We start from the raw sequence: 57,671 nt of genomic DNA on the forward strand, positions 1-57,671 counted from the left end.
GGTAGTTAAGCTCTTCAGCGCCGATGGTAGTTGGGGGTTCCCCCCTGCAAGAGTAGGACGTTGCCAGGCACTAAAGAAGTCATTACCTTTAATGGTAGTGGCTTCTTTTGTTTTTTTGAATATTTTTTCCTGAAACTTCGTAACATAATAAAAACTTCACAACGCTTCCACAAAACCTCGCAACATTTCCACAAAACTTCGCAACGTTATCAAAACCTCACAACGTTATCGTCAAACTTCGCAACGTCTGCACAAAACTTCGCAACGTTTCTACAAAACTTCACAACGTTTCCCAAAATCCCTCCAACAAACATCCCATTAATCATCAAAACCCAACCTTTTAACGTACATCAAAGAGTCTTAAATAGTACAATAATAAATACTGGATATAAAAATATCGTCTGTTAAACCTATATTTCTTGTATTGTCATCCTATTCCCGATAAGCTAATATCAATTGTTGAAAGGTGTGATCGAATTGCAAATGGCGCTTATAATATTTTCAATTAATATTGTTTATGTAACATTTTTCACAGTACGAATGATTTTAACGTTAAAAGGGTATAGGTATATTGCAGCCGGCGTTAGTATGGTAGAGGTTGTTATTTATGTAGTTGGGCTTGGTCTAGTTCTTGATAACCTGAATGAAATTCAAAACTTAGTTGCATATGCAATTGGTTATGGATGTGGTGTTATTATTGGAACAAAGATTGAAGAGAAAATGGCGCTTGGCTATATTACAGTAAACGTTGTGACAGCAGATGTAAACAAGACGCTTCCTCAGACTCTTCGAGATAAAGGATATGGTGTTACAGACTGGTCAGCTAATGGGCGTGAAGGAAATCGCTCGGCTTTGCAAATACTCACACCAAGAAAATATGAATTACAGTTGTATATGGCAATTAAAGAACTAGATCCTAAAGCTTTTATTATTTCATATGAACCAAAATCGATTCATGGCGGTTTTTGGGTTAAATCTGTACGGAGAGGAAAATTATTTAAATGAGCCAAAAGAAGACTGTCTGGTTTGAAGTTGAAGAAAATGAAACAATTGAAGAATGTCTGGATAGAATGCAAAAGGCTGGATATATTCCAACAGGTAGAAAAGAAGAACCACTCTTCACAGAAGTTAATGGTGAAAAGGTTCCAATCAGACAGCTGATTAAGTTTAAAGGACAACTTGTTGAAAAATAGTGGTTTCTCTAAAAGGCGAACATTAAAATGTAATCTTATGCTTTCGTTCGCTTTTGCGGTTGACGAATGCTGGATTTCTTGATAAAATACGTATAGTAATATAAATCCCCATATATACTGAGGAATCGGCTTCAGTGTTTCTACCAAGACACCTTAATGTCTGGACTATGCGGGAAAGCGACTTCTAGGAATGGTAGCGAAGGGTGTGTGCGAACCAATGGTTGCAATCATCTTAACGTATAATTCTATCTCCTCGAATAATCTGCTTTTCATGTACTAGTGAAAAAGTGGGTTATTCGATTTTTTTGTTAGAAAAATCAATTAATAGAGCATATATCTTGTTTTGTGCTTTTTAAAGTTTAGTTAAGTAAAATATTTATCGTTGAACTTTCAGTAAAAGGGAGCGGAATTCGTTTGATACCAAAAATCGGCGTTATTATGGGAAGTAAAAGTGATTGGGAAACTATGAAAAACACATGTGACATACTGGACGAGCTTTCAGTTCCATATGAGAAAAGAGTTGTCTCAGCACATCGTACACCTGACTTAATGTTTGAGTATGCTGATCAGGCAGAGGAACGCGGAATTAAGGTTATTGTGGCAGGTGCTGGTGGCGCAGCCCATCTTCCGGGAATGGTCGCGTCTAAAACGCTTCTCCCTGTTATTGGGGTTCCGATTCAGTCAAAAGCATTGAATGGAATGGATTCCTTACTATCCATCGTCCAAATGCCGGGTGGCGTCCCGGTGGCTACAGTATCGATAGGAAAAGCTGGTGCGGTAAATGCCGGATTACTGGCGGCACAAATATTAGGAATTAATGATGAAGACATTATGAAACGTATTGGTGATCGTCGTCTTAAAATGCGTAATGAATCAATTGAAAGCAGTGGTGATCTTTTATGAAAACAATATTACCTGGACAAACAATTGGTATTATCGGTGGGGGTCAACTCGGCAGAATGATGGGCATGGCAGCAAAAGAGGCAGGATTTAAAATTGCTGTTCTTGACCCGGTGCCAGATTCACCATGTGGTCAAATAGCAGACATACGAATTGTTGCACCTTATAACGATCAAGAAGCGCTAGAAGAACTGGGAGAAGTAAGTGATGTAATTACGTATGAGTTTGAAAATATTGATTACGAAGGTCTAAAGCGACTAACAGAAATCGCATATGTTCCACAAGGTGCAGAACTTGTGCAAATCACACAAAATCGTATTCGCGAAAAAGAACAAATTACGGCAGCAGGAGCACCTGTTGCAAATTATATAACGGCACTTACTTACGACGAGTTTACTTCTAAAGTACATGAAATTGGATTTCCTTGCATTGTAAAAACTGCATTTGGTGGTTATGACGGCAAAGGCCAAGTAAAAGTCAATTCAATGGAAGAAGTTAATGAAGCAGAATCTCTATTCACTCACTCTGCATGTATTGCCGAAGCTTTTGTTCCGTTTGAAAAAGAAATCTCGGTTATAATACAACGCAATGCTGCCGGTGAATCTTACTGTTTACCAATTGCTGAAAATATTCATATCAACCATATTTTACATGAGTCTATCGTTCCGGCTCGAGTACAGGAGACTGTTTTGGCACAAGCTGAAGAGGCTGCAAGCAAAATTGCAGATCACCTAGAATTAGTGGGCACGCTCGCTGTTGAAATGTTTGTACTTGATGATGACCGGATCGTCATTAACGAGCTTGCACCTAGACCTCATAACTCAGGTCACTATTCAATTGAAGCTTGTAACATATCTCAGTTTCATCAACACGTCCGTGCGGTTTGCGGATGGCCTTTAAGAAAGCCCAAGCTGTGGGCACCATCAATCATGGTGAATGTGCTCGGTCAACATGTAGCACCGCTTAAGAAGGTTATTAAGGACTATCCTGATTGGTCCATTCATTTATACGGTAAAGCTGAAGCGAAACATATGCGTAAAATGGGTCATATCACAATCATGACGGATAATATTGAAAAAACATTAAAAGATATTGACGCAACAAATATATGGTCTGAAAATAATAACTAATTCGATCCCTTTAGGAGGAAAAGAAGATGACTAAAGTAAACGTATATGTGACACTTCGTGAAAGTGTTGTAGATCCACAAGGAATAGCAACGAAAGATGCACTACAAACAATGGGGTACAGTGAAGTGAAGAGCGTTCGTGTTGGTAAGTTAATTGAACTTGAACTTACAGACCTGTCTGGAGATCTTGATGCAAGAATCAAAGAAATGTGTAAGAAATTGCTCGTTAACGAAGTAATTGAAGATTATCGATATGAAATCGGGGAGGTCGCGGGCAAATGAAGTTCGCTATCTTAGTATTTCCAGGATCTGGCTGCGATATCGACATGCATCATGTGATAAATGAAGTGCTTGGTGAGAAAGCTGACTATGTTTCGCATATGAACGCAGAATTAGCGGAGTATGACGCAGTATTCATTCCGACAGGGGCGTCTTATGGTGATTATCTACGTCCGGGCGCACTTGCAAAATGTTCACCAGCAATAGCTGAGTTGGAAAAGTTTGTCGCATCAGGAAAACCGGTATTGGGAGTAGGAAATGGATTTCAAATTCTTGTGGAAACGGGAATTCTTCCAGGCGCTTTCTTACAAAACAAAGGACTTAAATTCAGATCAGGAAAAGCAAAACTCGCTGTTCAAAATACGGATTCAGTATTTACATCCAATTATGAACAAGGCCAGGAAATCACAATTCCTTTCGCACATCATTACGGCAATTACTATATAGAAGAACAATCTCTAGCAGGATTGAAAGAAAGCAATCGCATCGTATTTACATATACTGATGAAATTGGCGATGGCAGTACGGATAATATTGCAGGAGTGCTAAATGAACAGGGCAATGTGCTCGGTATGATGCCACTTCCAGAACGGGCTGTAGAAGAAATTATCGGAGGAACAGACGGATTACCTCTATTCAATTCAATCTTAAAAAGGTGGAATGAAAAAAATGTCAACCATGCATGAGCCGAACGCACAACAAATCATAGATGAAAAACTGTATCTTCAAATGGGTATGACCGAAGAAGAATTTGATCTTGCTGTTAAAATGTTAGGTCGAAATCCAAACTACACAGAAACAGGATTATTTTCTGCAATGTGGTCCGAACATTGTTCATATAAGAGTTCGAAAAATGTCCTTCGAAAGTTTCCGACGAAAGGTCCACGTGTTCTTCAAGGACCCGGAGAAGGAGCAGGAATTGTAGATATCGGTGACAATCAAGCTGCGGTATTTAAAATGGAATCTCATAACTCACCTTCTGCAATTGAACCATTTATTGGTGCTGCAACTGGTGCTGGCGGGGTTTTACGTGATGTATTCTCAATGGGAGCTCGCCCAGTTGCACTCGTTAATTCACTTCGTTTTGGTGATTTGACGGATCCACGTGACCGCTTTTTATTTGAAGAGGCTGTTTCAGGAATTGCAAGTTACGGAAATATCATTGGTATTCCGACGATTGCAGGAGAAGTGCAATTTGACAATTGTTATTCGAAACGTCCACTCGTAAATGCGATGGCTGTTGGACTATTAAATCATGAAGATATTCAAAAAGGCGTTGCGGCCGGTGTTGGAAATAGTGTTATGTATGCAGGTGCAACTACCGGACGTGATGGAATTCACGGAGCAACAATGTCTTCTCAAGAAGTATCTGTAGAAGAAGAGGGAGAACTTCCTGTTATGCAGGCAGGCGATCCATTCCTTGAAAAACTCGTTATGGATGCTTGTTTAGAACTAGTGAAATCAGAAGTACTTATTGGTATTCAAGATATGGGTGCGGCAGGTTTGACATCTTCTGCAGCTGAAATGGCTTCGAAAGCTGGGTACGGGGTTGAGTTAAATTTAGATCTTGTACCTCAGCGTGAAGAAGGAATGACGGCATATGAAATGATGTTGTCTGAATCGCAAGAGCGTATGCTTATTGTTGTAAAAAAAGGTCACGAACAAGAAGTAACTGATCTTTTCGCAAAATACGGCGTTGAAGCTGTAACAATTGGTAAAGTAACAGACGACAAAATGCTTCGTCTCTTTCATAAAGGTGAAATCGCGGCGGAGATCGCAGCAGATATACTTGCTGAAGACTCTCCCGTTTATGATAAAAAATCTGAGGAACCTGCGTACTTCAGAGAGTTTCAAGCTATGGAAATGACAGAACCGGTTGTTGCGGATGTAAAAGAAACGTTAATTGATCTTTTAAAGCGTCCAACGATTGCTTCAAAAGCTTGGGTATATAATCAGTTTGATACACATGCTCGTCGTAATACGGTTGTTGCACCTGGTTCTTCAGCAGGCGTTATTCGCGTAGATGGTACGAATAAAGGTCTTGCGATGACATCAGATTGTAACTCCCGTTATGTCTATTTAGATCCACAAACGGGTGGGAAAATTGCAATCGCAGAAGCAGCACGTAATTTGATTTGTTCAGGAGCTGAACCAATCGCCGTGACTGACTGCTTAAACTTTGGTAGTGCGGATAAGCCTGAAGTGTTTTGGCAGTTTGAGAAATCTGCAGACGGAATATCAGATGCTTGTCGTACATTAAACACACCTGTGATTAGTGGAAACGTTTCTTTATCAAATGAAGTAAATGGTGTGCCGATTTATCCAACACCGACAATTGGTATGGTAGGTCTCGTACATGATTTATCACAAGTAACGACGACTGAGTTCAAAAATGCTGGAGATGCAATTTATGTGATTGGTGAAGCTACACTCGATTTCGGTGGTAGCGAGCTCCAACAAATGACGGAGGGGAAAATTTACGGTAAAGCACCGTCGATTGATCTGGATGTTGAAGCTGCGCGCCAAAAAGCACTTCTTACTGCGATTCAAAATCATTTAGTAGAGTCTGCAACCGATTTATCAGAGGGCGGTTTCTCAGTAGCTCTTTGTGAAAAAGCATTCGGTACTCAAGGTCTAGGGGCAGAAGTGACAATTTCTGGTTCTGCTGTAACGGCATTGTTCAGTGAAACGCAATCACGTTTTATTGTTTCGGTGAAAGAAGAAAATAGCACAGCGTTTGAAGATGTTGTGAAAGATGCAGTGAAAATTGGATCTGTAACAGAAAACAATCGAATTGTTATTCAAGGTGATAATGGTTCGGTATTAATAGATGGAACTGTTGAAGAGTTTCAATCTGCTTGGGGAGGCGCTATTGAATGCTTGCTGAACTTAGAGGCCTAAACGAAGAGTGCGGCGTGTTCGGCATTTGGGGTCACGAGGATGCGGCGCAGATCAGTTATTATGCTCTGCACGCATTGCAACACCGGGGACAAGAAGGTGCCGGTATTGTTGTTACGAACGGTGAGGGTTTCCAAGTCATAAAAGATGAAGGCTTAGTGAACGAAGTATTTGCGGGCAACCGTTTAAACGACTTAAAAGGTCATGGTGGAATTGCGCAAGTAAGGTATTCATCAGAAAATGGTCGAGGCATAGAAAATGTGCAGCCGCTTCTCTTTCGTTCAACAACGGGGAGTATATCGCTTGCTCATAACGGGAATATTGTAAACGCAGTTGAGCTGCGCGAACATCTTGAAAGACAAGGAAGTATATTTCAAACGAATTCGGATACAGAAGTACTTGCTCATTTAATCAAAAGAAGCAGTGGTTCTTTAACACAAAGAGACCGTGTGAAAAAAGCGTTATCCATGCTTAAAGGGGCTTTTGCATTCGTCATGCTGACTGAAGATAGCTTGATGATTGCTCAAGATCCAAATGGTCTTCGTCCACTCTCTTTAGGTAAATTGGGTGATGCATGGGTAGTAGCTTCTGAAACATGTGCGTTCGATATTATCGGTGCTGAACATGTTCGTTCGGTTGAACCTGGTGAACTCATTATTATTAATAATAAAGGGATTCATTCCGAAAGATTCGCGCCAGCTGCAGACTCGGCAATGTGTTCAATGGAATACGTCTATTTCGCACGTCCCGATTCAGATATTGACGGTATTAATATCCACATGGCACGAAAACGTTGTGGGAAAAGACTTGCGCGTGAAGTGAAAATTGATGCGGACGTTGTAACAGGAGTTCCGGATTCAAGTATTTCCGCTGCAATTGGATTTTCCGAAGAAAGTGGAATCCCTTATGAGCTTGGTTTAATAAAAAACCGATATGTAGGTCGTACATTTATTGAACCATCACAGGAACTACGTGAAAAAGGCGTCAAGATGAAACTTTCTCCAGTTCGGCAAGTCGTAAATGGCAAACGTGTTGTCATGGTCGATGATTCGATTGTTCGTGGAACGACATCCAAGCGTATTGTTACCTTGTTAAAAGAAGCTGGAGCTACAGAAGTGCATGTTGTTATTGCATCTCCACCGCTAGTGAGCCCATGTTTTTACGGGGTAGACATTAGTACAGATTCTGAACTAATTGCAACAAACCGTTCAATTGATGAAATACGTGAATTAATAGGTGCGGATTCTCTAACATTCTTATCACCAGAAGCAATGCTTGAATCCATTGGACGACCAGATACAACTAAGAATTGCGGTCAGTGTTTAGCTTGCTTTACAGGGGAATACCCGACAGATATCTATTCAGATACAGCATTGCCGCACGAAAAAGAAAGAGTTCGATAAGGGGGCCTATTCATGTCAAATGCGTATGAAAAAGCAGGAGTAAATATTGAGGCTGGTTATGAATCAGTTGAAAGAATGAAGTCACATGTAGCACGGACAGCACGAAAAGGAGTTGTCGGCACATTCGGTGGTTTTGGTGGAATGTTCGATCTTTCTGCACTTAACTATAAAGAGCCGGTACTTATTTCGGGTACTGATGGTGTGGGAACAAAACTGAAGCTTGCATTTATGGCGGATAAGCATGACACAATCGGAATTGACTGCGTTGCCATGTGTGTTAATGACATTGTTGCACAAGGTGCGGAACCACTTTATTTTCTAGATTATATCGCACTTGGAAAAGCGGTCCCTGCTAAGGTTGAAGCAATCGTTAAAGGAATTGCAGACGGTTGTGTTCAGTCGGGTGCAGCATTAATTGGCGGAGAAACTGCCGAGATGCCAGGCCTTTATAAAATCGATGAATACGATTTAGCTGGATTTGCAGTGGGTGCTTGTGAAAAAAGTAAAGTCGTTACAGGTGAAAACGTAGCTGAAGGCGATGTACTTGTTGGACTTGCTTCTAGCGGAATTCATTCAAACGGTTATTCACTTGTACGTAAAATCGTTTTTGAAGATTCGGGTTTTAAAATTGATGGTTTAATTACAGGATATGAAGACCTTGGTACGGTCGGAGATGCTCTTCTAGAGCCGACGAAAATTTATGCGAAACCTGTTTTACAAATGCATGCTGAACTCGATGTTCACTCAATGGGACATATTACGGGCGGAGGCTTCTTTGAAAATTTACCACGTATGTTGCCTGAAGGATTTGCGGCAGAAGTTGACTTAGGATCTTGGCCAGTTCTTCCAGTGTTCAAAATGCTGAAAGAAAAAGGCGAGCTTACGGATAAAGATTTATACAGCGTATTCAATATGGGTATTGGGTTTGTTATTGCTTTGCCTGAAGAACAAGCTGAAGCAGCACTTAAAATTGCAGCAGAACACGGAGAAACAGCTTTTAAAATCGGTCACATTGTAAAAGGCGAGGGCGTCCAATTTACGGGTGAACATGATGGAAGTCTAGTTGAATGAACAATAAAGTGAAGATTGCTGTGTTCGCTTCCGGGAGCGGCAGCAATTTTTCCGCACTGGCAGAAGCCTGCAAGAATGGTGAATTAAATGCTGAAATCGTTTTGCTTGTGACGAATAAACCGGATGCGTATGCGATTGAGCGCGCAAAGAAGGTTGGGATTTCCGCTTTGGTCGTTCCTCCGAAAAGTTTTGAATCAAAAGATGCGTATGAACAAGCAATACTGAGCGCACTTCAGGAATCAGAAGTGGAATGGATTGTCCTAGCGGGCTATATGCGTCTGATTGGACCGGTTTTATTGTCGGCATATCCTTCGAAAATCATTAATATCCATCCATCGCTTCTTCCATCATTTCCAGGGAAAGATGCAATTGGACAAGCGATTGCGCACGGTGTGAAAGTAACGGGCGTGACGGTCCACTTAGTGGATGCGGGTATGGATACAGGACCGATTATTGCTCAGCATGCCGTTGATGTAGTTGACGGGGATGTAGAGAAGACCACTGAAGCAATTCATGCAGTTGAACATTATTTATACAAAGATGCTTTGAGCGAGCTTTTTAGCCGCTAATATATAAACTTTAGTTATGAAAAATGGAGGGTTTTATTCGTGAAAAAACGTGCACTTTTAAGCGTATCGGACAAAAGTGGAATACTAGAATTTGCTAAGGTGCTTGAAGGTCTTGGTTATGAACTTCTATCAACAGGCGGGACGATGAAACATCTTGCGGACAATGGTGTTGCGGTAACGGCTGTCGATGAAGTAACGGGATTCCCTGAAATTATGGAGGGGCGCGTAAAAACCCTTAATCCGTTGATTCACGGAGGGCTTCTTGCGAAACAAGACGATCCATCCCATATTGCAGAAATGAAGGAGCACGGCATTCAGCCGATCGATATCGTGTGTGTAAACTTATATCCATTTAAAGAAACGATTTCAAAACCGGACGTGTCTGCGGACGATGCCATTGAAAATATTGATATTGGTGGTCCAGCGATGCTTCGTGCTTCTGCGAAAAACCACGCGTATGTCACAGTGATTGTCGACGCGTCTGATTACGAGCAAGTAATTTCAGAATTACAAGCAGATGGTAAAACGACACTTGAAACACGTAGACGTTTGGCGGCAAAAGTATTCCGTCATACAGCGGCATACGATGCACTTATTTCAGGCTATCTAACGGATCTAACAGGCGAGGAATTTCCGGAACAAGTAACGTATACATATGAATTAAAACAACCGCTCCGTTACGGTGAAAACCCACATCAAAAAGCGGCGTTTTATAGTCGCCCACTTGGTTCGGATTTCTCCATTGCGTCAGCTGAACAATTACACGGTAAAGAACTTTCGTATAACAATATTCAAGACGCGAATGCTGCGATTCAAATCGTTAAAGAATTCGACCTTGCAGCTGCAGTCGCGGTGAAACACATGAATCCTTGCGGCGTTGGTACTGGCGAAACAGTTTTCGATGCATTTACGAAAGCATATGAAGCAGACCCAATGTCGATTTTTGGTGGCATCGTTGCATTGAACCGCGAAGTAGATGCACCAACTGCTGATAAACTATCGGGGATTTTTCTTGAAATTATTATAGCACCATCATTCACAGATGAAGCGATTGAAATTTTAACGAAGAAGAAAAACATTCGTTTGATGACAATTTCATTTGAACAAAACAAAAAAGACCAATGGAATACCGTTTCTGTTGAAGGCGGACTCCTTATGCAAGAGCCGGATGCATACGGTTTTGCGGAAGCAGACATTAAAGTAGCGACCGACCGTCAGCCGACAGAAGCTGAGTGGGAAGCGATGAAACTTGGATGGGCAGTTGTGAAACATGTGAAGTCGAACGCAATTGTCGTGTCGGATGACCATATGACGCTTGGCGTTGGTGCGGGACAGATGAACCGAGTGGGAGCTGCAAATATTGCACTTACACAAGCAGGCGAACGTGCAAAAGGCGCAGCGCTTGCATCGGACGCATTTTTCCCAATGGATGACACAGTCGAGGCGGCAGCAAAAGCAGGCATTACGGCAATTATCCAACCAGGTGGATCTGTAAAAGACGAAGATTCCATTAAGAAAGCAAACGAATACGGAATTACGATGGTAATGACCGGCGTTCGTCATTTCAAACACTAAGGAGGGAAATGCATTGAAAGTACTCGTTATCGGGGGCGGCGGCCGTGAGCACGCGATTGCCAGACAGTTCAATGTCTCCCCTTCGGTTGATAAAGTATTTGTTGCACCAGGAAATGACGGCATGAAAAACGATGCCGAATGCGTGCAAATCGATATGGCGGATTTCGGGGCACTTGCTTCATTCGCGAAAGAAAACGCTATTGATTTAACATTTGTGGGTCCTGAACAACCGCTTGCGGAAGGAATCGTTGATTTTTTCAATGAACGTGGATTGAACATTTTCGGCCCTACAAAGGCAGCGGCGCAAATTGAAGGAAGTAAATCATTTGCGAAAGAAATTATGGACAAATACAACATTCCGACAGCTGGATACGGAACATTCACAGATGCTGAAGAGGCAAAAACGTTTATTCGTGAAAAAGGTGCGCCGATTGTTGTAAAAGCAGACGGCTTAGCGGCAGGAAAAGGTGTCATTGTTGCGATGACGTTGGATGAAGCCCTAGAAGCGGTCGACGATATGATTGGTAACCAGAAGTTCGGTGAATCCTCTTCTAAAGTAGTTATTGAAGAGTTCCTAGACGGCGAGGAGTTCTCGTACATGTCGTTCGTCCATGATGGACAGATTTACCCGATGGTTGTTGCACAAGACCATAAGCGAGCGTATGACGGCGATAAAGGCCCAAATACAGGTGGAATGGGTGCATACTCGCCTGTTCCACAAATTTCAGACGCAGTCGTGCAAGAAGCATATGACAAAGTCGTCGTTCCAACTGTGAAAGCAATGGCCGCAGAAGGAGTTCCGTTCACAGGAATTCTCTATGCGGGACTGATCCTCACTGAAGAAGGTCCAAAGACGATTGAATTCAACGCACGCTTCGGTGATCCTGAAACACAAGTGGTTCTTCCAAGAATGGCGTCGGATTTCGGAGAATTCATGATGGCGCTAATGGAAAGCAAACCATATGAGTTAAAATGGAATGACAAAGCAATGTTGGGCGTCGTCGTTGCGTCGGACAATTATCCCGGAGATGTTGTGAAAGGTGCTGCACTTCCGGATTTAGACGTTTTGTCAGCGCAAGATTTGGATGTATTCCATGCAGGAACGAAAGCGAGTGACACTGGATTCGTCGGTAACGGTGGTCGTGTGATTCTCGTAACTGCACAGGCAGATTCGTTAAAACAAGCACAAGAAGATGTATACAAAGGCTTGTCTCAACTTGAATGGGACGGATTCTTCTACCGGAAGGACATCGGCTGGCGTACGTTTGAATAACAAACGCAAGGCCACTTTCTCAAATACGAGAAAGTGGTCTTTTTGAATAAAAACAAGGTTGCAGGATTCAGTAAGACATCTATACTTAAAGTAATGCACTAACGAAAGGTGAAGAGACGATGAGTTTACAATTTAAGAATGTGGAGAAACGATTGAATGATTCACTAGTTTTTCCAGCATTTAATATACAGATTGATGGTGGGGGAATAACTGCAATCCATTCGGGGTTGAATGTGAGGGAAACCTTATTACATATGCTTACAAGAAAAACACCTGTTGTAAACGGTGGAATCACGATAAATAAAGTCGAACTCTCAGAAGTAAAGCTATCGGAAATCGGTTTCTTATTTCTGAATGAAGGACTATACGAGCGACTAACGGTGGCCGACCAATTAAATTTCTATCGTAAACTTTACAATACAGAGCATTCAATTCCATCGATATTACGAAAGGTCCATCTTGAAGAGAAGCGAAATGTAAAGATTAAGAAACTATCTCAATCCGAGCAAAGACGTATCCAATTCGCAAAACTTCTTTTACATGATCCAGACCTCTTTATCATGGAGGAACCCGACCAAAACATAGATGTTGAAACGCAACGTGTATTAATACTTATGCTAGAAGAGCTACGAGCTCAAGGGAAAATCGTGCTCATTCTTACTGGGAATATACAAAGTGCAATCACTTTAGCAGATAAAGTATATAAATTAGACGAAACCGGTTTGCACAAAATACATATGGAAACTGATTTAGCTGCTAATGAAGAAAACGGCGAAATCATACAAGAAGAAATTCAACCCGTCCGTTTTGAAAAAATACCGACAAAGGTAAATGAAAAAATCATTCTCTTTGATCCGCCGGAAATTGACTACATAGAAAGCAACGATGGACAATCTGCCCTTCATGTAGATGGGGAAGAATTTCCAACGACATTCACACTAAATGAACTGGAGGAACGTCTGCGGCATTTTGGTTTTTTTCGCTGCCATCGATCATATATCGTGAACCTTCAAAAAGTTCGTGAAGTCATAACGTGGACGAGAAATAGTTATAGTCTCATTTTAGATGATGAAAAAAAGTCGAACATACCTCTATCAAAATCAAAAATGGCTGAATTAAAAGGGATGTTGGGCCTGAAATAAGCTCCATTCACCCCCAAATAGGCTCTTTTCACGGGAAATATGATGTGATTCAAACAAAAACACCTTAATCTGAAGATGCAGTACGAAATTAGCAACTTGCACACTTCAGGAGGTAGACAATGGAAAACATCATCGAAGTTCAATCATTGGAAAAATTTTTTGCGAATCAAATGGCACTTGAAGACGTAAATTTCCACGTTAAAAAAGGAGAGATTTTTGGTTTTCTTGGTCCAAGTGGTTCTGGAAAAACAACAACAATTAAAATATTAACGGGTCAATTAAATCAAACAAGTGGAAAAGCAACTGTGTTTGGGGAACCGGTTTCTGGGATGAAAAAAGGGAGTGCAAGAAAGAAAATAGGTGTACTAACAGATAATAGCGGATTGTACGGCAGGTTATCCATTTACGATAATCTGAAATTATTTTGCGATTTATATGGTGTGCCGCTGAAGAGAATCGAAGAAGTATTAGATATCGTGAATTTGAAGAGTGAAAAGAAAAAGGTCGTTTCAAAACTATCGAAAGGGATGCTTCAACGGGTAACGCTAGCTCGTACATTATTGCATGAACCCGAGCTCTTATTTCTTGATGAACCGACATCCGCGCTCGATCCTGTAAATTCAAAGCATATTCATAATGGACTTCGTGAGTTGAATGCACGTGGAACGACGATATTCCTTACGACACATGATATGAATGAGGCTGAGCTTCTTTGTAATCGGGTTGCATTTTTAAACAAGGGTCAAATCAGGCTTATGGATGAACCGGGTAAGTTACGAAAACGTTTTTCAGACTCAACGGTCATTGTTGAACTGAAAAATGAAGAAAAAGTCGTGCTGAAGACAACGGATGAAGGAGCGCAACAAATGTTTGATTATATGTCGTCAAACAGCATTGTAGCAATTCATTCGAATGAACCTACATTAGGCGATATCTTTGTCGAAGTTACAGGGAGGAATTTAGTATGAATTTATCAATGAGACGTGTCAATGCTATATTTCAGAAAGATTTTAAAGATCTTTCAAGAAATTCAGCTGTTTCAGTTTCGGCACTTATGCCGCTTGTAGCCGCATTTGTTTTGGGTAAGATGGGTAGTACTGCGATTGAAGGGCATTATATGGTCATCAATTTGACGATGGTTATTGTCGCGACATTTGTTCAATGTAGTTTAATTGCTGAAGAGAAAGAGAAAAACACGCTTCGAGGGCTGATGCTTTCCCCTGCTTCAACACTGGAAATACTCGGCGGGAAAAGTTTGTTAAGCTTGATAGCAACAATGATTACTGTAATAATTGGGGCTTTATTATCGGGTTATCGACCTGAGAATGTTTTCGTAATAACAATCGCAATTCTATTCAGTACTATCTTTTTTATCGGTTTAGGAACACTTCTTGGCTTACTTGCTAAATCAGTCATGGAAGCATCTGTTATTATTATGCCATTTATGTTTATATTCGGTTTCGGATCTTTTTTCTCAATGTTTGAGGATAAATATCCAATTGTGAAAGTGTTGGATTATACACCCAATATGCAACTAGTGGAGATTGCCATAAAAGTTGAAAATGGTGTAGGACTCATTAATCTATTGTCTCATTTTGGAGTTATTGCTGCATGGGTAGTGTTAATATTCATTTTGACAACAGTTGTGTTTAATAAAAGGATGAAAGACTAACTGGATAAACGTAAAGCCGAATCGAGGACATGTACGGATGTCTTTCGATTCGGTTTTATATGTTGTAGCCTAATTGCTCCGAGAATTTTTTTTTAACGGCAGTCGAATCGTAATTGTTGTTCCTAGTCTGCCTGATTGCACATGTATCTCACCACTATGAGCTTCGACCAATTGCTTTGCGATTGTCAAACCAAGCCCTGTTCCAGTGTCCTCTGAAGTTGTGTTCGTACCTCTGTAATAACGATCGAACAAATTTTCTACTACTTCTTGTGACATTCCTATTCCTTCATCTCTTACTTTAAGTAGGACCGAATCGTCTTCCACTTGAATGCTTATATGAATCGGCGTATTAACAGGGTTATGCGTTACTGCGTTTCCAATCACATTATCTAGCACTCGACCGAATCGTTTCGGATCGATGGAAACATAAACAGGTCCGCCTATTTCTCCTAAATGAACCATCGTACCATTCTCTTCCGAATAACCTTTAACGTATTGTCCCAGTTCAATCTGTTCTTTTTCGAGCAATACGCCGTTGTTTTTGAGCTGATACGTATACGTTAAATCATTGATGAGCTCGTCCATATAGCCTGCTTTATCCTTCATAACAGACGCAAACTTTTGCACTTCATGGATTGACCATTCATGATCCGAACTCAACATCACTGAATAGCCGTAAATCGAACTTAGCGGTGTCTTCAAGTCATGTGAGAGGCCTGTAATCCAATCTTCTCTGAGCTGTTCTGTCTTTTTAAGTCTTTGGTCATTTTCTTCCAGGTTTTCAGCTAGGCTGTTCAGTGACTGGTCAACTGCGTCGTACATTCGGTACTTTCTCTTTAACCTGCCAGTCTTAAGATTGCGCAATTTCCGATCTTCTATATAGGCATAATCCTTTTGAGACAGCTTTTCAATTCTCTTTAAGAAATAAAATACGGGCCTTCCAAACCGTTGTCCAATCCAAATTGAAAAGCCTATGATGAACAACAAAAGTATACCGTGAAAAATAGCGAATCCGATTAGAAACTTCTTCATAAAATAAATCATAGCCGAATCAAACGGCGCATAATGCTTATTCGGCATCCGAACAACTGCAGTTTTTCCGTCATGGAGAACTACAGCTGAAATCAGTTCTTTCTGTTCAGCAAAGTTTTGCGATGACTCAAACAATTCCATCCCACTCACTGTATCCTTACGTTTAGTATTGCTTGTTGCAATACGATGACCCTTCGCATCGTAAAGTTCAAAAAGAGCATCATGATCCTTCAGTACTGTTTTCTGTTCATCCGTAATCTCTGGGAAACTTTCAGTCGCCATAAGATTCTTTATAAGCACATCACTTTCCATTCGCTCTGTAAATAATAAGGACTTTCCGTCTTCAAGCAGCCAAATATAAGACTTTTTGTCATTCGATAACTTAATGAAATCTGTGAATGTATATTCAGAGGGCATTTCGTTATCCATTGAAGAAGTAATCACTTTTCCATCTTCGTCAATGAGTTGCAGGGCGCCGCCGCTTTTCTCTGCACTTTGAATTAATGGATCTAAGAAAGTGATATCTCCTTCTCCTTCTCCATCTTCCTTAATATGACTCTGAATGGTCTCTACATCCGCTTCTCGAATATGTGAATATGCATTAAAACCTATGAGCAGTTTAGCAGCAAAATAGATAAGGACAAGCGAAGTTATCAATACGAGCGTTAGATAAAAAATGAAAAAGTAACCAACAAACCGAAGCGTGATTTTACTAGACAATGTCCCTTCACTCTCCCTCAGTTTGAAGTTTATAACCGATTCCACGTACCGTCTTTAAAAGTATTGGACGACTCGGATTAACTTCGATCTTTTCTCTCAATCTTCGAATATGAACCATAATTGTATTGTCATCGATAAAGCTATCCAAACCCCAAACGGATTCATAGAGCTGTTCTTTTGAAAGAATTTGATTGGGATGCTGACAAAATAAGTGCAGCAGATGAAATTGCTTTCCCGTAATTGGAATAGCCTTTTCGTTCACAGTCAGCGCAGCAGCATTTACGTCCAATTGAAAATGCCCATAATCAAATACATCTTTACTGCCGTTCATTGCAGATACATAGCGACTCGTCTGTACTTTTACACGTGCTGCCAGTTCCATTGGATTGAACGGTTTTGTTATATAATCATCGGCACCATGCATAAATCCACGTAATTTATCAGCATCAGATGTTTTTGCCGTCAGAAAGAAAATCGGAGCGTCCGATTGTTTTCGTATTTGCTTCGCAAGTTCAAGACCCGTTCCATCCGGCAACATAATATCTAGAATATGTAAATCATACGACTTCCTATTTAAAAGTATTTCTGCGTCACGATATGTTGTACAAACGTCGATATCGGAGAAGCCTTCCTTCCGTAAAATAATATCTACCATATCCCCAATCGCTTGTTCATCATCTAAAACAAGTATTTTTGCCTGTTCCACTAAATCCCTCCTAATTTAAGATTCCGTTAAGGTTCCCGTCACCTTCGTATAAGCTTCACCCTTCATACTAACAAATGAAAGGGTGATTTTGTATGTGGTCCATTGCAAAACATGAAAGTATCCAATTATTAAAAAGCATTAAATCAATTCTTGTTCTATTTTTTCTATTAGGTAGCGCATATGCCGGAGTTAAAATTACGGAGCTTTTGAAAAACTCTCTTCATATGCTTTCCGAAAGCGAAGCACTAATTTTAGAAAACGATGTGATGATCTATTCGGCAGGACTGTCTTTTATCATACTTATTTTTGGGCCGCTGTTTGCATTTATCTTATCGCATGATGTTATGAACCGGGAAATTGAACAACGAACAATGCGTTTCATAGTGACAAAAGTTAGTAGAACAAATATCGTTTTAGGAAAAGTACTTGGGCATTTGTTCTTTTGGCTGACTATCCTTACTGCTGCGTACTTACTTATCTTTATCTTGTCGGGGTATTTTTCATTTCACGCTTTTTTTCAATCGTTTTCAGCGTTATCCGTATTTGTGGCGTTGGCCTTACTTCTTTCTTTATTAATTAACAAGCCAATTCTATCTTCATTTTTAAGTATTTTATTAGGGATTGCAATACCAATAATAAGTCTTTTGGTAATATTTAGTGAAAAATGGTACATCTCCATTTTCAAATACATGTCACCATATTATTACTTGCAAGATGACTTGATGATTTTTCTCGTCAATTTTGCCTTTTCGGCTATTTATGTACTAGTAGCCATCTATTTATTCAGAAAGAGGGATGTATAATGACTGCAATTTCCGCTAGCAATTTAACAAAAGCATATGGGAGCACTCTAGCTGTAGATTCCGTCAACCTACGCGTCGAAAAAGGAGAATTATATGGTTTTTTAGGACGTAATGGTGCTGGTAAATCTACATTCATTAACATGTTGACGGGAATTATTCGGCCAACTGAAGGAAAGGTGAGTCTACTCGGATCTGAAAATTCCGACATGATATTAAGCCAGATCGGTGTCTTACCTGACTATTCCACTTTTTATAATTCAATGACTGCGGTGCAACATATATACTACTTTTCCTCGCTCCAAGGTGTAAAACTTTCAAAAAAAGAATGTCTTGCAAGCTTGGAGAAGGTGGGGATGGTTCAACATGCAAATGTGAAAGTTGGAAAGTATTCATTCGGTATGAAGAAAAAGTTAGGTATTGCCCAGGCGATTATGAACAACCCGGATCTACTCATCCTGGATGAGCCAACATCAGGGGTGGACGCTGAATCAGCGATCCAAATCCAGCATCTTCTTCTTCATCTAAATAAGATAGGAACGACTATCTTTATGACTTCACATAATTTAGGGGAAGTAGAGAAAATCTGTACCCGACTCGCAATTATGAAAGATGGCCTCATCGTTAATGAAGGAACGTTAACTGAAATTAAGGAGAAGTATACAGAGTCACTTGAAGTGTCCATGGAATTATCTGATGCACCGGACAGCCATTTACTCGTGAGAATAAAGGAAATAACAGGGCCTTTGTACATAACAGGAGCAAACCTAAAGTTTAAAGCGGTCGATGATGAAATGATTCATGGAATTGTTCGCTTGCTCGTGAACAACGGAATTGGTGTTCACCGAATTTCCGCGAATCAACCGGACCTTGAAGATATATTCCTAAATGGATGAAGGGATGAGATAGCATGAAAATCATATTAAATGTGTTGTTCCACTTGGTTGTCATTTCATGGTATGCATACCTTTTCGCTATTCAAATGGAAGATTTGATTGGCGGGGACTTAACCGGCACTTCTCTTATCTCTTTTCTTTTGCGTGCGGCAATTGCTATCGTCTTTTCAATCAATCTGTGGAAAATGACCCGTAGAAAAAAAGGGTATGAGAAGGATTCTTCCATTTCGCAATCAACTAAATAGGGGGATAACGTTTTGTCATTAACGATTAAAAGAATTGGTTCAATCGATGGAATACGAGGATGGAGTTTATTTGGAATCCTACTTGCTAACTTGCTTATTTTTCAATACGGGATTTTTGGGAAAGATGAAATTTCGTATTTTGACCTCTCCCAAAGTAATTTGTTCTTTTATTACTTTGTAAAGATTTTTATAGAAGGTGCCTTCATGCCAATCTTTACATTTCTTTTTGGCTATTCACTTATTTTAATGAGAAATAGTCTTGAACGAAAACAATTACGCATCAAATGGCATTTATTTAGAAGATTTATTGTTTTAATGATACTCGGAGGATTACACAGCACTTTTTTATGGGAAGGGGATATTTTATTCGTTTATGGACTTATGGGGATTTTTCTGTTGATGTTCGTTAATCGAAAACCAAAAACGCTGCTAATATGGGGAGTGCTTCTATTCGCGGCATTCTCGATTATTAGTCTGTTTGATTCCGGAGAAGATTTTGAACTGACGAATCCTGAAAAAATCGAAACGTATCTGGATGAAACATGGATCATTTACGGAACTGGGACTTATGCAGAGATTAAAGACCACCGAAATAATGTGGACCCGATGGAATTGTCAGGAGGAGAAGCGGTGCTTCTTTTAATTCTAATGCCTGTGCTTCTGGTTCCTATGTTTTTATTTGGAATGTATGCGGCACATAGGAAATGGCTGCTTGATCCACTTAAAGAAAAGCAACAGTATTTGATTTGGTTACTGATTCTTATTCCACTGGGTCTGTTATTAAAAGCTGCTCCGTACTTATTTAATGAAGCCGGCTGGTCATTCGGAATGAGTGGAATCGGAGGAACCGTACTGCCTATCGGTTACATATGTCTCTTTGCATTCGCCTACTCTAAGCTTCATACACATCGATTGCTAATTGCGTTTGAAAACGTGGGTAAATTATCATTGACGAATTACATTATGCAAACCATCATATGTACGTTTATTTTTTACGGCTATGGCATTGGCCTTTTTGCAAAACTAGGCGTGACTGCTTCACTCTTTTTGGGAATCCTCATCTTTTCTGTCCAAGTTATGGTGAGTACATTGTATTTGAAGCTTTTCAATCAAGGCCCCCTTGAAAAGCTCATGAGGGTTTTCGTATATTTGAAGATACATTAACCAGTTGTATTTGTACTCATGCGTTATACCGAATCGAGGACATGTTCAGATGTCTATCGATTCGGTTTTTTAATGAGTAAATAAGGAAGAGTCCAACAAGATAAAGTATACTAAAATTAAAGAAAGTATTTTTGTGGAAATGTGTTGAAACACTGCTATCCAAAGGGAGAGATTTACACAATGGCACTTGAAAGTGAAGAACAAATGATGAAAACGGATCCCTCGGTTGGGTTGAGAGATGAAGAAGTTCGAAGTAGGTTAGAAAAGTATGGGTTGAACCAGTTGACGGGTGCAAAAAGTCGCTCGCTCCTCGAACGAATCTTTTCTCAGATTAACAATATACTTATTTATGTTTTGATTGTCGCTGCGGTTATTTCTGGTTTGCTTGGGGAACTCGTAGACTCAGTCATTATTGGGCTTGTCGTCGTTATCAATGCGATTGTCGGAGTTGTTCAAGAATCGAAAGCGGAGGAGGCCTTAGAAGCCTTGAAAAATATGTCTACGCCAAAAGCGGTTGTACGAAGGAACGGGGAACAGATGGAAATTCCCTCTGAAGAAGTTGTCCCGGGAGATGTTATCGTACTTGATGCAGGTAGATACGTTCCATGCGATATTCGACTTCTTGAAACAGCCAACTTGAAAATAGACGAAGCGGCATTAACAGGGGAATCTGTGCCAGTAGATAAGGATGCAGATTTTATAGGCAATGATGCCATGCCAATTGGGGATCAAAAAAACATGGCGTTTATGTCGACGCTTACGACATACGGACGTGCGACAGGAATCGCCGTGGCAACTGGAATGACAACCGAAATAGGAAAAGTAGCCGCAATGCTTGATAAGGAGTCGGATAATGAAACTCCACTTCAAAAAACACTTGCTAAATTAGGGAAACAGTTGGGTATCGCGGCAATGCTTATTTGCGTTTTGATTTTCGGTATTGGAATTTTACAAGGTCGCGAAGTTCTAGATATGTTTATGCTGTCTGTCAGTTTAGCAGTCGCTGCAATTCCAGAAGGCATGCCAGCAATTGTCTCCATTGTTCTTGCGATTGGTGTACAACGGATGAGTAAGCGGAATGTCATTATAAGAAAGTTGCCAGCAGTCGAAGCGCTTGGTTCAGTGAATGTGATTTGTTCCGATAAAACAGGAACACTCACTCAAAATAAAATGACGGTCACAACGTTTTTTGCAGACAATTTAACACATGATTTGCTGGAAGCAAAGGAAGAAAATGCTGTTCATCGCCTGCTATTTGAAAATATTTCATTATGCAATGATGCCACGTATTCTAGCGAAACCGAAACGGGTGACCCGACAGAAATTGCTCTTCTAGTTGCGGCAGAAAAATTCGGTATTAGTAAGAATGAACTAGATCATCAACATCCTCGAATGGATGAAATACCTTTCGAATCCCAACGAAAACTAATGACGACCATCAATGAGTACGATGGAACGTCGTATATACACACAAAAGGGGCAATAGATGGTCTGTTATTAAAATGTACGCATTATGAAACGGCCGAAGGTTCTAAGCCACTCGATGAAAAAGCAAAGAGATTAATTTTGGAACATGCTGCGAAGATGTCGAATGCAGCCCTTCGAGTATTAGGATCTGCGTATAAAAAAGCCGAACGAGTAAAGTCCATAAATCGGGATCGAATCGAAGAGGAGTTAATATTCATCGGTCTTGTCGGGATGATTGACCCTCCCCGAGAAGAAGTGAAAGAAGCAATTCAAGTTACTAAAAAAGCGGGAATTCGCACAGTAATGATTACCGGGGATCACCGGGATACTGCGTTTGCGATTGCAAAAGAACTTGGAATCGCATCAGATAAATCGGAAGTGATTGATGGGGAAACGCTTAAAACACTCACCGAGGAACAATTGTTGGAACAAGCTGAGCATACGAATGTGTACGCCCGTGTTTCACCTGAACATAAAGTGAAAATCGTGCAAGCCCTTAAGGCGACAGGGAATACGGTTTCGATGACAGGGGACGGCGTAAACGATGCACCTTCTTTAAAGACGGCGGATATAGGCGTCGCGATGGGGATTACAGGAACGGATGTCGCAAAAGGTGCTTCGGACATGATTTTGACAGACGACAATTTTGGTTCCATTGTCAAAGCGGTTGAAGAAGGACGTACCATTTACCGCAACATAAAAAAAGCAATCCTCTTCTTATTGTCTTGTAATCTAGGTGAAATCATTGCGCTCTTTACAGCAATCCTTCTTGGCTGGCCTGTAATTCTGCGTCCCGTTCATATTCTTTGGGTGAACTTAGTAACGGATTCATTCCCAGCACTTTCACTCGGAGTAGATCCTGAAGAAGCGGACGTTATGAATGAAAAGCCACGTCACCGGGATGAAAGTATATTTCATGGAATGTTACCGTTTTTACTCTTGAATGGTTTGTTAATTGGGGTAATTACATTGGTGGCTTTTGTAATCGGAGTGTATTCCTCAGGTGCCTATGTAGGCAGTATTTTGTCCTTAGGATCTGAAACGATTTCTAAAACTGCAATTATGCATGGACAGACAATGGCGTTTCTTGCGCTGAGCTTCTCACAATTAATGCATTCCCTGAACTTCAGGTCAATGAACCATTCCATCTTTAAAGCTGGTATATTTAAAAACAAATTCCTAATTTACTCCATTTTATTGGGAGTTGGGCTGCAAGTAGCAATTGTTTCGATTGGGCCTCTTGCAAAACTATTTAGCGTACATTCACTTGGTCTGATGGATTGGACACTCATTGCCGGTTTGAGTCTCTTACCATTGATTGTCAATGAACTGGTTAAACTCTTTAAAAAATAAGATGGATCCATTTAATTATTTCCCATTACAAATCCAACTAACAAATGATATTTGTTGTCGTATGTTTAAGTAAAAAAAGGCCATTCAACTGGATTTCCAGGTGTGATGGGCCTTTTTTTATTGTATAGCTCCGATGCTTTGCAAATCCACCTTAAAGACAACTTTAAATTCTAAGTCTGGATAAATAGCTTCCCAATCGGAAATAGTATTTTTGTCATTTATGCGAGTTGCTCGATATCGTAGACCAAAACCGAACGGGTCCAAATCTTCTTCTTGGGCTTTTTTTAATAAATCTTCTGTGGTTTTTTTCATAACTTTTGCAGTTGTTTTATTATACTCATCTAGTTTTGAAATGCTTAAGGGTTTACTTGACTCCAACACAGTTCCAACAACGTTAATATTAATATTCACTAGAGGTGTCTTACCTTCTTCAGTATGAATTTTATATTTCATCTTCATTTTCTGTACATTCAAAAGCATGATAAAGTCTTCCTCTTTTACCTTGAAGCTATAGCCAGATGAATGATGAAAAAGTGAGTTGAAGTATAAAGTTTCAGTGGGACTCAACTTAAATGGAGGACTATTCTTTTTTAATATAACGGATTTATTGACGATTAGTTCGGATTGTTCTTCGTTTGTTTCTAACAAGGGAATTACTGCATCAATTCCTTTTGTAAAGTAATTTCGTCTAAATTCAAAGAGTGGTGTTGTTGTAATGAATGGACTATCCGTCCCATTGCCATCAAAGATGTTGAATAAGGCGATAGAGCTAGCCACTTCTGTAGATGGTTCCACTTTTAGAATTTCTTCTGCGGTTGGACTTGCGGCTCCAACCCAGGCAACCAATTGAATGTCACCCCTACGGATAAAATAATCCATGAAGCTCTGATAGTCATTGATTAAAAGATCCTCGTGAATTGCGATTATTTTTGTTTGTCCAAACTCAAGTGCTTTGTCTACGTGCGTTTCAATAATTCGTATGGCTTCCGATATTGAATCACCATCATGTGAAAGATAGGTGTACGACGGACTTGTTGATTGTTTTATGGATCCAATAGGAAGTGCAATTTTTAAAGTGACTTTGAATTTTTTATCTTCTTTTTCCGAAGGATCAATGCCAATACCTACAATGAATGTTCGTTTGTCAATATCTTTAAAAGCACATCCAGATAATAAAGTGCAAAACAACAAGATGATGGTGGATGTAAAAATCTTACCTTTATTAAAACGTGAACTCATTTTGTTGCACCTCGTTTAATAAGCCACATTGTGAACAGGAAAACAAAAAAGAAAATAGGCACTATGTTATAAATAAAACGAGCGAATTCAAATAATTGATGCTCTGTCATTTGAAGAGACAAGACGATGGCGACTAACGTAAAACATAAGCCGATAATATGCGGTGTCAAATTCGTCTCTTTCCATTTCAAATTCTTGAAATAGACAACACTCTCCAATAACTGTGCGGCTACATGCCAATGAATAATCATTGACAGTATAGCAATTGACACAAAATAGAACATGAACATGAAAACGAGTCGTTCGATAAGTCCAAATTTAATTCGAATGGAATCTGTTGTAGAAATCCAAGGATAAAGAAGGTTATCGACGTTCTCAAATCCTCCAAAACCAATGGGGATAAAATATGTTGTAAAAAGTATGAAGAAGCTGGTTAAGCCGATAATTACAACTTGTTTTGCTCCGAAAACCTCCTTTCTCAAGAAGTACCTATTAAAAATTGCCAAATTAACCACCCCAGTAAAAATAAAAGCCGAAGCAGTGACTACATCATAAGTAGGCAGTTTATTGGCATGCATTACCGCAAGTTTTACATAGTCCCAATTGAGAGTAGAGCTTCCATAGGCTTTAATATAAGAGTAAAGAATTATCGGAAATATGAGTAAAAAGATGATCTCGGTTGAATACAATACATTTTTAGTTTTCATTAATACACCATAAGAAATAATAATCAAGAAAGGAGTAATCATAGTTAAAATGGTCATTTCAGGTGATAGAAATGTCACCAACATGAATGTAAATGTGACTAGGGTTAAAGTTCCGGCTAAATACCACATGATTACAAAATAAATTAAAATCGGATAGTGAAACCACTTAGGCGTATATTCTTTCATAAGTTCAGGCAACCCTTGTCCAGGGAAGTGATTGAAAAAAAGCATACTAATATATATCATTAGTAATCCGACAATCCCACCAATAACCATTGAAAAAATAGCGCCATTTTTGGTGTTGTTAAGCAATATATTTGGAACCGTTGACACTGTATTTGTAATCATTGTTACAGTGATTAAATAATAAGTGTATCGGTTCATTCGTTGTTCACCTTTTTCTCGTCATTCTTCGCCAAAATGAAGAATTTGAAGTAGGGCTCTCCGAAGCTATCTTTATTGGCCAACAGCATGATTAAGAGTAAAAAACCCACTATTAACCCATTTAAGCCGAATAGTGAAGTGAAAATAATTAAAAAGATTCTAGTTATTCGAATGGAGAAACCTAATTCGTTAATTGGTATGACAAATGTCGAGATGGCAACGGCGGCAACAACGATAATCATGATATTCGATGCCAATGCGGCTTCTGTGGCTGCAGTACCTAAAATCAAACCGCCAACTGTAGTTGCTGTTGCGCTTACAGCCTTTGGAAGACGTATGCTTGCTTCTGTTAATAGTTCCATGAAGATAAGCATGAATAACACTTCGATATAGGATGGATAGGGAACTCCTATCCGACTCCCTGTAACTGTTAAGGCTAGTTCTGTGCGCAAAATCTCGGGATTATAGGATGTTACAGCCACATATACACTTGGGAGCAACAAACAGGTAAGTAAACCAAAGTAGCCTAAAAAAGTTGTGAATAACGATATCCAAAAGTTGTGATAGTTGGACTCCATTGAAACCATAAAATCAAAAAAGACAACAGGAGCTATGATAGCTTGTGGACTGCCATCTACCATAACGATCACTTTACCTCCTGTGATATTATAGACGATGCGGTCGGGGCGCTCAGTTAATATAGTTGTCGGATAAAGATTGTACTTCTTGTCTGTTAATAACCTTTCTAAATCACCAGCTGATTGGACGAGAGGGACTTCCAACAGTTCTATTTTCTCTTTAATTTTGTTTAGAACTTTAAGGTTGACCGATTCTTCATCATAAAGGAGGGCAATCATTCGATTAGATCTGTCATTTAGTTGATACGTATTCATAACCAGTGACGCACCATGATAATTTTGACGGATAATGTTTAGATTTGTTGCCAAGTCTTCGCTAAATGCAAGTTGTGGACCATGGATCGTTGCTTCCATTAGTGTTGGATGGACAGTATCTGAATTCACTTTCCTTAATTCTAAAAATATAAATCTTTCTTCTATTGCTATTAATAAAAACCCTCTTGTCAATTCAACCAAAAGTTCTTCATTTGATGGAACTTCAGATTTATTTGGTAAAGAATTTAAATAGGCTTCAAAATGCTCAATGGTATTGAGTTCGAAAAAAGGTTTTATGATAACATTTTGAAGTTTTTCACCGTCTACAACTGTTTTTAAGTAAAATAGATGTGCCTCTTTGTCCTCAATAATAAGCGGGATTTGAGCGATATCGAAAGAGGATTTTAGCTTCTCTGCAAGTTCCGCCATTAGTTTAGGTGGTACGGACACAGTTTTTTTGTTTTCCTTCATGCTCAAATCTCCTATCACGAAAACTAATTTCGTATTGGATTTTCTTCAGCATATTTAGATTAACCAAAAACAGTAGGTTTCAACCGAAATCCATAAAAGGAGAAATAGATAGTACGGTAATTCCACCTACACAGAATCTTCTAACTACCTATATTTATTCTTCTTGCTATGCTACGATAAATATCATGGGAATGTAGTTTTCTAGAGAGAGAAAACAAATGTATTGCAGTTGGTGAATATTTCGCTATACATACAGAAAAAGAGAGGCTTTACTTCCGGTAACGGAAGAGATAGGGGGAGCAGATGAAGGGGAAAATGAGAGCGTTATTTTTCATAATTATCGCACTGTTGCTAATGTCAGCTTGTTCAAAAGAAGAGGTAATGGAAGAACCTGAAAAAGTTCCAGATAAAGTGATTGAAGTTGAGGAACCAGAAGAGGAAGAAGAAGTTGAGGAAGTTGTTCCGAAATTTATGTCACCATTTACAGGTGTTTTTGAAGAAGAGGAAAATATGCAACGGCCAATCCTTGTAACAATTAATAATCATCCATTAGCCCGTCCGCAATCGGGTATTAGTGAAGCAGATATCGTGTATGAATTTATTGCTGAAGGAAATGTTACAAGGCTTTTAGCAGTATTTCAAAGCGAGTTGCCTGAGCAAGTCGGACCGGTTCGAAGTGCAAGGGATTACTTTATTCATGTTGCAAAAGGGCTCGATGCCTTTTATGTCGCTCATGGATACAGTCCAGATGCACTGGCACTACTCCAAAAAGGCTATGTGGATAATATAAATGGAATGTACTATGATGGAACACTTTTTAAACGTTCAACCGATCGGAAGGCACCCCATAACTCGTATACTTCAGCTGAGAACATACTTTTAGGCGCTGAGAAAACAAATGCATCGATGGAAATTAGTAAATTACCGTCACTTTCTTTCCATGATTCTATTGAAAGTGCTAAAGTAGGAGTTCAGGCAAATATTGCTGTTGTTCATAATGGTTCACATCCGAATTTTACAAGTACCTATATGTATGATGAAATACAAAGTACTTATATTCGTTCCGTAAATGATATTGTTACAATAGATAAGTCCAATGATGAGGAAGTTGAATTATCCAATATACTTGTGTTTGAAGCAGTTCACCGAACAATTGATAATGTAGGAAGACAGTCCGTTGATATTGAAACAGGTGGCAAAGCGATGCTTTTTCAAGCGGGTATGATGAGAGAAATAGAATGGAAAAATATAGACGGTATCCTTACACCGATTGAAGACGGCGTGCCGGCAAAATTGGTTCCGGGTAAAACATGGATTCACATCATTCCAACGAATCCGGGGTTAAATACATCCGTCACATTTACCCCTTAATAAATTCATTCAGAGAGAGGGAAAGTAATGCAAATTAATAAGATACGTGGACATCAGACAGATCAGCTTTTCACAGCAATACTCGAACTGAAAAATCTAGATGAATGTTATGCGTTTTTTGATGACCTTTCAACAATGAGTGAAATACAATCTTTAGCCCAGCGTTTGGAAGTAGCACAATTACTGAAGTTGAAAAATACGTACGATACGATTCAACATGAAACGGGTGCGAGTACCGCAACAATCTCACGCATTCGTCGTTGTGTCGACTATGGCTCAGGCGGATATAATATGATTTTAGATAGACTTTATCCCGAAACTGTACAACAAAATGCTGAGAAATCTGAGTGAAATCCGGACAGAATTGAGCCGAGGCTTAATTTATTAATTCAGAACCAGGTGGAGAAAGAATCCGCCGGGTTTTTTTGCTATACTAGAGATATAAATATGAAATGGTTAGGTGATTGGCAATGGACTTCACTACTTGGCGTCACGCGTTTAAATTAGATCCGGCAAAAACAGTGACGGATCTTCAAATAGAGCAATTAGCTGAATCGGGAACGGACGGTATTATTGTCGGAGGTTCAGATGGTGTAACTCTGGACAATGTGCTTGACTTACTCGTCCGAATACGCAGATATGCTGTTCCAATAGCACTTGAAGTATCAACAGTTGAGTCTGTTACACCTGGGTTTGATTATTACTTCATACCAACAGTACTCAACTCTCCCAAAGCAGAATGGATTAACGGAATCCATCATTCGGCACTTCGTAAATATGGCTTTATGATGGATTGGAATGAAATTTTTACAGAAGGATACTGTATCTTAAATCCAAATTGTAAAGCCGCACTTTTGACAGGTGTTGAAAAAGTTCCAGATAAAGAAGATGTACTTGCATATGCCCGAATGGCCGAACATCTTTTCAATTTACCTGTTTTTTATATGGAATACAGCGGTATGTATGGAAATCCTGAACTTGTTCGGGCGGCATCTAAAGTTCTCGAAAAAACAAAGTTATTTTACGGCGGCGGTATTGAAAATGCTGAGGACGCAAAAACAATGGCTGAAATCGCCGATACAATTGTTGTCGGAAATTGTATATACAAAGATTTTGAAGCAGCACTATCGACTGTAAATGCAGTGAAGTCTGTTACGAAAAGCATAAGATAGTGTATAATTAGAACAAATGTTCCGAGAGGCGGTATTGAATGAATCAAATAGCAGAAAATCTACTGGCTGGTATGAATCCAGAGCAGGCACGAGCGGTAAAGAAGACAGAAGGTCCTTTATTAATTATGGCAGGCGCAGGCTCGGGAAAAACACGGGTGCTTACACATAGAATTGCTTATTTAGTCGTTGAAAAGAATGTGTATCCATCCAATATATTAGCCATTACATTTACGAATAAAGCCGCCCGAGAAATGCGTGACCGAGTAGATGATTTACTTGGTGCGGGGACTGGACAACGTATGTGGGTATCGACGTTTCACTCGATGTGTGTTCGGATTTTACGTCGCAATGTTGACAGAATTGGTATTTCTAAATCATTCTCTATTTTGGATTCGGCGGATCAGTTAACAGTTGTTAGAAATGTACTGAAACAGCTCAACTTAGACCCGAAGCAAAATGATCCTCGTATGATGTTAAACGCCATTAGTTCGGCTAAAAACGAATGCATCGATGCACAGGCATACCGCAGTCAAATTAATAACCACAATCCGTATGAGAAAACAATCGCAGATGTCTACGATGCCTATGCGAAACGTTTGCGTCAAAACCAGTCGTTCGATTTTGATGATTTAATCATGATGACGCTTGTTCTTTTTGAACGTGTTCCGGATGTTTTAGAATATTATCAAAACAAATTTCAATACATTCACGTTGATGAGTATCAGGATACTAATAATGCACAGTATCGCTTAGTTACTATGCTTGCAGAGAAATTTAAAAATTTATGTGTTGTCGGCGACTCTGACCAATCCATATACGGTTGGCGTGGGGCAGATATCGGAAATATTATGTCTTTTGAAAAGGACTATAAAGATGCCGAAGTGATAATGCTTGAACAGAACTATCGCTCAACGAAACGAATCCTTCAAGCAGCCAATGACGTCATTACAAATAACCGGAGTCGCTATGATAAACAACTTCGGACCGATAATCTAGAAGGCGAAGCGATTTCAGTTTATATAGCGAGCGATGAAAAAGATGAATCCCAATTTGTAGTCGGTAAGATTCTTGAACTGCAAAAAGAAGAAGGTTTAAAGCTGGACCAATTTGCAGTTTTATATAGAACGAACGCTCAATCCCGGGTCATTGAAGAATACCTTGTGAAGTCGAACATAGATTACACAATTGTTGGCGGTACGAAATTCTATGATCGTAAAGAAATTAAAGATCTTCTTGCCTACTTGCGCCTGACAGCAAACAACTCGGATGACCTTGCACTTGCACGTGTAATCAATGAGCCAAAACGAAGCATCGGTGCAACGTCATTTGAAAAAATTGCACGTTTTGCAATTGACCATGACCGAACAATTCTAGACGCACTTCAGGAAGTTGATTTTATGGGGCTTACTTCTAGAGCTGCTAATGAAGTTGCTAAGTTCCGTGATTTAATAAATGGTTTTACTAAAATGCAGGAATACTTATCTGTTTCTGAACTCGTTAAAGAAATACTTGATAAAACAGGTTATAAGGAAATGCTGCAAAAAGATCCATCAATTGAATCCGAAAGTCGGCTTGAAAATATTGAAGAGTTTCTGACCGTAACAAATTCCTTTGAAAAAGGCTCTGACGATAAATCACTCGTTGCTTTCTTAACAGATTTGGCACTGATTGCAGATATCGATTCACTTGATAAGGATGAAAATAAAAACACCGAAAAAGTTGTTCTTATGACAATGCACGCAGCAAAAGGACTTGAATATCCTGTGGTGTTCATCATAGGCATGGAGGAAAATGTCTTCCCTCATTCACGTTCAATGGGTGATGATGATGAAATGGAAGAAGAGAGACGTCTTGCTTATGTTGGAATTACACGTGCGGAACAAAGACTCTATTTATCTTCAGCCAGGTATCGGACACTTTACGGACGTGCAAGTTACAATATGCCTTCACGATTTATCGGGGAAATCTCAGAAGATATTACTGAAGAATTATCAATAAACACCGGCTTTTCTATAGGGAAAAAACCCGCTGGAAAAACTTCTGCACCGGTTCGACCAGCCGTTAAAAAGCCTATGTATAAGAAAAGCGGCGGCGATAAAATGGGGTGGAATCCCGGCGACAAAGCGACTCATAAAAAATGGGGCGTAGGAATGGTTGTTAGTGTTAAAGGGAGCGGCGAGGAAATTGAACTGGATATCGCGTTTCCAAATCCAGTTGGTGTGAAAAGGTTATTAGCTAAATTCGCCCCCATAGAAAAAGTTTGACGAGTCTGGAGGAAGAACAAATGATGGACCAAAGCAAACTCAAAGAGCGAGTGGACGAGCTAAATGCTCTTCTTCTTGAGTACGGTCATGCGTATTACGTACTTGATAAGCCGCTTGTTCCTGACGCGATGTACGACGGCTATTTTCAGGAGTTACTTCGTATTGAAGAGCAGTTTCCTGATTTTATTTATCCATATTCTCCGACTCAACGAATTGGAGGAGAAACTCTCTCAGGATTTAATAAAATCCCACATGAGTATCCAATGCTCAGCCTATCCAATGCGTTCGATGAGGAAGAATTACGAGACTTTGACAGACGTGTCCAATCAGGCGCGGGGTCAAATGTTTCCTATATTTGCGAATTGAAAATTGACGGCCTTGCAATATCCCTTAAATATGTTGATGGGGTATTTGTTCAAGGTTCTACGCGTGGAGATGGGTCGGTTGGCGAAGACATTACAGCAAGTTTAAAAACCATCCGGACTATACCGTTAAAGTTAAAGGAACCTATTTCAATCGAAGTGCGCGGCGAGGCGTACATGCCGAAAAAAGCATTTGTACAATTAAACGAAGCACGAGACGAAGCCGGAGAAGAACCTTTCATGAACCCTCGAAATGCGGCGGCGGGATCTCTACGTCAACTAGACCCCAAAATTGCGGCAAGTCGGAATCTAGCTGTATTCATTTATGGAATAGCGGGAGATGCCGGAGAATATGGAGTAGACAGTCATTCAGATGCTCTGGATTTTGTTAGCCGGCTTGGATTTGAAACAAATAAGGAAAGAAAGCGTTGCGCGACGATTGAAGAAGTGATTGAGTATGTGAACATATGGATGGATAAACGTTCAAATCTTGATTATGACATTGACGGTATTGTTGTGAAGGTAGACCTTATTGAGGACCAAGAGCAACTTGGATATACCGCAAGAAGTCCAAAATGGGCTGCAGCTTTCAAGTTTCCAGCAATGGAAGTGCAAACGAAGTTAGTGGATATTGAGTTAAGTGTTGGCCGGACAGGTGTTATTACGCCAACCGCGATACTCGAGCCAGTATTGGTAGATGGGTCAACAGTTGGGCGTGCTTCGCTTCATAATGAAGACCTTATAAAAGAAAAAGATATACGAATAGGTGATACAGTTATTATCCGAAAAGCGGGTGATATTATTCCCGAAGTTGTTGCCCCTATCATCGAAGAACGTTCTAGCAATGCTCAACCTTTTGAAATGCCAAAAGAGTGTCCGGCATGTGATTCTGAACTGATTCGTATTGAAGGTGAAGTAGCTGTTCGTTGTGTAAATCCACAATGCCCTGCCCAAATGAAAGAAGCGATTATTCATTTTGTCTCACGCAATGCCATGAACATAGAAGGAATCGGAGAACGAGTGGTGGATCAACTGTACGAAGCTCATCTCGTTCATGATGTTGCTGATCTTTATACATTAACGAGAGAGCAATTAATCGAACTCGATCGAATGGGCGAAAAATCAGTATCGAATTTGTTGACAGCGATTGAAGCCTCCAAACAAAACTCTCTTGAAAAGATGTTATTTGGCTTAGGGATTCGCCATGTTGGAGAGAAGGCGGCAAGAATTCTTGCTGAAGAATTTGAAACCCTTAGGGAACTCATGCAAGCGGATACTGAAAAGTTAACATCCATACATGAAATAGGAGATAAAGTAGCAACTTCCATTACAACTTATTTTGGTAATGAGGATGTTCTTAAAGTAATTGGAAAGCTTGAAATGCATGGATTGAATATGTCATATAAAGGCCTCTTACGGCAGGAAGTACCGACTAGTGGAGTATTCGTAAACAAAACAGTCGTACTTACAGGTAAGCTTATGGTTCTTACGCGTGGTGAGGCGAAGAAGGCAATAGAGGCGCTTGGTGGTATAGTAAGTGGTAGTGTAAGTAAAAAAACGGATATCGTAGTTGCTGGGGAAGCAGCTGGATCTAAGTTAGCTAAAGCTGAAGAACTTGAAATCACTGTTTGGAATGAAACACAATTAATCGAAGCACTAGGCGAAAAGGAGTCATAAAATGAAAAAAATGTTAATCATTCCTGGACTAGTTGCTGTTGTACTTATTAGCGGTTGCCTTCCTTCAATTGATAAGAAAGAGGAAGTCCTACAGGACAATGAACAACGCGTCGAAGAGATGGTCGTAATTCCTAGTATTCAAATAAAGGAAGAATATTATCGGTCGATTATCCCGTTTAAAGAAAGTGCAAGTCGTGGCTATATGGGTAGTACAAACACGAAGTATGATGTAAGAGAAGCAGAAGAGGGATTATTACGACTGTCCCTACAAAAGTTCGACCCCAAAAATCATTTTTTCCAAGAAGGTCAATTCATTGATGAGACAACTGTTAAATCATGGCTTGGAAGAAAGTCTGAAACGAATACATTGGGTTTAAATCCAGAAACAACGGATGAAATGACCGAAGCTGAAATAGCTAGCCAAGCACCAAGCTATCTTGCTCGTATTGTGGAACAGAATTATCTTGTCCTAACAGATGAAAAAAAACTTCGCTTAGCTGGAATATCCATTGGACTATCATTGAATTCCGTTCATTACACTAGAAGTGGTGAAGAAACTAAAATCACTAAAGAAGCATTGGAAGCAGAAGGTATGGAAATGGGAGAAGAGATTATCCGTAGAATTCGTTCGCAAGAAGGTCTTAAAGATATTCCAATTGTAATTGGTTTATTTAAACAAGAGAGTCGAAATTCTATTGTTCCAGGATCTTATTTTGCTACAACGACGGCCGAAAAAGGTAAAGACACCCCTTCTGGATGGAAAATCGTAGACGAGGAACATGTATTGTTCCCTGCTTCAACAAACGATGAGAAGTATCGCGATTTAGATACATCCTTTAAAAAGTTTAAACAGGAAATTGATAATTATTTCCCTAGTTTCGTAAATGTAATTGGTCGTGGCCTTTATAAAGATGGTTCAATTAAATCTTTATCAATAGAAATACCAATTCAGTTTTTTGGAACGAGTGAAACAATCGGTTTCACACAATATATAACGAGTCTCATTAAAGATATCTTTCCTAATATCGATATTGAAGCAAGCGTAACATCAGTAAATGGGGCTGAAGCGTTAATTGTGAAAGAAGCTGGAAATGATGAACCGTATGTCCACATTTACGGCTACTAGTAAGACATAACTTTTCATGACAATAGTATGATGTTATGATTAATTGTACAATAGAACAAAGAGGAGGAAAGTGCATGACACAATTCACTAAAGATAATGTGCAGTATTTTGCAAACTTTGCTAGGCTCGGAGTGACAGATACTGAAGCAGAAGTATTTGCTTCTCAACTAGAAGTTTTGATTGGTTTTTCAGACATATTAAATGAAGTGGATACTGAAAATGTTGAACCGATGACACATCCGCTTCATCTTTTTAACGTGCTACGTGAAGACGTGCCAACAGATGTATTAGATCGTGAAGAAATGTTGAAAAGCGTAAAGGAAACTGAATCCGGAATGATTAAAGTTCCGAATATCCTTTAATGAACGGATTTAAGGAGGAAAACCAATGACATTATTGAGTAAAACAGCAGCAGAACTTCAAGCACTCTTACATAACCGGGAAGTATCTGTAAAAGAGTTAACAGAAGCATCATTTACCCGGATTACCGAAGTAGATGGTGATGTACAAGCCTTTTTGACAACAACAAGAGATGAGGCACTAGCTAGAGCCGAGCAGTTGGACAAAGAGCCAATCGAAGGAAGAGGGCCACTTTTTGGACTTCCAATCGGATTGAAAGACAATATTGTAACTAAAGGAATTAAGACAACATGTGCGAGTAAAATGCTCGAAGACTTTGTTCCGATTTACGATGCGACTGTTGTAGAAAAAATCAATGAAGCAGGTATGGTAACTGTTGGAAAGCTAAACATGGATGAATTTGCTATGGGCTCTACAACGGAACACTCTGCTTTCCAAACAACGCATAATCCTTGGAATTTGGATTACGTTCCTGGTGGTTCTTCTGGAGGATCCGCAGCTGCAGTAGCCGCTGGGGAAGTACTCTTTTCACTCGGTAGCGATACGGGCGGTTCGGTTCGACAACCTGCTGCATTTTGCGGAGTAGTTGGCATGAAACCAACAGCGGGTCGTATTTCTAGATCTGGTCTTGTTGCATTTGCATCGTCACTCGATCAAATTGGACCGATTACGAAGACTGTTGAAGACAACGCTCTTCTACTGGGTGCAATAGCCGGTATTGATCACCGCGACTCATCTAGTTCACCACAAGCTGTTCCCGACTATAGAGCTGCACTTACTGGCGATATCAAGGGGATGAAAATTGCTGTACCTAAAGAGTATCTCGGAGAAGGTGTTTCGGCCGAAGTTAAAAAGTCCGTAACCGACGCTTTAAAAGTTCTTGAATCACTTGGTGCGTCTTGGGAAGAAGTTTCTCTTCCACACTTGAAATATTCTTCACCGACGTATTATGTCATTTCTTCTTCTGAAGCATCATCCAATCTTTCTCGTTTTGATGGTATTCGATATGGCTATCGAGCTGAAAACGTTCAAAATCTTAATGAGCTTTACTTGCGTTCACGTCAAGAAGGATTTGGCGACGAAGTGAAAAAACGGATTCTTTATGGTACGTATGCATTAAGTGCAGATCATCATAAAGATTTATATGTCAAGGCGATGAAAGTGCGAGCATTAATTGCACAGGATTTTGCAAACGTATTTGAAAAATATGATGTAATTGTAGGTCCTACAACAGCTACTGCTCCATACAAAATCGGCCAAGTAATTGAAGATTCATTAACGCTTTATGCGAATGATATGTTGACAGTGCCTGTGAATTTAGCTGGAGTACCTGCAATTTCAGTGCCATGTGGCTTTTCTGAAGGTCTACCACTAGGTTTGCAAATGATTGGTAAGCATTTTGATGAAGCGACACTTTACAGAATTGCTCATGCGTATGAACAAGCAACTGATTTCCATACAAGCACTCCGAACTTAGGGGAGGGGAAAAACTAATGAACTTTGAAACAATTGTTGGGCTTGAAGTCCACGTTGAACTTAAAACAGATACAAAGATATTTTCACCAGCTCCCGCTCATTTCGGCGCTGAACCTAATATGAATATTCATATTACAGACCTAGCCTATCCTGGTGTTATGCCAACAATGAACACACGTGCAATCGATTTTGGTATGAAAGCATCAATGGCATTGAACTGTGATGTTGCATCTGAAATGCATTTCGATCGTAAGCATTATTTCTACCCGGATAATCCAAAAGCTTACCAAATTACTCAAGACAAGCGTCCTGTTGGTTCAAACGGATGGATTGAAATTGAAGTAGATGGTAAGAAAAAGAAAATCCGAATTGAAAGAGTGCACTTGGAGGAAGATGCGGGAAAACTGACGCATTCTGACAATGGGTATTCACTTGTTGATTTAAATCGACAAGGAACGCCGCTTATTGAAATCGTTACAGAGGCTGATATTCGTTCAGCGGATGAAGCTTATGCATTCCTTGAGAAATTAAAAGCAATCATACAATACACAGGCGTATCCGATGTTCGTATGGAAGAAGGCTCACTTCGTTGTGATGCGAATATTTCCATTCGCCCATTTGGTCAAGATGAATTTGGCACAAAAACCGAATTGAAAAACTTGAATTCATTTAACTTCGTTCGTAGAGGGATCGAAAATGAAGTTGAACGTCAAAAAGGCATTCTTCTAGCCGGCGGAGAAATTGTTCAAGAAACGCGTCGTTATGATGAAACAACGGGTCAGACAGTTCTCATGCGGATTAAAGGGAATTCGGATGATTATCGCTTCATAAATGATCCGGATTTATCGGAAATTCATATCGATGAAGAGTGGATGGAACGTGTTCGAAAAGAAATTCCTGAACTTCCAGATGCACGAAAAGAACGTTATATAAATGATCTTGAACTTCCAGCATACGATGCAATGGTACTTACATTAACAAAAGAAATGTCCGACTTCTTTGAAGCGACAGTATCCGAAGGTGCCGATGCAAAACTCGCATCTAACTGGTTGATGGGTGAAGTATCTGCGTATCTGAATGCAGAACAAAAGGAACTTCACGATACAGCTCTTACAGCTGAGGGACTTTCAACTATGATTAAGCTAATTTCCGATGGAACAATTTCTTCTAAAATAGCTAAAAAAGTATTTAAGGAATTGATTGAAGAAGGCGGAAACGCAAACGATATCGTTAAGGAAAAGGGACTTGTCCAAATTTCTGACGAAGGTACTCTTCGTAAAATGGTTAATGAAATATTAGATACAAATGAACAATCTATTTTGGATTACAAAGATGGTAAAAATAAAGCACTTGGTTTCCTTGTAGGTCAATTAATGAAAGCCTCTAAAGGTCAGGCAAATCCACCGCTTGTAAATAAAATACTTCTAGAAGAAATTCAAAAAAGATAAGTAATTAGGAACATTATTTAGAGTTTTTAGAAAAGGTGTTAGTTGTATGGCTTATAAATAGTCGTACAATTAACGCCTTTTTAGATTCTCGCATTTGATTCAATTGCTTTAAAATCGTACAATTAATGAAAGGAAGTGAATTTCATTATGAAGACCGAAAAACACTATTTTGACGAAGCAATTTCCATTGCTGAATATATGGGAAATATGAACACACATAAAGAGAGTTCTAAGCGTATTTATGAGATGTTTGAAGTTCCAAAAGACGATGAATTTATCGAATTGTTAACTGAAAAGAAGCCTGAAATCCTAGTAATCACGGAAGACTGGTGTGGGGATGCAATGTTGAATAACCCTATACTACGTAAAATTGGAGAAGCTGCTAAACTAGATATACGGGTAGTTTACCGTGATGAAGATACAGATTTAATAGATAAGTATTTAACAAATGGTGGAAGGTCGATTCCTTAGTATTTACTGCTAGGGAATACAGGCGAGGTCGAAGCAACTTGGGGTCCACGTGCAGAACCACTTCAGGAGAATGTGACGGGACTTCTTAAGTCGTTGCCACCGAAAGATGCACCGGAGTTTGAGGAGAAAAAGAATGAGTTTGTAGCACGTGTTACAGCGGAGTATACGACAAAACCGGAATTTTGGTTAATGGTTTATGAAGATATTCGCAGTAGTTTTCTTCCAGTGTTACAAAAGAAATCACACTAGACAAAACCAGTGCAACATGAGAATTTGTATTTAAAGATTCAACCATCAAAATGTGTAAATAGAAAGGGACTTCCGAATATGAAGCGTGCACGTATTATATATAACCCCACAGCGGGTCGAGAAGCTTTTCGCAAGCATATTGCAGAGGTACTTGAAAAACTTGAAATCGCCGGATATGAAACATCTTGCCATGCAACAACATCTGAAGGAGATGCCACGATAGCCGCTGGCAAAGCGGTTGAAAATGGTTTCGATCTCATCATATCTGCTGGCGGAGACGGTACTCTAAATGAAGTAATTGCAGGTGTGAGTCCATTTGAGAAACGACCGAAGATAGGTTTGATTCCAATGGGAACAACGAATGATTTTGCGCGTGCTTTACGCATTCCACGAGATGTTGAGGAAGCAGTGGATATCATCATTCAAGGAGATTCTATCCCTGTAGACGTAGGGATAATGAATGATAGGCATTTTATTAACATTGCTGGTGGAGGCCGATTAACAGAATTAACGTATGATGTACCAAGTAGGTTAAAGACAATGCTTGGGCAAATGGCTTATTATTTAAAAGGAATTGAAATGTTGCCTTCGATTCATTCATCTCATGTACGAATCGAATACGACGGTGAAGTATTTGATGAGGAAGCGATGTTATTTCTTGTTGGCCTCACAAATTCAGTTGGAGGCTTTGAGAAATTGGCCCCTGATTCAAGTTTGAATGATGGGAAATTCACGTTGATTATTTTGAAGAAGTGTAATATTGCTGAATTTATACGCATTGTTTCGCTTGCTATGCGGGGTGAACATTTAGATGACCCACTAGTGATTTCAAGTAAAGCTGAGAAAATTACCGTGACATCGAAAGATAAAGTGCTGCTAAATTTAGATGGTGAATATGGTGGAGTTTTACCAGCAACATTCCAAAACCTTTTCCAACATGTCGAAATGTATGCACCTTTAGATAAGTTGCGAAAAGAAGATTTAGTCAATATCAATATTAAAAAAGTCGAATGAAAAAAGCTGTACATGAATCGGAATCCGATCCAAGTACAGCTTTTTTTACTGTAGAGATTTGTTAAAGGGAACAGATTATAAAAGAAGGATCGATTGGTCTTGGTTTGCTGCGAGCTTCGGGAGATCATCGACTGGTATAAACTGATGACAATAAATCATGCCGTCATCCTCCCCGTCGCTTATAACAAGATGTTCCCATTCTGTTCGAGGGGGACCCACATAATCGAGATGGAAAACAGTTCGCTCATACACCGTATCTTTGTTTTCGGGGTAGTAGTTTGTTTTGTTTACTTTTCCCTTTAGCACAAGCTCATCACGGGGAATTCCCGTTTCCTCTTCAATCTCTCTATAAAGTGCATCAATAATTAATTCTTCGTGTTCAATTACACCACCGGGAACTTGATATCCGGCTTCAGGCATATTTTTGTGTTTGAACACTAAAAGTTCCCAGTTCGGTTCTTCTCCTCTGGTAATGTACCCAAGGACTTTTCTTTTCATTTCCATATTTTTCACCTCTTACTACTTATCATTCCATTTTACATAGGATTCAAACTATTCGCAAGTGTTTTCAATAAAAGATATTTCATGAAAAATTGCGAAAAATATCTTTTTTCGCAGTAAATAAAGAATCTAATGGGTATAGATGATTTTAAAGTTGGGTTTCAACAGAAAGTAACTGGAGAGGATGCGTTGCAATGTACAAAACACATGAAAAACGCCTTGTTTGGCTTGCTTTTATTATTGCAGGAATTATGTTGGTTTCAATTGTTGGAAGAATCTTTGGAAGTTAGAGGGGGAAATCGAATTGGGAAATGAAGAAGCAGTCTTTTATCACGGATATATGGCGAGGAGTGTAGGATATATGTTCATAACTGTCGGATATTAACCCAAGCTACTACATTTGGTGCTTAGCATGTTAAACTAAAGACATTAGAAATTTGGAGGAAATCATATATGTCTTATATTGTAAATAGAAATGATCGATTGAATGTATTTGTGGAAGATTTAACGCACGACGGATCTGGAGTAGCGAAAGTAGACGGCTATCCACTTTTCATTCCAGGGGCATTACCAGGTGAAGAAGTCGAGATTCAAGTTGGTAAAACATTAAAAAAGTATGGCTTTGCTCGATTGGTGAAAATCACAAAAGCATCGCCTGATCGCGTTGAACCGCCTTGTCATGTGTTCTCAGAATGCGGTGGATGTCAGATGCAGCATTTGTCTTATGAAGGTCAGCTGGTTCAAAAAAGGAAAACGGTCCGCGATGTAATCGACCGGGTTGGTAAATTACCGCATGTACCTGTTCACCCGGTGAAAGGTATGAAGGATCCATGGAGATACAGAAATAAATCACAGATTCCGTTTGCCGAACAAGATGGTAAAGTGGTTTCTGGCTTTTACAGAACACGTACACATCATATTGTGGACACAGATGTTTGTCTCATTCAAAGTAACGAGGCGGACGACCTGATGACGGCTCTCAAAATGGAGTTACATAATATGGGGGTGGATGCTTATGATGAGCGGACAAACCTTGGTATGCTCCGTCATCTCATTGTGCGAAAAGGACGTGCAACGGGCGAAATCATGGTGATCCTTGTAACTCGCAAAAAGAAATTCACGCAACAAGATGCGGTTATCGAATTGATTAAGCGTGTTGTCCCTGAAGTAACTTCGATTATGCAAAACGTCAATAGTGAAAAAACGAATGTTATTTTTGGTGATTATACGGTTCCTTTATACGGAAAATCATTTATCGTCGATTCAATAGGCGATATTAACTTTGAAATCTCCGCGCGTTCGTTTTATCAAATAAATCCGGAACAAACTGAAGTGCTATACGGACAAGCTCTTGAATATGCACAGCTTACAGGCAATGAATCTGTAATTGACGCGTATTGCGGCATTGGAACAATCTCGCTGTTCTTGGCACAAAAAGCGAAGGAAGTATACGGTGTTGAAATCGTGCCGGAAGCAATTGCAGATGCCAAAAGAAATGCGGAGTTAAATAATATTGACAACGCATTTTTTGAAGCAGGACCCGCAGAAGTTGTAATTCCAAATTGGTACGCCGAAGGAAAAAGATTCGACGTACTTGTAGTAGATCCGCCGAGAAAAGGATGCGATGAAGAGTTGCTGAACACAATTCTAGAATACAAGCCGAAACGCGTAGTTTATGTGTCCTGTAATCCTGGAACGCTTGCACGCGATCTAAGAATCCTTGAGGACGGTGGATACCGCACACAGGAAATCCAACCTGTTGATATGTTCCCGCACTCGAGTCATGTGGAATGCGTCGCGTTGCTAGAAAGAGAAATGTCTAACTAAAATAAACACTTCTCAACAATAATATACTTTACCGATTTTACATCCTGTTTTTCTTGTTTCAATTATAATAAACATTTCCGATTCCCATATTCGAATTGTCATAATTGTATTTTGCATAGGCACCTATCACTAATGTTTTGCACTTATTTATTGAATAATTTACACATACTATATAAAGAAAGTAGGAGGGAAATATGTTTACAATCAAAAATTTTGAAGATAATGATAATGTGGAAATTACGGAACAATTAGGTGCATTTAAAGTGGTAGAATTTCAACGAGATTTGAGTGTCAATCATGTTACAGCTCAAACTGCTTTCTATGCTGCTGAAATGAATGTGAGAAGAAGGCAGTTAATCTGCGATGTTAATCATTCAAACATCACGATTCAAGCTGGGGCTATGCAATGGATGGCAGGAGATGTGAAAGCAACAACAGGGATTAAAGGGGTAGGCGATTTTATTGGAAAAACATTTAGAGGAAAAGTTACTAAGGAATCTGCAATAAAGCCTGAATACACTGGAACTGGTAAACTTGTCTTAGAACCAACATATAAGCATATTTTACTTCTTGATGTTGCAGATTGGAATCATTCAATCATCATTGAAGATGGTATGTTTTTAGCTTGTGAATCAGAATTACAACATAAAGCTGTAATGCGGTCTAATTTGTCTTCTGCAGCATTTGGTGGAGAGGGATTATTTAACCTTGGAATCTCAGGAAGCGGTGTAATCGCACTTGAATCTGATGTGCCAAGAGAGGAACTCATAGAAATAGAGTTAGAAGATGATGAGTTGAAAATTGATGGTAATATGGCAGTTGTTTGGTCAGGTAGTTTGAAATTTACAGTAGAACGATCAGGCAAAACATTTATGGGTTCAGCAGCTTCGGGAGAAGGTTTAGTTAATGTCTATCGCGGAACGGGTAAAGTGTTAATGGTTCCTGTCCGTCAATAAGCTTAAAATACTGATCCAAACATAAAAGATATTGTTCGGTACTTTGATTATTAAGTAATTACAGTAAGATGGCTTTATTCATGGATTCAAGATGGAAGTCAAAGAAGGATCTAACTATTACCTGTGAAACTATGTAATATTCATTTAGAACTTTTAGAATACGTAAATTGATCTTATCAGAGTGGCTTGGTTGGATCTCGAATAACAACTGCGAAATAATCTGTAAATTATGTTGTTAAATATAAAAAGACTCCTGAGCATTATTTATGAAATTTTACTTTTGATTTAAACAAATCTAGGTATGACATAATAAAAAGGAGCAAATTAAAATGATAGGGAAGAGAATAACTGCACATATTTTAAATAGAGTTATAATCTTTTTTCCATCAATGATATTACTTGGGGGAGTTACCTTACTGATATTCCCAAGTTATTTCATATTCGGAAATGATGAATCAGGATGGTTAATATTCTGGCTTTTAAAGTACATGATCTGTTTACCGACAGTATTTATAGATTTAGTAAGTCGACCATTTGAATTTCTGAAGGTAATTGAAATAATATTACCTGCATTAATAAGTTTAATTATTATAGAAATTATAAGTATCACCTTGATAAAACGTGATTTAGGTATGAAAGTTATGGGGCTTAAAATAGTATCTATTAAAGAAAAACCATTGAGCTTAATACAAATAATAGTTAGAACTGTAATAAAATATTTTTCATTATCTTTTTTTCCTTTTGTACTGGTATATCTTTTTTTAAATAAGGATAAAATCACACTGCATGATAAGATTTCTTATACTAAAGTAGTGAAAATACAAAAATGAAAAATAATTCATATTCCCAGAGCAGAGTCTTATTACGCTAAACCCTCATTTTTGCTTATAAAAATCAAACCTATATCCCCCGAACGAATAGTTCGAGGGAATTTTAGATCCCAGAAGATTTCATGTATGCAACCTAACTGTAATTCTAGAAAACAGACAATTTTGTTGAACGACGTTACAAAACGTACTCAAATAATTGTGGATTACCTTTGCGTGTAGTGGAAACAAGCAATTCAAACAACTATATATGCAAACAAATTAGAAATATATTTCAGCATATACCTAATAAACATGCAATTGAAGTTTTAACCGGAATAATTTTACATATAAATACTCAACAAGAACCTTTGGATACGGTGAGCAGAAATCTACCTATTGTGCTTCACACGACTTTTTTATATCTTCGAGATCTACTTCGAGCACTTTTTTCATTGATTTCTTCATGAAAACTCCGAAGACTCCACTCATGATTTTAGCCGGTAAACTTGCAGCTTGACCCTCAAAAGACATCTCAAGAGTTACGACACCATTATTCTTATCAGTAATGTTTAGTCGGGACAGGTAGATTGCACCGTGACTTTCAGCCCTCGTCTGATAATAATCGTACTTCTTACTGTGAGTCACCCACATCACTTCCACGGCTTCTTTTCCAAACATCTTTCTAGTTTCTTTCCACTTCAATCCAACAAGATTATCTCCAACTGGATTTAGGATTTCAATATTGATAATCCCACTGATGACATTAACTGAATTTTCAATATCGGTAATAACTTCCCATACTTTTTCTTTAGTACTATTGATATTTGTTTGTGCCGAAACTTTCATGTGTGAGCCTCCATATATTTTATTTGATAATTTTTCATATTTAAATTCTATCCTTTTTTGAGCTGTATATCTATGAAGAATCTCTTTTATTTCTTTAAATGATGATTGAACATAAAAATTCGAATAATTGAGATGAAAAATTACGTTCATTACTATTATTCAGTTTAAATATGTTATATGATAATGACATCGAAAGTGAGATATCTGTGAATTTGGAAGGAGGGATGATGAAAGTGCTGAACGGCCCAAATCATAAAATTATTGTTGAAAGTTTACGTGAGTACAACCTCAAGAAAAACATTAAAGAACAACTGAAAATAATTAATCCCCTCCTGGGTCAAAAAGAAACAGACGTAAAGGATCATTTAATGAATGCTTTGGTTAATGGTGTAATTACTAGAAGTGAATTTGATTTCTTGGAAATCAAAATGGAGCTCGGTCGTATGTGTTTAGAATTGGAAGAAGTATTAGATGGTATTTATGTCACTTTATTGTTTTATGATAGAGAACGAAATAATGTTTTTCATGGGGCTGGTCCTAGTATTGCTGTGGAGTTCTTTGACTTCTTCGGTGTTATTAATGAACAAGGAATATTAGATGAAAATTGTGCATCTTGTGGAAAAGCTATTTTTACAAAAGAAGTTGTACAAACAGATATTGGAACGAGTACACTATGGACAAACTTTAAAGACGGTGTCATTGAATACGGTTTTAAGTCTTGTACCTCAGTACCATTCTTTACAAACACTGGTCGATTGGCTGGAACGTTTGCTCATTATTCTAAGAGGTCAAACAATCTTTTAACACAAGATGAAGTGGAAATGATTCAAGAAAAAATATCTATGTTTAGTTTTGAAATTCAAACAATATCTGATCGTATTCATGAGTATACGCAAGCTGGAAGTGTTAGTCTGACAATTTAATAAAGAAAGAGGGATTAGCGCATGACTGTTGGAAATCGTCTGAAAATGCTTCGCCTGGAAAAAAGACTAACACTTCAAGAGGTTGCAACTAGAATTGGATTGGCCAAATCATCTTATGCAAGTTATGAAGGGGGACATAGAAATCCTCCTATCGATAAGCTGATAGAATTAGCCCAGCTTTATCATGTTTCAACAGATTATCTACTAAAATTAACGGATATTCCTGATTCTGTTGAATCTCTTCAAAAGCAACATCTCCAATGGGATGGAATAAGGTTAAGTGAAAAGGAATTAGAAATTGTTCATCAGGTTGTTGTATTAATAACCGAAAAGCATCAAGAAAATAATGAGGAAAAGTTGAGACATATGAATAGTGTGTAAAATTCATTGTCTTTTTTTTCTTAAAAGGGTCGCTTAAAGCGAACAAAGTTCAGAATCAGGGGGGCTTAATATGAAAAGTAGATATAATGATCAAATTAGGCTAGAAAACGAAAGAAATACATATAAACATGACATTGATAATGACCAACCACAAAAAAAAAGTATTTCATTCTCGACGAATGACAAAAACAAGATAGTGGGAAAGTTTGCTGCTGGAGTAGCTTATGAGATTGAAAATCCACTTACCTCCATTAAAGAGGTTGTTCAACAATTAAAAAGTATTGAAGTAAGTAAACCGGAATACTATTCAATAATGTATTCCGAGATAAATAAGGTCGAGAAAATCGTAAATAGGCTAATTAAGCTCGGTGAAACGCAATCAGTGAACTTTTGTATAAATAATATTGAACTTATCCTGGAACGAGCTATTATGAGGATAAATGACTTGGCTCTAGTCAAAGATATCAAGATAATTTCAAGTTTAGAGGGAGAGAGGGTATCCATTTACTGCGATCCAGTAAAACTTCAACACGTTTTTGAAAATATTATCAAAAATGCTATTGAGGCTTCAACTTACAATGAAATAGTGTATATCACTTGTAAAACAACTGAAGACCATGTACATATCATGATAAAAGATCAAGCTGCTGGCATCCCTGAGGACAGATTTAGTCATCTTTTTGAACCATTTTACTATATAAAGGATAGCAGTACAGGTTTAGGTCTAATGATTAGTCACAAAGTTATTAAAGAACATAATGGAACAATTCAAGTTGAAAGTGAGTTGGAAAAAGGTACAACAGTAAATATTTACCTTCCATCATTAAATTCATAAGTCCATATATGTTAGCAGTCGGAATAACAGGAGTTTATTATAATGATACAGCATAAATAAAAAATAAAAGTGCCTGTTTCTAAAACGATTAGTTTTTAGAAACAGGCACTTTGTAAATCCAGAAATACTTACGCTTGGATATATATCGCGATTCATTATCTTCGTGTTAAACTATAGGCAGATGAATTTTCAGAAATAGTTCGAAAAAACTTCTTAGAACATACTAGAAATGTATTGATTTTCATCGAAACCGATGTCAATCGGTTATGTCATGTATGAATTTACATAGAAAACATTAGGATGGTGCTTCTTACATGGTTGGTATGGGCTATCGGACGATAAAGACAGCTGTAGGGGCAGGGCTGGCAATGTGGATAGCGAGTTTATTGGATTTGGAATTCGCAACATTTGCAGCAATTATTGTAATAATGTGTATCGAGAAAACGAAGAAAAAGACATTAATTACAATAAAGGATAAATTCTTTGCCTCTCTTTTATCTTTGGTTCTTGGTGCGTTATTGTTTGAACTATTAGGTTATAACCCCATTGTATTTTCCTTGTTTATTTTATTTTTTGTTCCAATTCTTATGAGAACACACATCCAAAGTGGTTTTGTAACAAGTATGGTTGTCGTGCTACATGTGTATACAGTAGGGGAAGCTAACTGGACTATGTTTCTAAACGAGCTTTATATTATTTTCATCGGCATGGGAATTGCTCTTCTCGTCAATAGTTTTATGCCGAATTTCAAGCGAGATATTGAACTATTTAAGAAGGAGATTGAACAAAAGTTTGAAGTTATTCTCTTTGAATTCTCTGCACATTTAAGGGATAGTATGCGAAGCTGGGATGGGAAGGAAATACTAGAGGTAGAAGAATTGATTAATGAATCCAAAAGTATTGCCATTCAAGATGTAGAAAATCATCTGTTGAGAAAACAAGATAAAGATTATTATTATCTGGAAATGCGTGAAGATCAACTGGAACTTCTGAAACAGATGATGAAAATCATCGCTGTTTTCTCCTCATCTAGCCTAGACGTCAAACAGAAAGAAATGTTTGCAGAGTTCTTGGAAAACTTAAGTCGGAACGTTCATTCGGGGGATACAACGGACATTTCATTAAATAAGTTAGAGGAATTAAGTTCCGTAATCGGTGATATGGAGTTGCCTAAGATAAGAGAAGAATTTGAAGTAAGGGCGAATTTGTTTTATTTGATTTTTGAAATGAATAATTACTTAAACATAAAGAAAAAACTTTTCGAGAAAAAAGATTGATAGTGGAATTGGTTTTCATTAAGATTGATTTTATTCTAATACAAAAGTGATCTAGTTTTTTAGGATTAATAAATTTAGAAGGGAGAGAAATAGTATGACAATCGATATAAATCTTGAAGGAGTGCTGGAGGCGAGAGAGAGGATAAAGAAACATGTAATAAGGACTCCTCTTTTAAGAATACCTGCACTGGATAGTATTTTAAATTGTCAGGTGTATTTAAAACCGGAAAATCTACAACATACAGGGTCATTTAAATTAAGAGGCGCATTCAATAGTCTCCTTGCGTTAAGCGACGAAGAAAAAGAATGTGGTGTTGTTTGTTCATCAAGTGGAAACCATGCGCAAGGCATTGCCTGGGCAGCAAAAGAACTTGGCATTAGCGCAAAAATCGTAATGCCTGAAAACTGTAACCCAGTTAAACTTAATAATGTTCAATCCTTTGGGGCAGAAGTACTTTTAATAGGCACGGTGTCTTCTGTTAGGGACAAAGCAGTAAAAGAAATAGTTGAAAATGAGGGAAGGACAGAAATACACCCTTATGCTAATAAATTTGTAAAAGAAGGTCAAGGAACGATAGCATTAGAGATATTTGAGGATGAACCAGACATAGATATGATCGTCGCTCCTATAGGTGGCGGTGGTTTAATTTCAGGTGTGTCTGTGGCAGCTAAATCTCTTAAACCTGAGGTGAAAGTGATAGGTATAGAGCCTTCTGGTGCAAGTAGATACAGCAAAAGTCTCAGTGCTAATAAACCAATAAAATTAGATAAAACAGATACTATAGCTGATGGTACTCGAACGGACCAAGCGGATCTAAACAATTTTGAAATCATAAGGGAATATGTTGATGAAGTTAACTCTGTAGATGATGACGAAATAAAAGAAGCAATTAGACTTATGGTTAAAAAAGGAAAAATGGTAATCGAGCCATCTTCAGCAATGGTTATAGCAGCATTTATGCGCAAAAATAATGGTGCTACTAAAGAGAAAAAAGTTTGTTATGTACTATCTGGTGGTAACAACGATATTGAATTTTTAGCAAACCTATTAATAGGGAAATAAGGTGGAAATCTTCGCATAAGCGTTGACATCCAAACAACCTTTTATAACTACTAAGGTGTATGCTAATGTAAACAAAGGGAAATTGTGCGTGAGGGTGTGAATGATGGGTTACAGGGGTAGAATTGTCGCTGTAGGTATAGTCATTATGTTTAATATTCTTCGGTATTTTTATTACCATCAATATATGGGCGTCAAATTTGAACCGAGCTTTTTTATTTTGACGGCTATTTTTTTAGGGTTTGCCTTACTAGGTGGCAAACAATATGATTTAGCTAAGTTTTATGCTGAGAGAGATACACTGACGAATACTTATAATCGACGTGTAGTTGAGAAAATGTTTAATAAAAGAATTTCTAATTGTGAAAGTAAAAAACAGAAGCTTGCAGTTATTCTTATTGATTTGAATAATTTTAAGGAAATCAACGATGAATTTGGTCACAAAACTGGTGATGAGCTGCTAAGATTTACTGCTGATCTACTGAAGAAGAATGCGAAAAAAGATGATGTTATCATACGTTGGGGTGGTGATGAATTTGTGCATATCATACCCAATAGTGAGCCCGGCTTCGAATTTGACTATATTCATACATTAAACAATGAGTTAACGCATAATGAAATACCATCAATGGGAGCATCAATTGGTATTGCAGTCTTTCCTGATGAAGGAGAGGACTTTGACACGTTAATTCAACAAGCCGATAAAGCGATGTACGAATGGAAATCAAACTTCAGTCAAGATAAAGTACCTGCCGGTCAAAATAAATAGTGAAAGTCGTTATTTAAGAAGAATGAATGTAAATGAGGTTTATTATGAAAGTTGAATTTGAAAATGAAATGATTGAATTTAATGTGAAGTATGGAAAAGGAAAAAAGCTAACGATTCATATGGATTCTTATGGCTTCATCACACTTAAAGCTCCTAATGGTACAAGCCAAGAAGTGATTAAGAGTGCGGTAGTAAGTAAAGGGAGATGGATACTAGAGAAAATGAATGAAATTAAGGCATCTCAGGTTACAACAAACGTCAGAGAGTATCATGACGAGGGAACTTTCCTGTATCTGGGTAAAGAACATTTGCTTCATGAATTAATAGAAATTGGTGAGTACGATGAAGAGACCTTGAAAAATAATCTCAAAAAGTTCTATTTTACCAACTGCAAAAAGATTATTGAAAAGCGTATCAAAATATATGAAGAGAGACTAAAAGTGAAATCTAAAAGCATAGAAATCATTGAGTCGAAACGTAAGTGGGGGAGTTGCAATTCTCAGAAAAACTTGACCTTTAATTATCGTTTGGCTATGGCTCCGATTGAAGTCATTGACTACGTAATCATCCATGAACTCTGTCACATATTACATATGAATCACGATCGTTCATTTTGGAGGCGAGTTGGAAGCGTTATGCCGGACTATAAAGAAAAGGAGAAGTATTTGGAAAGACACGGGCAATCCATGTCATTTTAAACCAGATATGTAGCCTTCGTTGTGGGAATGCCTATTACTATAGCATGATAGATTGAAGTGTAAATCCATCAATGAAATTATTGAATTAAATAATTAAATTGTACTATTTCTAATAACTCAGTACAATACATATTAATTAGAAATATGAATAACTGGGTAGGAAAATACTGCACTGCCAATTGAAATAGTGGGGGTACAACTGTGAAAAGCATAATGAAACAGTGGAGTAAATTGACTCTAGTTAAACAAATTATTGTAGGTTTAGTTGTTGGTATTATTCTTGCACTTACAATTCCAGAATTTGCACAACCAATTGTGATTTTTGGTGCCATATTTGTTGGTGCTTTGAAAGCAATTGCACCCGTTTTGGTTTTGTTCTTAGTTATTTCGGCAATCGCTCAACATAAAAAAGGGCATAAAACAAATATGAAATCCGTTCTAATTCTCTATCTTTCGGGAACGTTTTTAGCAGCAGTAGTTGCGGTTGTAGTTAGTTTTATTTTCCCTGTTAATATAACTCTTGTAGCGGGTGCTGAGGGTGTAACTCCTCCTAGTGGTGTTGTTGAAGTGTTGAAAACACTCCTTCTAAATATTGTAGATAACCCTGTGAATGCGGTTGTTACTGGAAATTATATCGGTATTTTAGCTTGGGCGGTTGTTCTTGGACTTGCTTTGAAAAATGCTGCTGAATCTACAAAAACGATGATTTTGAACGTTTCAGACGCAATTACTAAAGTAGTTACATGGATTATTAAATTGGCTCCATTAGGAATAATGGGTCTTGTGTTTGAGGCTATTACAACTAGTGGACTGGATGCGTTACTAGGTTATGGTAAATTACTCGCTGTACTGGTGGGATCTATGTTAATCGTAGCTTTAGTTGTAAATCCTATCCTGGTGTATGTTTACATTAGGCAAAATCCGTACCCAATTGTTTTTAAATGCTTAAGAGAAAGCGGCATTACAGCATTCTTTACACGCAGTTCGGCTTCCAATATTCCTGTGAATATGAGATTGTGTGAAAATCTTGGGTTGAATAAAGACAGTTATTCAGTTTCAATTCCATTAGGCGCAACAATCAATATGGGTGGTGCAGCTGTTACTATTACAGTATTGACTTTAGCAGCTGTTCATACACTTGGAATTCCAGTAGATCTTCCTACAGCAATTATTCTCAGCGTATTAGCCGCTGTAAGTGCTTGTGGTGCATCAGGAGTTGCCGGGGGATCATTACTCCTTATTCCTCTAGCTGCTAGTTTATTTGGAATACCAGCCGATATCGCGATGCAAGTGGTAGGTGTAGGATTTATCATCGGTGTTCTCCAAGACTCATTTGAAACAGGACTTAATTCATCAACAGATGTACTTTTCACTGCAGCCGCAGAGTATAAAGAGTGGCGTAAAGAAGGTAAGAAAATTGAAATCAATAAAGTAAACTAAAAATAATTGCACCTTGTACTGTTAGAGTCTTTTAACAGTGCAAGGTGTTTTTTATTAATCCGTGCTTTGTATTCGTAAAATTAATTTTCAACGAGTAGCAATCCCCGAAGTAAGTCATAGGATAGGTATAATCATATTCATTCTGAAAAGGGGTATTGTATGGATTCTAATACTATGGGGCATCCGAGTATTGTTGCGTTTACTCAAGGGGACGTCACTGGGGATAGAGTAATCGATCAGGTATATTTAACGGGTACTAAAACACCGGAGAGTCCATTCACACAAAATATAACTCTTCATATTAAGAATGGAAAAACAGGCATCACAACAAGTATTCAGTTAAGAGATAACGTCGGTTATAATCCATCTTTGTTTTTAGGCGATTTTACTGGGAATGGCGTAGATGAAATACTAATAGGCATTAATACTGGTGGCAGTGGTGGGGTTATGATCTATTACATTGTTTCTTTTATTGGGAGTAAAGCACAATTACTTTTTGATTATAATATGTATAATCATCAATACCAATATGACGTTACGTATTTAAACAACTACAAAGTTAAAGTGGTCAGCAAGGCTAATCATGAAAAATATATCATCGACTTAACTACAAAGGGGCCGGAGTATTTAAATGAAATATACGATAAAAATGGCAAACTTAAAAGCCCAATAACGGGTTTTGTGGATCCTTTAAGCGGCTTATACCCAGTAGATTTCGATTCGAATAAAGTGTTTGAACTTTTAGCTTATCAAAAAATAGCCGGTAGATATCATGCAGATTCTTTAGGGTATATGTTAAACACTCTAAGTTGGAAGGAAAATCGATTTATATTGCAAACTCAGTATTTAGCTATTTTTTAATTTAAGAGCCTAAACAAGTCAACATTAAACGAACATTCCCCTACAATGCTGATTAGACATTGTAGGGGAATGTTTTTTACTTTTTCTTAGGTGTGTTGCCTTTGTGCTTATTGACATTCGGTTTTTTCTTCTTGGGATCTTTTGGCTTTGTAAAGTCGGGTTCCTCGCCGAATTCAGTGTTGTAGTTAAGATCTTTATGGACATGCCTTGTTGAATCCACCTCAACTTCTTCCATAGGTTTAAACAATTGGGCTAAGCAAGCCAGTCCACTTATTCCTACAAGGCCAAAGATTACCCTGGACAAAAATGCATCTTGTCCACCAAAAATAGCCGACACCAAATCAAACCTAAAAAAACCAATGAGTCCCCAGTTTATTGCACCAATAATGACTAGAGCCAAAGCAGTCCTTTGAATTGCGCCCACTAACGAACACCTCCTTTATTATTTGAATCTTTATCAATAATTTGTTTTATTGATAAAGATTCATTCTTATCTTTAGCCAAAATTCATTTTTTATGAATAATTTATAGAAGGTGAACTATTAAATTCTGTTCATACGTTCGAGTGATTTAATTGATAATTAAAAATTTTTGGTTTATGCTTGAATAGATTTTAGTAAATCGTTATTCTGTCACTAAGAAATGATCGATAAGAAATAAATGGGGGAAAACAGGGGGCAAATTAAATGCGTATCGAGAAGATTGTAGTACGAAAACTGAAAATGGATTATAGATTTCCATTTGAAACAAGTTTTGCTAGAACAACAGATCGAGAATTTTTAATTATCGAAGCCTATAGTGAAGGGCTTGTCGGTTACGGGGAGTGTGTTGTAAGTGCGGATCCGTATTACAGTGAGGAAACGGTTGGAACAGCATCGCATATTATAGAAGAATTTTTAGTGCCGCTCGTATTTAGCAAAGACCAAATTCCACACCCTGATGACATCAACAAGGATTTTAGCCGTATTCGCCGAAATAACATGGCGAAGTCTGCAATTGAAGGGGCTCTATGGGATTTATATGCTAAAAAGAAAAACATTACTCTGACTGAAGCGGTAGGCGGTAAAAAGTCGAAAATTGAAGTCGGAGTTAGTATTGGAATTCAAGAATCGCTAGAAGAGTTATTTGCACAAGTTCAAGATAGTTTAGACAAAGGGTTTAATAAAATAAAAATGAAAATCAAGCCTGGTAAAGATATTGAAATGCTTAGAGCTGTTCGAGAGAAGTTTGGTGATATACCATTGATGGCAGATGCCAACTCTGCTTATACACTGGATGATATTGACCTTTTCAAGGAAATGGATAGTCTTAATTTAATGATGATTGAGCAACCCCTGGCACACGATGACATCATTAAACATGCAACTTTACAAAAAGCAATTACAACACCGATTTGTTTGGATGAAAGTATTCATTCACTAGAAGATGCACAAAATGCAATTGAACTTGGCAGCTGTAAAATCATTAATATTAAGATTGGCCGAGTAGGCGGTATTTCAGAAGCGATAAAAATACATGACTACTGCAAAGAGAAAAACATTCCAGTATGGTGTGGTGGAATGCTCGAGTCCGGTGTAGGCCGTGCGCACAACATCGCTATTACAACATTGGAGAATTTTACAATTCCAGGTGACACAGCACCTTCTTCAAGATATTGGCATAAAGATATCATCACACCTGAAGTTGTTATGGATGAGGAAGGTTATATTCATGTTCCAGAACAAGCGGGAATTGGTTTTGATATCGATCAAGAAGCATTAGATAAAGTAACAGTAGATATTAAAACATACACAAATAAATAAACGAACCGAAATAAAAAACATCTGCGCTACTGTTATACTTTTGATAAGTATAATAAGCACAGGTGTTTTTTATTTTTTTTTACAAAGGAGAACTGTGAAATGACAGCAGAAACATCAACAGTAAAAAAAGTACATATTCTATTTGGACCTTCCGCTTTCGGTTCTTTAAAAATGGCGTTAAAGACAATGAAATTGAATAAACAAGAACAAGTTATTGCTTTTAGAGAAGTGTTCTCCGTGGGGCCAGTTTTGCGCTTGCATGAAGAAGCTGGTCGGCAGTTAAGAAGTAAATGGCAGGACAACAATCTTAATTATAAGTTGGAAGATTCAAGCGAGTATCATAAGTTGTTTACACAAGCATTGAATGAAGTTTTTGCAATACCAGAAGAAAGTCAAATCGTAATTTGGACTGGAAGCAATGCCCATGAGCAGACCGGATTGCGTTTCGCATTGTATTTATTGCAAGGCAAATGTACTGATATACGAGTCATAAATACAGCAGAAGCTTATGGGGAATTGTTCAATACAAAAAAAGTAACTTATGAAATTAGGCATTCAGGTGAAATCGACTCGGAACGATTTGAAAAGATTTATAAGCGATATGAAAAGTGTGCGCCGTTAACTAAAAGTGATCGAAAGACTCTGGAAGGCGAATGGACGAACATTTCAGAAACACATGAAACACTTCGGATTTGGAAAGACGGTACGATTGAAAGCCATTCTGAAGAGTATTACGATCAATACATCCTTAATATGGCTAAAAAACTGGAGAATGAGTGCGAACCAGGAGAATTCATGATTGCGCCGCGGGTAATCGGCGAAGTACTGGGTCATTTAAACCAATATGTGGACGATCAATTCTTTGAGTATCGGATTAGATCATTGATTGAAAAAGATGAATTTGAAATGAAAGGCAATTTGAAAGGAATGCGTTTTTATAGTGTCCGCTTGAAAAAGTAATTGATAAATAAAGCGTCAAAGCAATCTTCATTTGCTTTGACGCTTTTGTTGTTGCTTTACGATGGGAACTGGCCACCAAGCATACATACACTAAGATAGTACACATTCAAATAAAGGAAGTGAGATGTGAAACGATTATTTACGAAAACGAATGGTGGGCTTTTGCTATTAGTCTGCATCTGGGGCATAAGTTGGCCAATTTATAAACTAACGGTGCCTCATAGTCCTCCACTTCTGTTTGCCGGGCTGCGTGCATTATTCGGAGGTTTACTCTTAGCCATAATACTATATAAAATACGCAATAAAATAAATTGGCGCACTAATTGGCCTAAGTATTGTATATCTGCACTCTTTAATACGGTTTTTTTCTTTGGATTTCATACAGTTGGGTTAATGTATTTACCGGGAGGACTCTTTTCGGTTCTAGTGTATTTTCAGCCAGTGTTACTTGGATTGTTTGCCTGGTTATGGTTGGGAGAAAATATGACAGTCCTTAAGCTCGTAGGTCTACTTATTGGTTTCATTGGTATTATCATCGTGAGTATTGATGGACTAATTGTTCATATATCCTTTGTAGGAGTTGTATTGGGGCTAGTTACAGCATTCGTATGGGCACTTGGAGTGGTTTATATTAAAAGAGTTGGAAACGATGTAGATGCTTACTGGATGGTTGCAATGCAGTTTATTATCGGAGGATTTGTGCTTCTCATAACTGGAACAGTTTTTGAAAGTTGGACGGCAATTAATTGGAATGGGATATTTCTATTCGGACTTGGTTTCGGTGTAACGATGGGAATACCCGTCGCCTATGTGATTTACTACACTCTTGTAAAAGCAGGAGAGGCGAGCAAAGTAGGTTCCTTCACATTTCTAGTACCAATTATATCTGTTTTCGTTGGGGTACTGTTTTTAGATGAACCCGCTACTTTTACATTGATTGTTGGACTTTTATTAGTCGTTTTAAGCATATATATGGTGAATTCGAGTGGATACAAATGGGGCGATACTTACAAAAAGTACTTAAGCAAATTTCGTTCTTAATTGCTTAAGTACTTTTTAATTGAGTTACAAATTATAAAAGGTTTTTGTGTTTCCATAAATTTGTTCATATACATCATTCAAATCCATTTTCTTTATGTACGCAATTGTTGCAATAGACTGGTGCATCATTTTTGGATGTGTGACCTGATTTTCAAAAGGTCCAGTAAATGGCCAAGGTCCATCGGTTTCTATCATCATTTGTTCAATGGGATAGAGTTCAATTAGGGACTGTATTTCCTGTTCATACACACAATCGGGTGTAACCGAAATAAAATAACCATTTTCAATCATTCGTTCAAGTGTTGAAACAGAACCTTTAAACCAATGAAAATGAGCCTTTTTGACAGAATGTCTTTCAAGAAAATCACATGTCGTAACTGCATCTTCATAAATAGAGTGTAGAACGATAGGCTTGTTCCAGTCACTTGCTTTACGAATGAATACTTCAAGTGCTTCAATATACGGTTCAAGTGGAAGATCGATATTACTTTCCTTCAAATAATAGGGGAGCCCA

Annotated in this window: 56 protein-coding genes and 1 riboswitch (1 of these 57 running past the window's edge); of the genes, 47 read left to right on the plus strand and 9 right to left on the minus strand. The window is 38.4% G+C overall.

Annotated features, from left to right (window positions below):
• The first annotated feature begins 483 nt into the window (after nt 1-483).
• The 15 genes from ACFSFY_RS06565 to ACFSFY_RS06635 all read left to right on the plus strand — a co-directional run bounded on the left by ACFSFY_RS06565 (nt 484) and on the right by ACFSFY_RS06635 (nt 15,104).
• Nucleotides 484-1,005, plus strand: a complete 522-nt coding sequence (locus ACFSFY_RS06565) for a DUF2179 domain-containing protein (protein WP_381536431.1) — start codon at nt 484-486, stop codon at nt 1,003-1,005.
• A complete protein-coding gene (locus ACFSFY_RS06570) occupies nt 1,002-1,193 on the plus strand; it encodes an NETI motif-containing protein (protein ID WP_381536433.1) in 192 nt (63 codons plus the stop codon). The genes ACFSFY_RS06565 and ACFSFY_RS06570 overlap by 4 nt, the downstream gene beginning before the upstream one ends.
• Before the next feature lie 88 nt (nt 1,194-1,281).
• Nucleotides 1,282-1,381: riboswitch (purine riboswitch) on the plus strand.
• 250 nt (nt 1,382-1,631) lie between these two features.
• Nucleotides 1,632-2,096, plus strand: a complete 465-nt coding sequence (gene purE / locus ACFSFY_RS06575) for a 5-(carboxyamino)imidazole ribonucleotide mutase (protein WP_381536682.1) — start codon at nt 1,632-1,634, stop codon at nt 2,094-2,096.
• Nucleotides 2,093-3,223 carry a 5-(carboxyamino)imidazole ribonucleotide synthase gene (purK, locus tag ACFSFY_RS06580; RefSeq protein WP_381536435.1) on the plus strand — a complete coding sequence of 377 codons (1,131 nt, stop codon included), beginning with the start codon at nt 2,093-2,095 and terminating at the stop codon, nt 3,221-3,223. The genes purE and purK overlap by 4 nt, the downstream gene beginning before the upstream one ends.
• Before the next feature lie 26 nt (nt 3,224-3,249).
• A complete protein-coding gene (gene purS / locus ACFSFY_RS06585; protein WP_381536437.1) occupies nt 3,250-3,504 on the plus strand; it encodes a phosphoribosylformylglycinamidine synthase subunit PurS in 255 nt (84 codons plus the stop codon).
• On the plus strand, nt 3,501-4,187 hold the full coding sequence (gene purQ / locus ACFSFY_RS06590; protein ID WP_381536439.1) for a phosphoribosylformylglycinamidine synthase subunit PurQ: 687 nt from the start codon (nt 3,501-3,503) through the stop codon (nt 4,185-4,187). The genes purS and purQ overlap by 4 nt, the downstream gene beginning before the upstream one ends.
• Nucleotides 4,171-6,402: a phosphoribosylformylglycinamidine synthase subunit PurL gene (gene purL / locus ACFSFY_RS06595; protein WP_381536441.1), complete on the plus strand. Its 2,232-nt coding sequence runs from the start codon at nt 4,171-4,173 to the stop codon at nt 6,400-6,402. Before purQ ends, purL begins: the two co-directional genes overlap by 17 nt.
• Nucleotides 6,378-7,802, plus strand: coding sequence for an amidophosphoribosyltransferase (gene purF, locus ACFSFY_RS06600; RefSeq protein ID WP_381536443.1), 1,425 nt, complete (start codon nt 6,378-6,380; stop codon nt 7,800-7,802). Before purL ends, purF begins: the two co-directional genes overlap by 25 nt.
• 12 nt (nt 7,803-7,814) lie before the next feature.
• The gene (gene purM / locus ACFSFY_RS06605) at nt 7,815-8,873 is read left to right on the plus strand and encodes a phosphoribosylformylglycinamidine cyclo-ligase (RefSeq protein WP_381536445.1); all 1,059 of its coding nucleotides are present in this window, start codon (nt 7,815-7,817) and stop codon (nt 8,871-8,873) included.
• Entirely contained in the window at nt 8,870-9,442 is a 573-nt protein-coding gene (gene purN / locus ACFSFY_RS06610) for a phosphoribosylglycinamide formyltransferase (protein WP_381536447.1), read from the plus strand. The genes purM and purN overlap by 4 nt, the downstream gene beginning before the upstream one ends.
• A 39-nt stretch (nt 9,443-9,481) precedes the next feature.
• Nucleotides 9,482-11,017, plus strand: coding sequence for a bifunctional phosphoribosylaminoimidazolecarboxamide formyltransferase/IMP cyclohydrolase (purH, locus tag ACFSFY_RS06615; RefSeq protein ID WP_381536449.1), 1,536 nt, complete (start codon nt 9,482-9,484; stop codon nt 11,015-11,017).
• A 13-nt stretch (nt 11,018-11,030) separates the two neighbouring features.
• Nucleotides 11,031-12,290 carry a phosphoribosylamine--glycine ligase gene (gene purD / locus ACFSFY_RS06620; RefSeq protein WP_381536451.1) on the plus strand — a complete coding sequence of 420 codons (1,260 nt, stop codon included), beginning with the start codon at nt 11,031-11,033 and terminating at the stop codon, nt 12,288-12,290.
• A 119-nt stretch (nt 12,291-12,409) separates the two neighbouring features.
• The gene (locus ACFSFY_RS06625; RefSeq protein WP_381536453.1) at nt 12,410-13,432 is read left to right on the plus strand and encodes a LytTR family transcriptional regulator DNA-binding domain-containing protein; all 1,023 of its coding nucleotides are present in this window, start codon (nt 12,410-12,412) and stop codon (nt 13,430-13,432) included.
• 119 nt (nt 13,433-13,551) lie between these two features.
• Nucleotides 13,552-14,400 carry an ABC transporter ATP-binding protein gene (locus tag ACFSFY_RS06630; RefSeq protein WP_381536455.1) on the plus strand — a complete coding sequence of 283 codons (849 nt, stop codon included), beginning with the start codon at nt 13,552-13,554 and terminating at the stop codon, nt 14,398-14,400.
• Nucleotides 14,397-15,104, plus strand: a complete 708-nt coding sequence (locus ACFSFY_RS06635; protein WP_381536456.1) for an ABC transporter permease — start codon at nt 14,397-14,399, stop codon at nt 15,102-15,104. The genes ACFSFY_RS06630 and ACFSFY_RS06635 overlap by 4 nt, the downstream gene beginning before the upstream one ends.
• A 69-nt stretch (nt 15,105-15,173) precedes the next feature.
• Here ACFSFY_RS06635 and ACFSFY_RS06640 read toward each other — a convergent pair whose 3' ends face one another.
• Both ACFSFY_RS06640 and ACFSFY_RS06645 read right to left on the minus strand, forming a co-directional pair.
• Nucleotides 15,174-16,856 carry an ATP-binding response regulator gene (locus ACFSFY_RS06640; RefSeq protein WP_381536458.1) on the minus strand — a complete coding sequence of 561 codons (1,683 nt, stop codon included), beginning with the start codon at nt 16,854-16,856 and terminating at the stop codon, nt 15,174-15,176.
• Nucleotides 16,857-16,863: 7 nt separating this feature from the next.
• Nucleotides 16,864-17,562 (minus strand): response regulator transcription factor, encoded by a 699-nt coding sequence (locus ACFSFY_RS06645; RefSeq protein WP_381536461.1) that lies wholly within the window; start codon nt 17,560-17,562, stop codon nt 16,864-16,866.
• A gap of 92 nt (nt 17,563-17,654) precedes the next feature.
• On the opposite strand from ACFSFY_RS06645, the gene ACFSFY_RS06650 reads away from it, so the two are divergent.
• From ACFSFY_RS06650 to ACFSFY_RS06670, 5 genes are all read left to right on the plus strand, one after another.
• Nucleotides 17,655-18,365 (plus strand): ABC transporter permease subunit, encoded by a 711-nt coding sequence (locus ACFSFY_RS06650; protein WP_381536463.1) that lies wholly within the window; start codon nt 17,655-17,657, stop codon nt 18,363-18,365.
• Nucleotides 18,365-19,258 (plus strand): ABC transporter ATP-binding protein, encoded by an 894-nt coding sequence (locus ACFSFY_RS06655; RefSeq protein WP_381536465.1) that lies wholly within the window; start codon nt 18,365-18,367, stop codon nt 19,256-19,258. The genes ACFSFY_RS06650 and ACFSFY_RS06655 overlap by 1 nt, the downstream gene beginning before the upstream one ends.
• 14 nt (nt 19,259-19,272) lie before the next feature.
• Entirely contained in the window at nt 19,273-19,503 is a 231-nt protein-coding gene (locus ACFSFY_RS06660; protein ID WP_381536467.1) for a hypothetical protein, read from the plus strand.
• A 12-nt stretch (nt 19,504-19,515) separates the two neighbouring features.
• Nucleotides 19,516-20,667 carry a DUF418 domain-containing protein gene (locus ACFSFY_RS06665; RefSeq protein WP_381536469.1) on the plus strand — a complete coding sequence of 384 codons (1,152 nt, stop codon included), beginning with the start codon at nt 19,516-19,518 and terminating at the stop codon, nt 20,665-20,667.
• Nucleotides 20,668-20,847: 180 nt separating this feature from the next.
• Entirely contained in the window at nt 20,848-23,487 is a 2,640-nt protein-coding gene (locus ACFSFY_RS06670) for a cation-translocating P-type ATPase (protein WP_381536471.1), read from the plus strand.
• A gap of 117 nt (nt 23,488-23,604) precedes the next feature.
• Here ACFSFY_RS06670 and ACFSFY_RS06675 read toward each other — a convergent pair whose 3' ends face one another.
• Genes ACFSFY_RS06675 through ACFSFY_RS06685 form a run of 3 tightly spaced genes read right to left on the minus strand, consistent with a single transcriptional unit; the run spans nt 23,605 to nt 27,181 of the window.
• Nucleotides 23,605-24,726: a Ger(x)C family spore germination protein gene (locus ACFSFY_RS06675; RefSeq protein ID WP_381536473.1), complete on the minus strand. Its 1,122-nt coding sequence runs from the start codon at nt 24,724-24,726 to the stop codon at nt 23,605-23,607.
• The gene (locus ACFSFY_RS06680; protein ID WP_381536475.1) at nt 24,723-25,817 is read right to left on the minus strand and encodes a GerAB/ArcD/ProY family transporter; all 1,095 of its coding nucleotides are present in this window, start codon (nt 25,815-25,817) and stop codon (nt 24,723-24,725) included. The genes ACFSFY_RS06675 and ACFSFY_RS06680 overlap by 4 nt, the downstream gene beginning before the upstream one ends.
• On the minus strand, nt 25,814-27,181 hold the full coding sequence (locus tag ACFSFY_RS06685; protein WP_381536477.1) for a spore germination protein: 1,368 nt from the start codon (nt 27,179-27,181) through the stop codon (nt 25,814-25,816). The genes ACFSFY_RS06680 and ACFSFY_RS06685 overlap by 4 nt, the downstream gene beginning before the upstream one ends.
• A gap of 303 nt (nt 27,182-27,484) precedes the next feature.
• Between ACFSFY_RS06685 and ACFSFY_RS06690 the strand changes: the two genes are divergently transcribed.
• From ACFSFY_RS06690 to ACFSFY_RS06745, 12 genes are all read left to right on the plus strand, one after another.
• A complete protein-coding gene (locus ACFSFY_RS06690; protein ID WP_381536479.1) occupies nt 27,485-28,552 on the plus strand; it encodes a DUF3048 domain-containing protein in 1,068 nt (355 codons plus the stop codon).
• Nucleotides 28,553-28,579: 27 nt separating this feature from the next.
• Nucleotides 28,580-28,903 (plus strand): YerC/YecD family TrpR-related protein, encoded by a 324-nt coding sequence (locus tag ACFSFY_RS06695; protein ID WP_381536481.1) that lies wholly within the window; start codon nt 28,580-28,582, stop codon nt 28,901-28,903.
• A gap of 119 nt (nt 28,904-29,022) precedes the next feature.
• Complete coding sequence (pcrB, locus tag ACFSFY_RS06700; protein ID WP_381536483.1) at nt 29,023-29,724, plus strand: heptaprenylglyceryl phosphate synthase; 702 nt, start codon at nt 29,023-29,025, stop codon at nt 29,722-29,724.
• Nucleotides 29,725-29,762: 38 nt separating this feature from the next.
• A complete protein-coding gene (pcrA, locus tag ACFSFY_RS06705) occupies nt 29,763-31,988 on the plus strand; it encodes a DNA helicase PcrA (protein WP_381536485.1) in 2,226 nt (741 codons plus the stop codon).
• A gap of 23 nt (nt 31,989-32,011) precedes the next feature.
• Nucleotides 32,012-34,027 carry an NAD-dependent DNA ligase LigA gene (ligA, locus tag ACFSFY_RS06710; RefSeq protein ID WP_381536487.1) on the plus strand — a complete coding sequence of 672 codons (2,016 nt, stop codon included), beginning with the start codon at nt 32,012-32,014 and terminating at the stop codon, nt 34,025-34,027.
• A gap of 1 nt (nt 34,028) precedes the next feature.
• Nucleotides 34,029-35,153 (plus strand): CamS family sex pheromone protein, encoded by a 1,125-nt coding sequence (locus ACFSFY_RS06715; RefSeq protein ID WP_381536489.1) that lies wholly within the window; start codon nt 34,029-34,031, stop codon nt 35,151-35,153.
• Nucleotides 35,154-35,227: 74 nt separating this feature from the next.
• The gene (gene gatC / locus ACFSFY_RS06720; protein WP_381536491.1) at nt 35,228-35,515 is read left to right on the plus strand and encodes an Asp-tRNA(Asn)/Glu-tRNA(Gln) amidotransferase subunit GatC; all 288 of its coding nucleotides are present in this window, start codon (nt 35,228-35,230) and stop codon (nt 35,513-35,515) included.
• 25 nt (nt 35,516-35,540) lie between these two features.
• Nucleotides 35,541-37,007, plus strand: a complete 1,467-nt coding sequence (gatA, locus tag ACFSFY_RS06725) for an Asp-tRNA(Asn)/Glu-tRNA(Gln) amidotransferase subunit GatA (protein WP_381536493.1) — start codon at nt 35,541-35,543, stop codon at nt 37,005-37,007.
• The gene (gene gatB, locus ACFSFY_RS06730; protein ID WP_381536496.1) at nt 37,007-38,437 is read left to right on the plus strand and encodes an Asp-tRNA(Asn)/Glu-tRNA(Gln) amidotransferase subunit GatB; all 1,431 of its coding nucleotides are present in this window, start codon (nt 37,007-37,009) and stop codon (nt 38,435-38,437) included. The genes gatA and gatB overlap by 1 nt, the downstream gene beginning before the upstream one ends.
• 147 nt (nt 38,438-38,584) lie before the next feature.
• Nucleotides 38,585-38,908, plus strand: coding sequence for a thioredoxin family protein (locus tag ACFSFY_RS06735; RefSeq protein WP_381536498.1), 324 nt, complete (start codon nt 38,585-38,587; stop codon nt 38,906-38,908).
• A 72-nt stretch (nt 38,909-38,980) separates the two neighbouring features.
• Nucleotides 38,981-39,157 carry a hypothetical protein gene (locus ACFSFY_RS06740; RefSeq protein WP_381536500.1) on the plus strand — a complete coding sequence of 59 codons (177 nt, stop codon included), beginning with the start codon at nt 38,981-38,983 and terminating at the stop codon, nt 39,155-39,157.
• 78 nt (nt 39,158-39,235) lie between these two features.
• The gene (locus ACFSFY_RS06745; protein WP_381536502.1) at nt 39,236-40,171 is read left to right on the plus strand and encodes a diacylglycerol kinase; all 936 of its coding nucleotides are present in this window, start codon (nt 39,236-39,238) and stop codon (nt 40,169-40,171) included.
• Nucleotides 40,172-40,246: 75 nt separating this feature from the next.
• Here the strand turns inward: ACFSFY_RS06745 and ACFSFY_RS06750 are convergent, their stop codons facing one another.
• A complete protein-coding gene (locus ACFSFY_RS06750) occupies nt 40,247-40,675 on the minus strand; it encodes an NUDIX hydrolase (protein ID WP_381536503.1) in 429 nt (142 codons plus the stop codon).
• A gap of 450 nt (nt 40,676-41,125) precedes the next feature.
• Between ACFSFY_RS06750 and rlmD the strand changes: the two genes are divergently transcribed.
• From rlmD to ACFSFY_RS06765, 3 genes are all read left to right on the plus strand, one after another.
• On the plus strand, nt 41,126-42,499 hold the full coding sequence (rlmD, locus tag ACFSFY_RS06755) for a 23S rRNA (uracil(1939)-C(5))-methyltransferase RlmD (protein ID WP_381536505.1): 1,374 nt from the start codon (nt 41,126-41,128) through the stop codon (nt 42,497-42,499).
• A gap of 194 nt (nt 42,500-42,693) precedes the next feature.
• The gene (locus tag ACFSFY_RS06760) at nt 42,694-43,455 is read left to right on the plus strand and encodes an AIM24 family protein (RefSeq protein WP_381536507.1); all 762 of its coding nucleotides are present in this window, start codon (nt 42,694-42,696) and stop codon (nt 43,453-43,455) included.
• 329 nt (nt 43,456-43,784) lie between these two features.
• Nucleotides 43,785-44,285, plus strand: a complete 501-nt coding sequence (locus tag ACFSFY_RS06765) for an RDD family protein (protein WP_381536509.1) — start codon at nt 43,785-43,787, stop codon at nt 44,283-44,285.
• A 372-nt stretch (nt 44,286-44,657) separates the two neighbouring features.
• Here the strand turns inward: ACFSFY_RS06765 and ACFSFY_RS06770 are convergent, their stop codons facing one another.
• Nucleotides 44,658-45,110, minus strand: a complete 453-nt coding sequence (locus ACFSFY_RS06770) for an SRPBCC family protein (RefSeq protein WP_381536510.1) — start codon at nt 45,108-45,110, stop codon at nt 44,658-44,660.
• Nucleotides 45,111-45,343: 233 nt separating this feature from the next.
• On the opposite strand from ACFSFY_RS06770, the gene ACFSFY_RS06775 reads away from it, so the two are divergent.
• The 9 genes from ACFSFY_RS06775 to ACFSFY_RS06815 all read left to right on the plus strand — a co-directional run bounded on the left by ACFSFY_RS06775 (nt 45,344) and on the right by ACFSFY_RS06815 (nt 53,354).
• Nucleotides 45,344-46,033 (plus strand): GAF domain-containing protein, encoded by a 690-nt coding sequence (locus tag ACFSFY_RS06775; RefSeq protein WP_381536512.1) that lies wholly within the window; start codon nt 45,344-45,346, stop codon nt 46,031-46,033.
• 21 nt (nt 46,034-46,054) lie between these two features.
• Nucleotides 46,055-46,414 carry a helix-turn-helix domain-containing protein gene (locus tag ACFSFY_RS06780; protein ID WP_381536514.1) on the plus strand — a complete coding sequence of 120 codons (360 nt, stop codon included), beginning with the start codon at nt 46,055-46,057 and terminating at the stop codon, nt 46,412-46,414.
• A gap of 70 nt (nt 46,415-46,484) precedes the next feature.
• Nucleotides 46,485-47,249 carry an ATP-binding protein gene (locus ACFSFY_RS06785; RefSeq protein ID WP_381536516.1) on the plus strand — a complete coding sequence of 255 codons (765 nt, stop codon included), beginning with the start codon at nt 46,485-46,487 and terminating at the stop codon, nt 47,247-47,249.
• 314 nt (nt 47,250-47,563) lie between these two features.
• Entirely contained in the window at nt 47,564-48,526 is a 963-nt protein-coding gene (locus ACFSFY_RS06790; RefSeq protein ID WP_381536518.1) for an aromatic acid exporter family protein, read from the plus strand.
• A gap of 94 nt (nt 48,527-48,620) precedes the next feature.
• Nucleotides 48,621-49,589 (plus strand): threonine ammonia-lyase, encoded by a 969-nt coding sequence (locus ACFSFY_RS06795; protein WP_381536520.1) that lies wholly within the window; start codon nt 48,621-48,623, stop codon nt 49,587-49,589.
• Between the two features lie 100 nt (nt 49,590-49,689).
• On the plus strand, nt 49,690-50,355 hold the full coding sequence (locus ACFSFY_RS06800) for a GGDEF domain-containing protein (protein WP_381536522.1): 666 nt from the start codon (nt 49,690-49,692) through the stop codon (nt 50,353-50,355).
• Nucleotides 50,356-50,399: 44 nt separating this feature from the next.
• Nucleotides 50,400-51,053, plus strand: coding sequence for a M48 family metallopeptidase (locus ACFSFY_RS06805; protein ID WP_381536524.1), 654 nt, complete (start codon nt 50,400-50,402; stop codon nt 51,051-51,053).
• 201 nt (nt 51,054-51,254) lie between these two features.
• Nucleotides 51,255-52,493, plus strand: a complete 1,239-nt coding sequence (sstT, locus tag ACFSFY_RS06810) for a serine/threonine transporter SstT (RefSeq protein ID WP_381536526.1) — start codon at nt 51,255-51,257, stop codon at nt 52,491-52,493.
• Nucleotides 52,494-52,652: 159 nt separating this feature from the next.
• Entirely contained in the window at nt 52,653-53,354 is a 702-nt protein-coding gene (locus ACFSFY_RS06815) for a VCBS repeat-containing protein (RefSeq protein WP_381536528.1), read from the plus strand.
• A gap of 76 nt (nt 53,355-53,430) precedes the next feature.
• Here ACFSFY_RS06815 and ACFSFY_RS06820 read toward each other — a convergent pair whose 3' ends face one another.
• Entirely contained in the window at nt 53,431-53,778 is a 348-nt protein-coding gene (locus tag ACFSFY_RS06820; protein WP_381536530.1) for a DUF378 domain-containing protein, read from the minus strand.
• Nucleotides 53,779-54,040: 262 nt separating this feature from the next.
• Here ACFSFY_RS06820 and menC point away from each other — a divergent pair, with 262 nt between their 5' ends.
• From menC to ACFSFY_RS06835, 3 genes are all read left to right on the plus strand, one after another.
• Nucleotides 54,041-55,156 carry an o-succinylbenzoate synthase gene (gene menC / locus ACFSFY_RS06825; RefSeq protein WP_381536532.1) on the plus strand — a complete coding sequence of 372 codons (1,116 nt, stop codon included), beginning with the start codon at nt 54,041-54,043 and terminating at the stop codon, nt 55,154-55,156.
• A gap of 99 nt (nt 55,157-55,255) precedes the next feature.
• Complete coding sequence (locus ACFSFY_RS06830) at nt 55,256-56,116, plus strand: DUF1835 domain-containing protein (protein WP_381536534.1); 861 nt, start codon at nt 55,256-55,258, stop codon at nt 56,114-56,116.
• A 126-nt stretch (nt 56,117-56,242) separates the two neighbouring features.
• On the plus strand, nt 56,243-57,157 hold the full coding sequence (locus ACFSFY_RS06835) for a DMT family transporter (protein ID WP_381536536.1): 915 nt from the start codon (nt 56,243-56,245) through the stop codon (nt 57,155-57,157).
• 24 nt (nt 57,158-57,181) lie between these two features.
• Here the strand turns inward: ACFSFY_RS06835 and ACFSFY_RS06840 are convergent, their stop codons facing one another.
• Nucleotides 57,182-57,671: the 3' portion of a TatD family hydrolase gene (locus ACFSFY_RS06840; RefSeq protein ID WP_381536538.1), read on the minus strand. Its footprint extends 311 nt past the window's final position; 490 of the gene's 801 nt are visible here — the last part of the coding sequence; the start codon falls outside the window, past its right edge; its stop codon occupies nt 57,182-57,184.

It is taken from the genome of Sporosarcina siberiensis (assembly GCF_042681925.1).
GTDB classification, from domain to species: domain Bacteria; phylum Bacillota; class Bacilli; order Bacillales_A; family Planococcaceae; genus Sporosarcina; species Sporosarcina siberiensis.

What these genes read in the sequence shown, in the direction of transcription:
- ACFSFY_RS06565 (WP_381536431.1), top strand. Translation starts at nt 484, where the DNA reads ATGGCGCTTATAATATTTTCAATTAATATTGTTTATGTAACATTTTTC.
- pcrA (WP_381536485.1), top strand. Translation starts at nt 29,763, where the DNA reads ATGAATCAAATAGCAGAAAATCTACTGGCTGGTATGAATCCAGAGCAG.
- ACFSFY_RS06715 (WP_381536489.1), top strand. Translation starts at nt 34,029, where the DNA reads ATGAAAAAAATGTTAATCATTCCTGGACTAGTTGCTGTTGTACTTATT.
- ACFSFY_RS06650 (WP_381536463.1), top strand. Translation starts at nt 17,655, where the DNA reads ATGTGGTCCATTGCAAAACATGAAAGTATCCAATTATTAAAAAGCATT.
- menC (WP_381536532.1), top strand. Translation starts at nt 54,041, where the DNA reads ATGCGTATCGAGAAGATTGTAGTACGAAAACTGAAAATGGATTATAGA.
- ACFSFY_RS06805 (WP_381536524.1), top strand. Translation starts at nt 50,400, where the DNA reads ATGAAAGTTGAATTTGAAAATGAAATGATTGAATTTAATGTGAAGTAT.
- ACFSFY_RS06800 (WP_381536522.1), top strand. Translation starts at nt 49,690, where the DNA reads ATGATGGGTTACAGGGGTAGAATTGTCGCTGTAGGTATAGTCATTATG.
- ACFSFY_RS06570 (WP_381536433.1), top strand. Translation starts at nt 1,002, where the DNA reads ATGAGCCAAAAGAAGACTGTCTGGTTTGAAGTTGAAGAAAATGAAACA.
- purF (WP_381536443.1), top strand. Translation starts at nt 6,378, where the DNA reads ATGCTTGCTGAACTTAGAGGCCTAAACGAAGAGTGCGGCGTGTTCGGC.
- ACFSFY_RS06785 (WP_381536516.1), top strand. Translation starts at nt 46,485, where the DNA reads ATGAAAAGTAGATATAATGATCAAATTAGGCTAGAAAACGAAAGAAAT.
- ACFSFY_RS06680 (WP_381536475.1), bottom strand. Translation starts at nt 25,817, where the DNA reads ATGAACCGATACACTTATTATTTAATCACTGTAACAATGATTACAAAT.
- purS (WP_381536437.1), top strand. Translation starts at nt 3,250, where the DNA reads ATGACTAAAGTAAACGTATATGTGACACTTCGTGAAAGTGTTGTAGAT.
- purQ (WP_381536439.1), top strand. Translation starts at nt 3,501, where the DNA reads ATGAAGTTCGCTATCTTAGTATTTCCAGGATCTGGCTGCGATATCGAC.
- ACFSFY_RS06735 (WP_381536498.1), top strand. Translation starts at nt 38,585, where the DNA reads ATGAAGACCGAAAAACACTATTTTGACGAAGCAATTTCCATTGCTGAA.
- gatA (WP_381536493.1), top strand. Translation starts at nt 35,541, where the DNA reads ATGACATTATTGAGTAAAACAGCAGCAGAACTTCAAGCACTCTTACAT.
- rlmD (WP_381536505.1), top strand. Translation starts at nt 41,126, where the DNA reads ATGTCTTATATTGTAAATAGAAATGATCGATTGAATGTATTTGTGGAA.
- ACFSFY_RS06660 (WP_381536467.1), top strand. Translation starts at nt 19,273, where the DNA reads ATGAAAATCATATTAAATGTGTTGTTCCACTTGGTTGTCATTTCATGG.
- purM (WP_381536445.1), top strand. Translation starts at nt 7,815, where the DNA reads ATGTCAAATGCGTATGAAAAAGCAGGAGTAAATATTGAGGCTGGTTAT.
- ACFSFY_RS06655 (WP_381536465.1), top strand. Translation starts at nt 18,365, where the DNA reads ATGACTGCAATTTCCGCTAGCAATTTAACAAAAGCATATGGGAGCACT.
- ligA (WP_381536487.1), top strand. Translation starts at nt 32,012, where the DNA reads ATGGACCAAAGCAAACTCAAAGAGCGAGTGGACGAGCTAAATGCTCTT.
- ACFSFY_RS06630 (WP_381536455.1), top strand. Translation starts at nt 13,552, where the DNA reads ATGGAAAACATCATCGAAGTTCAATCATTGGAAAAATTTTTTGCGAAT.
- ACFSFY_RS06695 (WP_381536481.1), top strand. Translation starts at nt 28,580, where the DNA reads ATGCAAATTAATAAGATACGTGGACATCAGACAGATCAGCTTTTCACA.
- ACFSFY_RS06625 (WP_381536453.1), top strand. Translation starts at nt 12,410, where the DNA reads ATGAGTTTACAATTTAAGAATGTGGAGAAACGATTGAATGATTCACTA.
- purN (WP_381536447.1), top strand. Translation starts at nt 8,870, where the DNA reads ATGAACAATAAAGTGAAGATTGCTGTGTTCGCTTCCGGGAGCGGCAGC.
- ACFSFY_RS06690 (WP_381536479.1), top strand. Translation starts at nt 27,485, where the DNA reads ATGAAGGGGAAAATGAGAGCGTTATTTTTCATAATTATCGCACTGTTG.
- purL (WP_381536441.1), top strand. Translation starts at nt 4,171, where the DNA reads ATGTCAACCATGCATGAGCCGAACGCACAACAAATCATAGATGAAAAA.
- pcrB (WP_381536483.1), top strand. Translation starts at nt 29,023, where the DNA reads ATGGACTTCACTACTTGGCGTCACGCGTTTAAATTAGATCCGGCAAAA.
- ACFSFY_RS06780 (WP_381536514.1), top strand. Translation starts at nt 46,055, where the DNA reads ATGACTGTTGGAAATCGTCTGAAAATGCTTCGCCTGGAAAAAAGACTA.
- ACFSFY_RS06685 (WP_381536477.1), bottom strand. Translation starts at nt 27,181, where the DNA reads ATGAAGGAAAACAAAAAAACTGTGTCCGTACCACCTAAACTAATGGCG.
- ACFSFY_RS06815 (WP_381536528.1), top strand. Translation starts at nt 52,653, where the DNA reads ATGGATTCTAATACTATGGGGCATCCGAGTATTGTTGCGTTTACTCAA.
- ACFSFY_RS06745 (WP_381536502.1), top strand. Translation starts at nt 39,236, where the DNA reads ATGAAGCGTGCACGTATTATATATAACCCCACAGCGGGTCGAGAAGCT.
- purE (WP_381536682.1), top strand. Translation starts at nt 1,632, where the DNA reads ATGGGAAGTAAAAGTGATTGGGAAACTATGAAAAACACATGTGACATA.
- ACFSFY_RS06670 (WP_381536471.1), top strand. Translation starts at nt 20,848, where the DNA reads ATGGCACTTGAAAGTGAAGAACAAATGATGAAAACGGATCCCTCGGTT.
- ACFSFY_RS06635 (WP_381536456.1), top strand. Translation starts at nt 14,397, where the DNA reads ATGAATTTATCAATGAGACGTGTCAATGCTATATTTCAGAAAGATTTT.
- ACFSFY_RS06765 (WP_381536509.1), top strand. Translation starts at nt 43,785, where the DNA reads ATGATAGGGAAGAGAATAACTGCACATATTTTAAATAGAGTTATAATC.
- ACFSFY_RS06830 (WP_381536534.1), top strand. Translation starts at nt 55,256, where the DNA reads ATGACAGCAGAAACATCAACAGTAAAAAAAGTACATATTCTATTTGGA.
- purK (WP_381536435.1), top strand. Translation starts at nt 2,093, where the DNA reads ATGAAAACAATATTACCTGGACAAACAATTGGTATTATCGGTGGGGGT.
- gatC (WP_381536491.1), top strand. Translation starts at nt 35,228, where the DNA reads ATGACACAATTCACTAAAGATAATGTGCAGTATTTTGCAAACTTTGCT.
- ACFSFY_RS06790 (WP_381536518.1), top strand. Translation starts at nt 47,564, where the DNA reads ATGGTTGGTATGGGCTATCGGACGATAAAGACAGCTGTAGGGGCAGGG.
- ACFSFY_RS06770 (WP_381536510.1), bottom strand. Translation starts at nt 45,110, where the DNA reads ATGAAAGTTTCGGCACAAACAAATATCAATAGTACTAAAGAAAAAGTA.
- ACFSFY_RS06750 (WP_381536503.1), bottom strand. Translation starts at nt 40,675, where the DNA reads ATGGAAATGAAAAGAAAAGTCCTTGGGTACATTACCAGAGGAGAAGAA.
- ACFSFY_RS06675 (WP_381536473.1), bottom strand. Translation starts at nt 24,726, where the DNA reads ATGAGTTCACGTTTTAATAAAGGTAAGATTTTTACATCCACCATCATC.
- ACFSFY_RS06760 (WP_381536507.1), top strand. Translation starts at nt 42,694, where the DNA reads ATGTTTACAATCAAAAATTTTGAAGATAATGATAATGTGGAAATTACG.
- ACFSFY_RS06795 (WP_381536520.1), top strand. Translation starts at nt 48,621, where the DNA reads ATGACAATCGATATAAATCTTGAAGGAGTGCTGGAGGCGAGAGAGAGG.
- gatB (WP_381536496.1), top strand. Translation starts at nt 37,007, where the DNA reads ATGAACTTTGAAACAATTGTTGGGCTTGAAGTCCACGTTGAACTTAAA.